43 protein-coding genes and 2 pseudogenes (1 of these 45 running past the window's edge) are annotated in these 40,480 nt (G+C 61.3%); 27 read left to right on the top strand and 18 right to left on the bottom strand.

Going from position 1 to position 40,480, the window contains the following annotated elements; genetic code table 11:
- The 7 genes from AC1DU9_RS12440 to AC1DU9_RS12470 form a co-directional block, all read right to left on the bottom strand.
- A protein-coding gene (locus AC1DU9_RS12440) for a GumC family protein (RefSeq protein ID WP_477810214.1) crosses the window boundary here: on the bottom strand, positions 1-697 show its 5' portion. Its footprint begins 896 nt before the window's first position; only the first 697 of its 1,593 coding nucleotides appear in the window; it begins with the start codon at positions 695-697; its stop codon lies beyond the left edge, outside the window.
- 15 nt (positions 698-712) lie between these two features.
- Complete coding sequence (locus tag AC1DU9_RS12445) at positions 713-1,744, bottom strand: polysaccharide biosynthesis/export family protein (protein ID WP_223463557.1); 1,032 nt, start codon at positions 1,742-1,744, stop codon at positions 713-715.
- A gap of 22 nt (positions 1,745-1,766) precedes the next feature.
- A complete protein-coding gene (locus AC1DU9_RS12450) occupies positions 1,767-2,414 on the bottom strand; it encodes a CpsD/CapB family tyrosine-protein kinase (RefSeq protein ID WP_223463558.1) in 648 nt (215 codons plus the stop codon).
- Positions 2,415-3,161 (bottom strand): sugar transferase, encoded by a 747-nt coding sequence (locus AC1DU9_RS12455; protein WP_477810215.1) that lies wholly within the window; start codon positions 3,159-3,161, stop codon positions 2,415-2,417.
- Between the two features lie 129 nt (positions 3,162-3,290).
- Positions 3,291-4,643 carry a UDP-glucose dehydrogenase family protein gene (locus tag AC1DU9_RS12460; RefSeq protein ID WP_477810216.1) on the bottom strand — a complete coding sequence of 451 codons (1,353 nt, stop codon included), beginning with the start codon at positions 4,641-4,643 and terminating at the stop codon, positions 3,291-3,293.
- A 356-nt stretch (positions 4,644-4,999) separates the two neighbouring features.
- Complete coding sequence (locus tag AC1DU9_RS12465) at positions 5,000-6,040, bottom strand: AraC family transcriptional regulator ligand-binding domain-containing protein (protein ID WP_477810217.1); 1,041 nt, start codon at positions 6,038-6,040, stop codon at positions 5,000-5,002.
- A 357-nt stretch (positions 6,041-6,397) separates the two neighbouring features.
- The gene (locus AC1DU9_RS12470; protein WP_477810218.1) at positions 6,398-7,315 is read right to left on the bottom strand and encodes a LysR family transcriptional regulator; all 918 of its coding nucleotides are present in this window, start codon (positions 7,313-7,315) and stop codon (positions 6,398-6,400) included.
- Positions 7,316-7,412: 97 nt separating this feature from the next.
- On the opposite strand from AC1DU9_RS12470, the gene AC1DU9_RS12475 reads away from it, so the two are divergent.
- Complete coding sequence (locus tag AC1DU9_RS12475; RefSeq protein ID WP_223463563.1) at positions 7,413-8,312, top strand: AraC family transcriptional regulator; 900 nt, start codon at positions 7,413-7,415, stop codon at positions 8,310-8,312.
- Here the strand turns inward: AC1DU9_RS12475 and AC1DU9_RS12480 are convergent, their stop codons facing one another.
- Together AC1DU9_RS12480 and AC1DU9_RS12485 are read right to left on the bottom strand one after the other, a co-directional pair.
- The gene (locus AC1DU9_RS12480; RefSeq protein ID WP_223463564.1) at positions 8,313-9,740 is read right to left on the bottom strand and encodes a mechanosensitive ion channel family protein; all 1,428 of its coding nucleotides are present in this window, start codon (positions 9,738-9,740) and stop codon (positions 8,313-8,315) included.
- Positions 9,741-9,940: 200 nt separating this feature from the next.
- A complete protein-coding gene (locus AC1DU9_RS12485) occupies positions 9,941-10,960 on the bottom strand; it encodes an alpha/beta hydrolase (RefSeq protein ID WP_477810219.1) in 1,020 nt (339 codons plus the stop codon).
- Positions 10,961-11,119: 159 nt separating this feature from the next.
- Here AC1DU9_RS12485 and AC1DU9_RS12490 point away from each other — a divergent pair, with 159 nt between their 5' ends.
- Positions 11,120-12,016, top strand: coding sequence for a LysR family transcriptional regulator (locus AC1DU9_RS12490; RefSeq protein ID WP_477810220.1), 897 nt, complete (start codon positions 11,120-11,122; stop codon positions 12,014-12,016).
- A gap of 292 nt (positions 12,017-12,308) precedes the next feature.
- On the opposite strand, the gene AC1DU9_RS12495 is transcribed toward AC1DU9_RS12490, so the two are convergent.
- The 3 genes from AC1DU9_RS12495 to gspG form a co-directional block, all read right to left on the bottom strand.
- The gene (locus AC1DU9_RS12495; RefSeq protein ID WP_477810221.1) at positions 12,309-12,758 is read right to left on the bottom strand and encodes a hypothetical protein; all 450 of its coding nucleotides are present in this window, start codon (positions 12,756-12,758) and stop codon (positions 12,309-12,311) included.
- Between the two features lie 156 nt (positions 12,759-12,914).
- A complete protein-coding gene (locus AC1DU9_RS12500; RefSeq protein WP_477810222.1) occupies positions 12,915-14,102 on the bottom strand; it encodes a type II secretion system F family protein in 1,188 nt (395 codons plus the stop codon).
- Positions 14,103-14,116: 14 nt separating this feature from the next.
- The gene (gene gspG / locus AC1DU9_RS12505; protein ID WP_477810223.1) at positions 14,117-14,551 is read right to left on the bottom strand and encodes a type II secretion system major pseudopilin GspG; all 435 of its coding nucleotides are present in this window, start codon (positions 14,549-14,551) and stop codon (positions 14,117-14,119) included.
- Positions 14,552-14,746: 195 nt separating this feature from the next.
- On the opposite strand from gspG, the gene AC1DU9_RS12510 reads away from it, so the two are divergent.
- From AC1DU9_RS12510 to AC1DU9_RS12585, 16 genes and pseudogenes are all read left to right on the top strand, one after another.
- Entirely contained in the window at positions 14,747-15,355 is a 609-nt protein-coding gene (locus AC1DU9_RS12510; RefSeq protein ID WP_477810224.1) for a lytic transglycosylase domain-containing protein, read from the top strand.
- A 322-nt stretch (positions 15,356-15,677) separates the two neighbouring features.
- Positions 15,678-15,971: pseudogene (locus AC1DU9_RS12515) on the top strand (hypothetical protein); the annotation flags it as partial.
- A gap of 27 nt (positions 15,972-15,998) precedes the next feature.
- Positions 15,999-16,655 carry an SCO family protein gene (locus AC1DU9_RS12520; RefSeq protein ID WP_223463926.1) on the top strand — a complete coding sequence of 219 codons (657 nt, stop codon included), beginning with the start codon at positions 15,999-16,001 and terminating at the stop codon, positions 16,653-16,655.
- Positions 16,656-16,657: 2 nt separating this feature from the next.
- Positions 16,658-16,960 (top strand): annotated as a pseudogene (locus AC1DU9_RS12525) (SCO family protein); the annotation flags it as partial.
- Between the two features lie 9 nt (positions 16,961-16,969).
- Positions 16,970-18,253, top strand: a complete 1,284-nt coding sequence (locus AC1DU9_RS12530) for an ABC transporter substrate-binding protein (protein ID WP_223463925.1) — start codon at positions 16,970-16,972, stop codon at positions 18,251-18,253.
- 13 nt (positions 18,254-18,266) lie between these two features.
- Positions 18,267-18,419 (top strand): hypothetical protein, encoded by a 153-nt coding sequence (locus AC1DU9_RS12535; protein WP_223463924.1) that lies wholly within the window; start codon positions 18,267-18,269, stop codon positions 18,417-18,419.
- Between the two features lie 222 nt (positions 18,420-18,641).
- Positions 18,642-19,175 (top strand): response regulator, encoded by a 534-nt coding sequence (locus AC1DU9_RS12540; RefSeq protein ID WP_223463923.1) that lies wholly within the window; start codon positions 18,642-18,644, stop codon positions 19,173-19,175.
- 84 nt (positions 19,176-19,259) lie between these two features.
- Positions 19,260-20,966, top strand: a complete 1,707-nt coding sequence (locus AC1DU9_RS12545) for a GspE/PulE family protein (protein ID WP_223463922.1) — start codon at positions 19,260-19,262, stop codon at positions 20,964-20,966.
- On the top strand, positions 20,947-21,750 hold the full coding sequence (locus AC1DU9_RS12550; RefSeq protein ID WP_223463921.1) for a hypothetical protein: 804 nt from the start codon (positions 20,947-20,949) through the stop codon (positions 21,748-21,750). Before AC1DU9_RS12545 ends, AC1DU9_RS12550 begins: the two co-directional genes overlap by 20 nt.
- A 1-nt stretch (position 21,751) precedes the next feature.
- The gene (locus tag AC1DU9_RS12555; RefSeq protein WP_223463920.1) at positions 21,752-22,297 is read left to right on the top strand and encodes a PilN domain-containing protein; all 546 of its coding nucleotides are present in this window, start codon (positions 21,752-21,754) and stop codon (positions 22,295-22,297) included.
- Positions 22,284-22,832, top strand: a complete 549-nt coding sequence (locus AC1DU9_RS12560) for a type IV pilus inner membrane component PilO (protein ID WP_108218005.1) — start codon at positions 22,284-22,286, stop codon at positions 22,830-22,832. Before AC1DU9_RS12555 ends, AC1DU9_RS12560 begins: the two co-directional genes overlap by 14 nt.
- Complete coding sequence (locus tag AC1DU9_RS12565; protein WP_223463919.1) at positions 22,832-23,350, top strand: hypothetical protein; 519 nt, start codon at positions 22,832-22,834, stop codon at positions 23,348-23,350. The genes AC1DU9_RS12560 and AC1DU9_RS12565 overlap by 1 nt, the downstream gene beginning before the upstream one ends.
- The gene (locus AC1DU9_RS12570; protein ID WP_477810225.1) at positions 23,347-25,176 is read left to right on the top strand and encodes a type II secretion system protein GspD; all 1,830 of its coding nucleotides are present in this window, start codon (positions 23,347-23,349) and stop codon (positions 25,174-25,176) included. The genes AC1DU9_RS12565 and AC1DU9_RS12570 overlap by 4 nt, the downstream gene beginning before the upstream one ends.
- Before the next feature lie 2 nt (positions 25,177-25,178).
- Positions 25,179-25,652, top strand: coding sequence for a type II secretion system protein (locus AC1DU9_RS12575; protein ID WP_223463917.1), 474 nt, complete (start codon positions 25,179-25,181; stop codon positions 25,650-25,652).
- A gap of 4 nt (positions 25,653-25,656) precedes the next feature.
- Entirely contained in the window at positions 25,657-26,031 is a 375-nt protein-coding gene (locus AC1DU9_RS12580; protein ID WP_457266167.1) for a type II secretion system protein, read from the top strand.
- Entirely contained in the window at positions 26,006-26,545 is a 540-nt protein-coding gene (locus AC1DU9_RS12585; protein WP_223464021.1) for a type II secretion system GspH family protein, read from the top strand. Before AC1DU9_RS12580 ends, AC1DU9_RS12585 begins: the two co-directional genes overlap by 26 nt.
- Positions 26,546-27,316: 771 nt before the next feature.
- Here AC1DU9_RS12585 and ppnN read toward each other — a convergent pair.
- Complete coding sequence (ppnN, locus tag AC1DU9_RS12590; protein ID WP_223463166.1) at positions 27,317-28,690, bottom strand: nucleotide 5'-monophosphate nucleosidase PpnN; 1,374 nt, start codon at positions 28,688-28,690, stop codon at positions 27,317-27,319.
- 233 nt (positions 28,691-28,923) lie between these two features.
- On the opposite strand from ppnN, the gene AC1DU9_RS12595 reads away from it, so the two are divergent.
- Complete coding sequence (locus tag AC1DU9_RS12595; RefSeq protein WP_223463165.1) at positions 28,924-29,451, top strand: DUF3087 family protein; 528 nt, start codon at positions 28,924-28,926, stop codon at positions 29,449-29,451.
- 84 nt (positions 29,452-29,535) lie between these two features.
- Positions 29,536-31,080, top strand: coding sequence for a sensor domain-containing diguanylate cyclase (locus AC1DU9_RS12600; protein ID WP_223463164.1), 1,545 nt, complete (start codon positions 29,536-29,538; stop codon positions 31,078-31,080).
- Positions 31,081-31,159: 79 nt separating this feature from the next.
- Here AC1DU9_RS12600 and AC1DU9_RS12605 read toward each other — a convergent pair whose 3' ends face one another.
- The 3 genes from AC1DU9_RS12605 to AC1DU9_RS12615 all read right to left on the bottom strand — a co-directional run bounded on the left by AC1DU9_RS12605 (position 31,160) and on the right by AC1DU9_RS12615 (position 33,679).
- On the bottom strand, positions 31,160-31,522 hold the full coding sequence (locus AC1DU9_RS12605; protein WP_477810226.1) for a DUF2784 domain-containing protein: 363 nt from the start codon (positions 31,520-31,522) through the stop codon (positions 31,160-31,162).
- A gap of 60 nt (positions 31,523-31,582) precedes the next feature.
- On the bottom strand, positions 31,583-32,458 hold the full coding sequence (gene dapA, locus AC1DU9_RS12610) for a 4-hydroxy-tetrahydrodipicolinate synthase (RefSeq protein ID WP_223463161.1): 876 nt from the start codon (positions 32,456-32,458) through the stop codon (positions 31,583-31,585).
- A 285-nt stretch (positions 32,459-32,743) separates the two neighbouring features.
- Entirely contained in the window at positions 32,744-33,679 is a 936-nt protein-coding gene (locus tag AC1DU9_RS12615) for a GGDEF domain-containing protein (protein ID WP_477810227.1), read from the bottom strand.
- A 168-nt stretch (positions 33,680-33,847) separates the two neighbouring features.
- Between AC1DU9_RS12615 and AC1DU9_RS12620 the strand changes: the two genes are divergently transcribed.
- The 3 genes from AC1DU9_RS12620 (at position 33,848) to AC1DU9_RS12630 (ending at position 35,068) form a co-directional block, all read left to right on the top strand.
- On the top strand, positions 33,848-34,546 hold the full coding sequence (locus AC1DU9_RS12620; RefSeq protein WP_223463159.1) for an AzlC family ABC transporter permease: 699 nt from the start codon (positions 33,848-33,850) through the stop codon (positions 34,544-34,546).
- On the top strand, positions 34,546-34,857 hold the full coding sequence (locus AC1DU9_RS12625) for an AzlD domain-containing protein (protein ID WP_223463168.1): 312 nt from the start codon (positions 34,546-34,548) through the stop codon (positions 34,855-34,857). The genes AC1DU9_RS12620 and AC1DU9_RS12625 overlap by 1 nt, the downstream gene beginning before the upstream one ends.
- A gap of 64 nt (positions 34,858-34,921) precedes the next feature.
- On the top strand, positions 34,922-35,068 hold the full coding sequence (locus tag AC1DU9_RS12630) for a hypothetical protein (protein WP_008051909.1): 147 nt from the start codon (positions 34,922-34,924) through the stop codon (positions 35,066-35,068).
- Between the two features lie 60 nt (positions 35,069-35,128).
- On the opposite strand, the gene AC1DU9_RS12635 is transcribed toward AC1DU9_RS12630, so the two are convergent.
- Positions 35,129-35,809, bottom strand: a complete 681-nt coding sequence (locus tag AC1DU9_RS12635) for an SOS response-associated peptidase family protein (protein ID WP_223463158.1) — start codon at positions 35,807-35,809, stop codon at positions 35,129-35,131.
- 197 nt (positions 35,810-36,006) lie between these two features.
- Here AC1DU9_RS12635 and AC1DU9_RS12640 point away from each other — a divergent pair, with 197 nt between their 5' ends.
- On the top strand, positions 36,007-36,906 hold the full coding sequence (locus AC1DU9_RS12640; RefSeq protein ID WP_477810228.1) for a polysaccharide deacetylase family protein: 900 nt from the start codon (positions 36,007-36,009) through the stop codon (positions 36,904-36,906).
- Between the two features lie 67 nt (positions 36,907-36,973).
- Here AC1DU9_RS12640 and AC1DU9_RS12645 read toward each other — a convergent pair whose 3' ends face one another.
- A complete protein-coding gene (locus tag AC1DU9_RS12645; protein WP_223463156.1) occupies positions 36,974-37,861 on the bottom strand; it encodes a LysR family transcriptional regulator in 888 nt (295 codons plus the stop codon).
- 127 nt (positions 37,862-37,988) lie between these two features.
- Between AC1DU9_RS12645 and AC1DU9_RS12650 the strand changes: the two genes are divergently transcribed.
- From AC1DU9_RS12650 to catA, 3 genes are read left to right on the top strand one after another with little or no spacing between them, the layout of a single operon-like run.
- Positions 37,989-39,137 (top strand): muconate cycloisomerase family protein, encoded by a 1,149-nt coding sequence (locus AC1DU9_RS12650; RefSeq protein ID WP_477810229.1) that lies wholly within the window; start codon positions 37,989-37,991, stop codon positions 39,135-39,137.
- A 10-nt stretch (positions 39,138-39,147) separates the two neighbouring features.
- Positions 39,148-39,438: a muconolactone Delta-isomerase gene (gene catC / locus AC1DU9_RS12655; RefSeq protein ID WP_008053771.1), complete on the top strand. Its 291-nt coding sequence runs from the start codon at positions 39,148-39,150 to the stop codon at positions 39,436-39,438.
- Between the two features lie 52 nt (positions 39,439-39,490).
- Positions 39,491-40,420, top strand: coding sequence for a catechol 1,2-dioxygenase (gene catA / locus AC1DU9_RS12660; protein ID WP_223463154.1), 930 nt, complete (start codon positions 39,491-39,493; stop codon positions 40,418-40,420).
- The last annotated feature ends 60 nt before the right edge of the window (positions 40,421-40,480 follow it).

The following is a 40,480-nucleotide window of genomic DNA, read 5'->3' on the forward strand; positions in this document are numbered from 1 at the left end:
TGGCTTCCAGGCCATCGAGACGCACCTGGTACTGCATTTTCTTGGTCTCGTAGAAACTCTGCGGCAGGTCGATCGATTGCATTTCCTGGCGGGTAACCAGGTAGTTTTGCAGCAGGGCAGTGACGAATCGGGTGCCCTGGGCCGGGTCAGGGAAGTGGTAGACGATCGAGATCACGTTGGAGCCCGGCAAGGTTTCAACCTTGAGGGCAGCGGACGCTTGTTGCGTGAGGGCATCGAGCAGGGTGTCGCGTACCGGATCGGTCTGCAGCCCGAGCAGGCTGCGAACCGGGTTGATCACGTGTTCGCGAACGGGATTGATCACAAACCGTTTGAGCGGCTGCACCAGCAGTTTGTTGAAGGCGCTCACGGGCTGCGTGTACTCACCCTTTTCGCGCAACTGGCCGATGGTCTGGCGGATCAAGGCCGGCGAACGCAGGATATTGCTCTCGGTCTCCATGTCGGCCAGCGACGGCGGAATGAAGGAAGCGTTTTCCTGAGTGAGGGTGCTGGTGGCATCCCCCTGGGAGATTTTCTTGGACTGCACGATCACCTGGGCGGTGATATCGAAACTCTGCTTGAGCAACAGCGGCAAGACCACGGCGATCACGGCAAAGACCAGGAAGACTCGCTTCACCAACTGCTTGTTGGCGAAGAAGATCCTGAAGAACTCATGCAGGTAGTTTTCCTTTGGATTCATGTGGGTACCTGAGAGTTAGTTGCTGCTGTCGTCTTTGTTGTCGACGCGGTAGCTGAAGCTGAGGCCCATGCCCTGGAACAACACGACGTCCGCCAGTTGCCGCGCGAGCTCACCGGCGCTGGCCAGTTTGGTCTTGGGCACGTACAGCATGTCGTCCGCTTGCAGGAAGGCGATCTGGGTGGCGTCGCCGGACAAGGCTTTTTCCACGTCGTAACGATGCGCGACCACCTGGTTGCCGTTGCGCCGCATGATCATCACCGAGTCCAGGCGTGCCTTGGCGTTGGAACCGCGGGCCATGGTCAGGGCTTCGAGCACCGACACCGGGCGGCGGATCGGATAGGCGCCCGGCTGGCCGACTTCACCCAGTACATAGATTTCGTTACCGGCGGTGGACTTGAGCAGCACGTCCACGGTCATGCGCCCCGGCAGGGTGGCATAGCGTTTATTCAGGTAGGCCTGCAGTTGGTTGATGGTCATGCCTTGCAGCGGCACGGCACCGATTTCCGGGAAGCTGGCGTAGCCGTCGGTGCCCACGGTGATTTCCCGGCTCATGCCGGTGGCGGGGTGGTTGAGCACGGACTTGAGGTTCCATTCACTGGCCAGCGGGTTCACCACCATCACTGACAGCTGATTGCGGTTGGGCTGGAACAGCTGTTTGCGATCGTAGGCGCGCTGAATCGCGTCCCGTGCTTCATCGCGGGTCAGGCCCTCGATTTTCACCGTGGTTTGGGCCCCCGGCAGCTCGATGGTGCCATCGGGCAGCACCAACTGGTTGCCGTTGAACTGGCTGGCGGCGGTGAAGTTCAGCGCGATCGTGTCCCCGGACTGCACGCGATAGGCGGCCGAGCCACTGGTGCTGATGTGGAAGATCACGTCCAGCACATCCTGTGGGCGCAGGGTCTGCTCGACCTTGGGCACGTCGGTTGCCTGGGCGTTGGCCGGTGGGGCCGTGAGGATTTGCACCGGCATGCTTTGTGATTCGTCGGAGGAAGTGCTGGAGCAACCTGCAAGGGGCAGCAACAGCAGGACAAGCATCTTGGCGTTCATGGCGTCATCCTTGTCTGACTGCTCACAGGTTTTTGTACAGCCATTCGGGCATGTAGTACTTGCGTCGGTTGAACACGCTGCCGACCAGCTTCGCTCCCGCCTGGCTCAAGCGCTTGGCCGCGGCCTGCGCCACTTCCCAGCGGGTGTCTTCCGCGGGCACGACCAGGACCACACCGTCCACCTGGGTGCCGATGACCAGGGTGTCGGAGGCCGAATACACCGCGTCGCCGTCGATCACCACGAAGCGGTAGCGGATGCCGAGTTGATCGAACAGCGGGCTCAGGCGCTCGGGTGTCAGGTGCTCGTTGCCACGGAAGTAGCGGCCCAATGGCAGAACGTGAAAGGGCAGGCTGGAGACGTCCACCACGCAGTCCTGCAACAAGGGCGGGCTCTGTGTGTTGAACATCAAGTCGCGAAACCCCCGTTCCTTGCTCAGCCCCAACTGTTGCGTGAGGTTGGTCGCCGAATGGCTGGCATCCACCAGCAGCACCAGGCCGCTGCTCATCTTCGCCAGTTGACTGGCCAGCGCCAGGGCGCTGGTGGTGGTGCCCGCGCCGGGGTTGGCGGCGGTCAGGAACAGGATCCGCAGGTTCTGGTCGAGCACGGTCGATGTCAGGTTGGACTCGCTCGGGCTGGCAATGCTGAGGCTTTTAGCCGATGAACCGTCCATTTAACTCGCTCCGTGACCGCTGAACACTTTGAAAGGGGTTTTCAGCAGAATCTTCAAATCAAGCAGCAGGCTCTGCTGGGCGATGTAGGCGAGGTCCAACTCAACGCGCTGGTCGAAGTCGATATTGCTGCGTCCGGAGATTTGCCACAGGCCGGTCATGCCGGGGTAGATGCTCAGGCGCGCGAGGTGCCTGTCCTCGTAGCGGTAGGCGTTGAACGAAGTCGGCCTGGGGCCTACCAGGCGCATGTCGCCGGTCACCACGTTGAACAGGTTCGGCAGTTCGTCGAGACTGGTGCGTCGCAGGAAACTGCCGATACCGGTGATGCGCGGGTCCTTGTCGATCTTGAAGTCGATGGCGTCGGCGCCGTGCTTGTTCAGGTGCCGCAGGGACTCCTTGAGCTCCTCGGCGTTGACGACCATGGTGCGGAATTTGTACATGCCGAACAGGCGGCCGCGGTAGCCGGTGCGTTTCTGCACGAACATCACCGGCCCTGGGCTGGTCAGTTTGATGGCCAGCGCCAGCCCCAGCAGCACCGGGGAAATCAGCACCAGGACCAGCAGTGCGCCGAAGCCGGCCAGGACGCGGTTGGTGCGCGACAGGGTCCACGGCCGGCCACCTTCGCGACCGGTTATCCAGCCACAACCCTGCATGTGGATGGCGGCATCCATGCGCTTGCGTTGCGCGGGGTCCAGGCGCTTGTCCCTATGCATTTTGTTAAGGGGCACACTTTTTTCGTGTTCAGACATAGATTCTCCGCAGAGTTAAGCCGTGTGCGGCATGGGCGACGCAGTCAGTCGTAAGTGCAGGACCAGGCAACGAAGCACCGGTCCCTCATTGGGCACCCATAAAACCGGCTGCGGCGGTGACGAGAGTCTTCATGGATGGGCGGCCTCGGGCACGATGTGGCGCAAGCCAATACCGCTGTAGTGCAGGCCGGCGGCTGCCACCTGTTCCGGGCTGTACAGGTTGCGCCCGTCCACGATCACCCGTTCACGCAGTTTGCTCGCCAGCATGTCGAAGTCGACCACGCGGAAGTTCTTCCACTCGGTGCAGATCACCAGGGCATCGGCGTCTTCGAGTGTGTCATCGCGGGTGGCGCACAGATGCAGGTCGTCGCGGTAGCCGTAAAGGCGCCGGCATTCGGACATGGCTTCCGGGTCGTAGGCCTGCACGCTCGCGCCTTCGGCCCAGAGTGCTTCCATCAGGTAGCGGCTGGGTGCTTCGCGCATGTCATCGGTGTTGGGTTTGAACGCCAGGCCCCACACGGCGATGGATTTGCCGGCCAGTCCGCCGGGAAATTGCGCCTTGAGTTTGCTGAACAGAATATGCCGCTGGTGGTCGTTGACGTCGGTCACGCTACGCAGCAATTTCAGGGGCATTCCGGCGTGTTCGGCGGTGTGCAGCAGGGCGCGCAGGTCCTTGGGGAAGCACGAACCGCCGAAACCGCAACCGGGGTAGATGAAGTGGTAACCGATGCGCGGGTCCGAGCCGATGCCTTTGCGCACGGCTTCGATATCTGCTCCCAGCAACTCGGTGAGGTTGGCCAGTTCGTTCATGAAGCTGATGCGCGTGGCCAGCATCGCGTTCGCCGCGTACTTGGTCAGTTCGGCGCTGCGGTTGTCCATGAACATCAATTTGTCGTGGTTGCGGCAGAACGGCGCGTAGAGCTCGCTCATCTGGCTGCGGGCTTGATCGTCAGTGGTGCCGACGATGATCCGGTCCGGGCGCATGCAATCGGCCAGGGCACTGCCTTCCTTGAGGAATTCCGGGTTGGACACCACCCGTACCTTCAGCGAACCTTTGCCGCGGTGCTGCAACTCTTCAACGGCAGTCGCACTGACCTGATCCGCCGTGCCGACCGGCACCGTGGACTTGATGATCAGGGTGCGGTCGGCCTCCATGAAACCAGCAATCTGCCGGGCCACGTTCAGCACATGGCTGAGGTCGGCCGAACCGTCTTCGTCGGCGGGCGTACCGACGGCGATGAAAATCAGCTCGGCGTGCTCCACCGCATCGCTTGCCTGGGTGGTGAAGAGCAGGCGACCGGCCTTGATGTTTTCTTCAAGGGTGCCGGACAGCCCCGGCTCACTGATCGGTGGCACGGCCTGTTGCAGTTGCCGGATCTTGTTCGGATCGATGTCGACACACAGGACGCGATGTCCGACATCGGCCAGAGCCGCTGCTTGAATCAGGCCAACATAGCCCGTACCAAATACGCTTACGTCCATATTAGCGTGCCTCGCAAGACGTGGAGAGTTGCAAAACAAGACTGTCAAAAGGGGTATAGACCAGCCTCGGTAAACCGTGTCAGCAAACCGGCATGTAAAAGGGGCAAGACACTCCCAAATGTGGGGGCGATTGCCATCAAGGTCGCAGCACTATTGGCTTTCCCCCCGATTTTGGCTGTTCAGCGAAAATCTCAAGAAAACGACAGGCGGTCGTAAGCCTTGAAATACAAGGGTTGTAGCTGCTAAGTGTGTCAGGTTTGAGTCACCGGCTTGATGACCATTTTTAACAGAGGCCGCCAGTTCTCACGCACGTATGGCGTAAAGCCAGTGTTAAAAAATGTCCAGCAACCTACTGGTCAAGTGCCTGATCGGGTTCGCCAGGCGCCCGGCGCGCACCCCAGCCACCGCAGGCAGGCACGGTTGAAACTTTGCACATCGCTGTAGCCCAGGCGGTCGGAAATTTCCACCAGCTCCAGGTCTGTCCTCTGCAAAAAGTCTTCGGCGCGATAGCGGCGGTATTCGTCGAGCAACTCCGAAAAACTCCAGCCCAACGCCTTCAAGCGTCGGGCGGCGGTGCGCTCGAGCAAATGCCGGGTGGTACAGAATTGCTGCCAGTTGGCCTCGGCGAGGTCGGTGATCAAATAATCGCAGACTTGCTCCAGCAAGGTCGGTTCGCTGTTGCGTCGGGTCTGCTCCAGCAGTTCGACCAGCATGAGTTCCAGTTCATGATTGCCCGGCGTCAACGGGATCACGAACAGCTGTGGATCGAGGCGGATCGAGTGCTGCGCCTGCCCCCATTGCACCGGTGCGCGAAAGGCTTGTTCATGATCCTGCGGATTGGCCGTGCAGGCACCGGCCAGCCCGACGCCCAGAACCGGATCACGCTCCAGGCCGCTGGCGAGGAATTTGCGCCGCAACATGCTGCACAGGCTGATGAGGATGTAATCGGCGGTTGACGCGCTGGTTTTCACGCAGCCATGGTCGAGCAGGTGCAATTCGACGCGGTCGTCGCCGCGCACGATCCGGGCCTGGAAGTGTCCGTTGAAAAACGGAAAAAAACGCACGAAATACTGGCAGGCGCTGTCCAGTGAATCGGCGACGTCGAACAGGTATGTCAGGCCGTTGGTGGCGGTGGAAACGAATCGCCGACCGGCCGCCAGGCCGATCAGCGGGTCGCCGGTCTGTTCCAGGGCAAACGCCCAGAAGCGCCGCGACATGAACAGCGGAATGCGCATGAATGGCGTGCGCAACTCGAACAGGCTGCGTCGCAACAGGCCTTCGATGCATTCGCGGTCCACACCGCGGGCCAGCAACTCTTCGATGGCCGGCAACAGGGTCGGCGCGTAGAACGCGTTGGGTATTGATTGGTCGTGCAGCGGCTGGTCGCTTTTTGTCATGTAGGGCCCACAGCTTGTTGCGGAACACCGGTCAAGCTGGCCGACGTTAAGCGATTTGCCGGAGCAGGACCATGCTTGATTTACGCCTGCTCGATTTGAACCTGTTGCTCGCCTTCGATGCGATTTACCCGTAGCGCAGGGTCACTAGTGCCACCGAGATGATGTGCCTGTCGCGCGCCCTCGGTAAGCGCCGGGAATTGCAGGCTCTGGCGCGGCGTGCATGATGTGGAGGCAGCAACGCCAAACCCTGTGGGAGCGAGCTTGCTCGCGATAGCGGTGTGTCATTCAATAAAGATGTCGACTGACCCGGCCCCATCGCGAGCAAGCTCGCTCCCACAGGGGGTGGTGGCTGCTCGACTAATTCGACGCCAGCAAGCGCCGGTCGACCGTCAGCACCGCATCGACCATCGCCAGCGCGGCCGGTGTCAGGGAGTGGCCGGCGCGGCTGACGATGCCGTAGTGCAATTGCAGGCCGGGATCCTCCTTGGGTACATCGGCAAATTCCAGCAGGCGGACCAGGCCCTGGTCGACCAGTTCGGCCAAGGCCTCCACGGTGGCGATGCCTACCGCGTCGGAGCGCATCACCACGCGGCGGATGGCGTCGAACTGCGCGCATTCCACGCTCGGATTGAAGTCTGCCTCGCCCTGCACGTCGGCGAGGATCTTGCGGATCATCGGCGGTATTCGCGTGCCGACCACCGCGTAGTCGAGCAGGGCGCGCAGGGACAGATTCTGCTGTTGCGCCAGGGGATGACCGACACGGCAAAAGAACCACCCGCGCCGGGGGCGCAACAGCTGTACCTGGTAATGCGGGTCGCCGGTGAAGTACCGCGCGTCGGCCACGAGGAATTCGATCTGCTGTTCACGAAGCCAGACCGCCAGTTGTTCCCAGTCGCCCTGGTGGAAACTGATGCGGACCGCCGGGTGAGCCTGGATGAACTCCGCCAACGCCTCGGGCACCAGCACCTGGGCCGGATACGGGCCGCAGCCGAAGTGCAGCTCGCCACCGGTCAGGCCGTTGTATTGCGTCAGTTCGTTGTGCAGGGCCTGGCTGCCGGCGAGCAGGCGCCGGGCATGTTGCAGCACCAGTTCGCCTTGACCGGTCAGGCGCAATTCGCGGCTGCTGCGTTCCACCAGCACGCAGTCGAGGTCGCGCTCAAGGGTCTGGATGCTGCGACTGAAGGCCGGTTGACTGAGATTGATCGCCTCGGCGGCACGCCCGAAGTTGCGGTAATCGGCCAGGGCGACGAGGTGGCGGAGTTGTCGTAGGTCCATCATGCGTCTCCTGCATTTGGCGGATACTTTTAATGCATTGGATCGATAGCACAGCGGCTGGCATAAGTACACGCCTGTCCTCTCGCCGTAACCTGCCATGACCAGCCAACCGTTTTTTTCCAGCGCCTTCACCCGCACCATTCTCAGCCATGCCCGGCAGTCCGGCCTGTGTCAGGACCAACTGCTGCAACGGGCCGGCATCTGCCTGTCGCTGCTCGAAGGTCAGGACCTGCATGTGCCCGCGCACCTGGTCGAACGCCTGTGGAATGAATGCGAACGTGCGGGCGCGGGCGCATCGTTTGGCTGCGAACTGGTCAATGGCATGGCGACCACCACGCTGCGGGGTTTGAACATTTTGCTGGATTCCGCCGCGACCCTGCGTGCGAGCCTGGCGTGCTTCACCGATTTTCTGCCGCGGGTAACCAACTGCGTGGTGGCGGAACTGGAGGAGTGTGGCGGACAGGCTCGCTTGCACTTGCGCAGTGCCGATAAACAGCTGCATTTTTTCGGCCTCGATGCAGCGACCCTGACGTTGGTGCGCAATATCGCCCGACGCCTGGGGCGTGCCCCGGCACAGGTGTTTGTCGCCGTTCGCCTGACTCCGCAACAGGCTGCCGGGCAGTGGTTGCGTAGTGTTGGTATCGAGGTGCTGGAGGGTTCACATCCGTGTTTGAGCCTGCCAGCGACTAGCCTCGATGAGCCGTTGCTGGGGGCCAATGGATTTCTGCATCAGAGCATGTTGCGGTACTGGCAGACTGCTGCCGCGCAACATACACGCAGTGACAGTCTGGAGTTGGCGCGGCACTGGTTGACGGCAGGTGATCAGCCGATTGAGCGGATTGCCGAGCGGTTGGGGTATCGGCAGCCGAGTAATTTCATTCGGGCGTTTCGTAAGCAGTTCGGGATTACGCCCAAGCAGTTTCGCCTCTGTGATGTATCTGGTCGGCCAGTAGGTCGCCTTCGTCGGAACGCCGCCCGGACCAAGCTCGCTCCTTGATCAACGATTTTGCAACCAGCTCAAAAAACCACCTTTCTTGACCGCCACCGGTTTGGCCATCAACGCCATCCGGCTGTTCTGCTGCCGCACCGCTTGCAGCTTGTTCAACGCCCGGTCGACTTCGCGGCGTTGCTCCATGCAACTGCGGGTCAGGGACTTGTCGAGGCGGTAGATGATGCTTGAGGTCATGGCGGTGAACCGTGCCTGGGACGGCGTGTCGGCAAGAATGCTCTGTTCGCCCATGACTTCACTCGGCCCCATGCGTCCGGCTTCGATCTGCGTGCTGCCGTCGGGGACAGTGGCGCTGACCACGCCGGTGGCGATGACGAACAAACTGTCCGGCACTTCCTCCAGATCCAGCACCACTTCACCAGCCGCGTATTGCTGTGCCACCATGTTCCGGGCCAGGCGATCACGTTCCTCGGCGCTCAGGGAACGGAAGATTTTCACTTCATCGAGCAAGGCCCGTGCGCGGGTCGACGGCTCGATCACGCCATCGGGCTGCCGGGAAATGCCTGCTGCTTCGAGGTGCCGATGGGCCAGGTCGAACAGTTGATTGCGCACTTCGCCCTTTTTGCCCAGTTCGGCGATGAAGCCGCTGGCCACGTATTCGGACATGGTTTCGCCGGTCTCCTTGAGCACGGCTTTGGGCGGTGGGTTGAGCAGCAGACTGCTGCTGCCCTGAAGGGTGCGGTCCAGGGCATCGAGTACCCGACGCGGACGGATATGGTTGGGCACCTGAATGCTGATCGACACGCCGTGCAGGTTGGTCGGGCGGCTGAGGTTGACGATCTTCGCCTTGGCCGCCACCGAGTTCGGCACCACAGCGGTGCTGCCGGCATTGGTCAGCAGGTGGGTGGCGCGCCAGTCGATGTCCAGCACCTTGCCTTCAACACCGTCGATGCAAACCCAGTCATCGACCTGATACGGCTTGGTGGTGTTGAGCACGATACCGGAGAACACGTCGCTCAAAGTGCTCTGCAATGCCAGACCCACCACGATGGCGACGACGCCAGAGGTCGCCAGCAAACCTTTCACTGGCAGCTCCAGCACGTAGCCGGCGGCGGCGACGACGGCAACCAGGAACACCACAGCGCCGATGACATCCTGCAACAGCCGGCCGCTGTGGCCGATGCGTCGCATCAGGACCAGACCGATCACTTCGGTCAGCACCCGCGCGGCGTACAACCACCACAGAATTCCCAGCGCCGTAGCCCCGAGCTGCGCCACGGGATCATCGGCAAACAATGGCGCGTGCAACGGGCTGACGCCGGCGTTGATGATCACCGCGCTGAACAGCACAAACAGCGCAAGACGCACACCGACCCGGCTGACGCGATGCTTGAAAGGCGCAAGGTGCCAGAGCAGGGCGTCGATGGCCAGCAGCAGGGCGCTCAGGGACAGGAGATGACTGAGAAGGAAGGACATGTGGGAGCTCCGGCAGAAATGAGGTAGCCGAGATGCAGGCCGCTTTTGTGGCGAGGGAGCTTTTCTGTGGGAGCGAGCTTGCTCGCGATTGCGGTCTAACATTCAATGAAGATGTCGACTGAAAATCCGCATCGCGAGCAGGCTCGCTCCTACAGAAAAGCCCCTCACCACACCGCAAGTGTGTGGCAAAGGGCAAGGTCTCAGTTCAAGTGAACCTTGAGCTCCAGCGCAGCCTGGCGTACCGCTGCCTTCACTTCGGGAATCTGGCTTAACGGGTTGAGCAGGCCGAAGTCGTGGATCATGCCGTTGTAGCGGACCGAGGTCACTGGCACGCCCGCCGCATCGAGGTGGCGGGCATAACCTTCGCCTTCGTCACGCAGCACGTCGAATTCGGCGGTCTGCACCAATGCGGGCGGCAAGCCTTTGAGCTGTTCGGTACTGGCGTTGAGTGGCGAGGCATGAATCTGCGCGCGTTCGCCGGCGTCGGTGGTGTAGTTGTCCCAGAACCACTTCATCATGTTTTGCGTCAGGAAGTGGCCTTCGGCAAATTGCTGGTACGACGCGGTATCGAACTGTGCGTTGGTCACCGGCCACATCAGTAGTTGAAAACGCAGGGCCGGGACTTTTTGCTCCTTGGCCATCAAGGCCACGACTGCCGCCATGTTGCCGCCGACGCTGTTGCCGGCCACTGCCAGACGTTGACCGTCGACGCCGATCTCTTTGCCATGCTCGGCCACCCAGCGCGTCGCGGCGTAGGCCTGGTTGATCGCGGTCGGGTATTGCGCTTGCGGCGACGGTGTGTAGTCGACGTACACCGCGACCGCGCCGGAGCCCACCACGAGGTCACGAATCAGGCGTTGGTGAGTCGGGAAATCCCCCAGCACCCAACCGCCACCATGGAAGAACATGAACACCGGCAATTCACCTTTGACCTTGGCCGGGCGCACCACTTTGAGGTTGATCGTCTGCCCGTCAACCTTGATCGCCTTGTCGCTGACTTCCACACCGGACAGGTCAACCTTCACCGACGCCTGGGCACCGGTCAGCACCGCACGGGCGTCTTTCGGGCTCAGTTGTTCAAGCGGTTTGCCACCAGCGGCGGCGAGGGCTTCGAGGAAGGCCTGGGTGTTGTGTTCGACACCCGGGCTGCCCGCGGCAAACGCGTTGCCGACGGCAAGGGCGAGGAGGGATGCGGTCAGGGTTTTCTGGACGAGGTTCATGGGTAAATCCTTTTTAACCGATGGCGTTGAGTGTCTTGAGATGAGGTCGCTGCCGGCTCTGTGATTCAGGCTTCAGCAACACCGTGAACACAGATTAATAGGGTGCCTGGAAGCGAAAAAGCGGCTATAAAGTGTTTAACTGTCAACCGGGAAGTGACAATGAACCCCTTCGAAGATATGCGTATTTTTTGCCAGGTGATGGACTCCGGCAGTTTCACGGCGGCCGCCGATCAACTGGGCCTGTCCAAGCAGTTTGTCAGCCGCCGCTTGATGCAACTCGAAGAGCGCTTGGGCGTGCGCTTGCTCAATCGCTCGACCCGGCGACTGGATGTCACGCCGCTGGGGCAAAGCTATTACGAGTCAGCCTTGCGCCTGCTCAGCGAAGTCGAACAAGTGGAGCAGGGCATCGCCGGCCAGACCACCGAACCACGGGGGACCATTCGTGTGAGTGCGCCGCTGTCGTTCGCACTGGCGCATCTGGGGTGCCTGTTGCCGGTGTTTTTGCAGCGCTATCGCGACGTGACGGTGGAGATGGATTTGAGTGACCGCCCTGTGGATTTGCTCGGTGAAGGTTACGACCTGGCATTGCGCATTGGCACATTGGAAGACTCGACGCTGATCGCCCGACGCATTGCCTCCATTGCACGGGTGTACTGCGCAAGCCCCGCGTACCTGGTCGAACGCGGCACACCGCTCAAGCCTGAAGATTTGCACGGACACGACTGCCTGCCGTACGGCCATGGTCGTCAGGTGCAATGGCGTTTTGCAGGGCAGGGCAAGCCATTGAGCGTCAATGTAAGCGGGCGGATGCGGGTCAACAACGGTGAACTGCTCAAGGACGCAGCGTTCGCCGGGCTGGGGATCACCTATTTGCCGACATTCATTGTCGGTTCGGCGCTGAAGGATGGAAGGCTGGTGGAAGTGCTTGAGGATTTCAGGCCGCAGCCGCTGACGTTGTCTGCGGTCTATCCGCAACACCGGCAGAGTTCGCGGCCGGTGCAGGCGCTGGTCGAGTTCTTGCGCGAGGAGCTGGATCAGTCTGAGGGTGGGCTGTAGAGCGGCTGATTGTCTGATTCACATTGACCACTGTAGGAGCCGGCTTGCCGGCGAAGGCGTTTTTGATGGCGCTGCACGTCCCAAGGCCGCCTTCGCTGGCAAGCCAGCTCCTACAAAAACGGGTACACACCGTCATTTTTTGTGTCCACACATTCCCTGTAGGAGCGAGCCTGCTCGCGATGACATTCGATCATTCAACATTTCTGTTGCCTGACACTCCGCTATCGTCGGAACGCCGCCCGGAGCAAGCTCGCTCCCACAGGGTTTTGTGTTGTATGGGAGTCAGGGGGAATCAGGTCCTTTTGTCATCGCCGGGCTCAGCATGGGCACCACGGTCATCGCCGGGTTCGCCGTTGGCATGGACACCACGGTCATCGCCGGGCTCGCCGTTGGCATGGACGCCACGGTCATCTCCGGGCTCGCCATTGGCATGGACACCACGGTCATCCCCGGGTTCATCATGGGTGCCGCTGCGTCCTGAGGACGAGGCCGTTCCGGAGTGGCTCGAACCGCTGTTGGCGCTGCCATGACCGCTGTTGCTGCCATGGTCGCCGCTATGGCCGCTGCCACCACTACCGCCGCCGCCACCGCCACTACCGCCACCGCCACTACCGCCACCGCCACTACCCCCTTCCTTGGCCTGAGCACTGGATACCCCGGACAGGCTGTCCGGAATCAATACGGTAGACGCCGACAGAACCGCGCCAATAGCTACTGCCAATAAAAGCTTATTGATGAGCATGTCGTTCTCCGTCTTCTTGTTCAGATTGGAACGTTGATGAACACTGCAATGTGCTGCTTTTTTTCCCATGGGAACTTGTTAAACACCTCGACCCACTGGTTTATTCAATGGGAGATTGAAAAAGTGCAACGGGCAGAGCGGCCCTGTTCCATAAAGTCAGTGAATGCTCGAGGCCAGTTCAAAAATCGGGATGTACATCAGGATCACGATCACCCCGATCAACAGGCCGATGAAGGTCATGAGCAGAGGTTCGAACAGCCGCACGAACCATTCGATCCAGCGGCTGATTTCTTCGTCGTAGAAGTCGGCGCTGCGCTCCATCATCTGCCCGAGGTTGCCCGATTGTTCCCCGGCACGCAGCAGGCGCAGGGACACCGGAGTCACCAGGTGATTGAGTTCCAGCGCGGTAGAAAGCGATTGCCCCTCGCGCACCCGGTCGCAGGCCTGGTCCAGGCGCGCCCGGGAGGCGACGCTGAGCAAGCCACGGACCATGCCCATGGCGGTGACCAGGGGAATGCCGCCTTGCAGCAGTATGCCTAGCGAACGGTAGAAGCGCGCCAGCTCATACATGAAGATGCGCTGGTGCACCGCGGGGAGTTTTTCGATCAGGCGGTCCAGCCCCCGACGAAAGGCCGGTTGGCGCTGGAGCAGGGCGAGGGCGACGATGATGGCCAGCAAGCCACCGAAGAATTCGCCCTGGTGGGTGTGCAGGAACATGCCGCTGCTCATCAGGATCTGCGACATCCACGGCAGGTTCGACCCCAGCCCTTCGAATACCAGGCTGAAGCGCGGTACGACGTAACCCATCAAAAACAACACCACGCCACCTCCCACCACCAGCAACAGCATGGGGTAGATCGATGCGCTGACGATCTTCTGGCGAACCTCGTCCATGCGCTGGCGATAGCCGACATACCGGCCCAGGGCATCGCCCACGGCGCCGGTCTTCTCACTGGACTGCACCAGCGCCACGTACAAAGGCGGGAAAACGGCCGACATCTGGCTCAGGGCCTGGGAAAACGATTTGCCCTCGTACAGCAAGCGCACCAGCTCGCTCAGGGTCTTGCGGGCTTGTGGCGCGTTTTCCTTTTCCGCCAGGCTTTCCAGCGCATCGATCAACGGCAGGCCGGCGTTGATCAATGTGGTCAGTTCCTGGCTGAACAATACCAGGTTGAAGGTCTCGCGCCTGTGCAGGCGCAAGGCTCGCCAATGTCGCTCGGCGTGCAGGCTGACGACTCGCAGGCCCTGGTCTTCGGCGATGCGCCTGGCTTCGCTGTGCCCCGGCGCCTCGACGGTCATCGAGACGACACCGGCCTTGCCGACGGCTTTGAGATGAAAGCGCATGGTCGCCATTCCCGTCAGTTCCAGTTGGTGACTTCGGCGTTCTCGCCTTCGCCGCCGGGCTGTCCGTCCTTGCCCAGGGACAACAGGTCGTACTCGCTGTTTTCACCGGGATAGCGATAGCTGTAGTTGTGGCCCCAGGGGTCTTGCGGGATTTTTTTCTGCAGGTACGGGCCGGTCCAGCGCGGTTCGTCGGCAGGGGCAGTGACCAGCGCTTGCAAGCCCTGTTCGGTCGACGGGTAGTGGCCGACCTCCAGGCGGTAAAGGTCCAGGGCTTTGCTCAAGCCTTCTATTTGCGCCTTGGCCACTTTCACTTCGGAACGGCCCAGTTGGGCGAAGTACTTCGGCGCCACGATGCCGGCCAACAGTCCCAGCACCACCAGTACCACCAACAGTTCGAGCAGGGTGAACCCGCTTTGGGGGCGCCGGGCATAGCACAGATGCTGATTCATGATGACCTTCCTCAGTCGACAGCAGAGTCTCTAAACAGGCGCATGCAATTGCCATGCTCATGACTGGACATCCTTTTGCACCCCCCGTGCTGCGGGCCTTTTCACTTACGGCACAGTGCTTGCGTATGGCTATTTTACTACCGGCCATTGGGGCAATACCCCCATTTTTCGGGGCCGGGCAGGGGAGGCATGATAATGAAAGCCATCACCGCAGGATTGCTCGGATTACTCGCGCTCGCCGGTGCCGCACAGGCCGATGTGTTCGTTTCCCTGGACGCCAAGGGCAACTATGTCCTGTCCAATGTCCATCGCCCCGGACGCCACTATGAACGGGTGATCCATGAGCCTGATGCGACGGTGGTCAGCCTCGACCAGCAACCGCAGATGATCGCCGCGCAACCCTACGCCGAGCTGGTGTTGGCGGCGGCCACGGCCAACGAACTACCGGCGGCGCTGCTGCATGCAGTGATCAAGACTGAGTCCGGCTACAACGCCCGTGCTACCTCACCCAAGGGCGCTCGCGGACTGATGCAGTTGATGCCCGCCCTCGCCCGCGAAATGGGGGTGACCAACGCCTACGACCCCAAGGCCAACATCCAGGGCGGCGCCCGCTATCTCAAGAGCCTGATGACGATGTTCGACAACGATATCCGCCTCGCCGTGGCGGCCTATCACGCCGGCCCGCAAGCGGTGATCAGCCGGGGCAACAGGATCCCGCCGTTCGCCACAACCCAGCGTTATGTGCCCAACGTGCTGAACCACTATCGGCTTTTACAGGGGTTGTCCGCGGATGCGCCGCTGTGATCGAGACCCAGAGGGTGGTTTTCCCCAATAGTGGGGAGTGGTGGTCCCGGCGAGGAAATGGGGGTTCGGGTGGGGAATATCCCCCGTTTATCAAATCGTGAATGTATCCAGCTGATTAATAAGGTGATTTTTTATGGCATGCGGATTGCTGCGGACAACTTGTCGAGAGGTGTTCCCTGATAACCCGCAATGAGGCCCGAGTTCATGATCGGCATATCCCACGCTCCGTCCCTGATTGATTTGCTTACCCCCCTGTGGGAGCAAGCTCGCTTCCACAAGGGTCGGGCAAGACAGGAACAGATCGGTAGAGAGGAGTGTTGTTATGGACAGGACCACCACAATCGCTGGCAGCGCGGTGATGCTCGGGATGGCCTTGATCGGGTTCGGGGTATGGCGGACTGCGCCCCCGACTGCGCTCAACGAAATCACCTTGCCCGACACCTGGAGCGCCCGGACGCTGGAACGTGACGGGATTTCGGTGGCCCTGGATGTAAAGCCCCTGGCCAAGGACGGCGTACTGCGTGAGGGCGGCATTGCCGACGTGCAATTTCGAGTGTCGGACAAAGCCTCCGGTCAACCCTTGTCTGGCGTCGCGCCGGGTGTTCGGGTCATTCCCGGCGATACCCACTGAGAGGAAGCTGACATGAACCGATACGCGCATCGCAGTCTGCTGACGTTCGGCCTGTTGGCCTTCGGTATCGGCCAGGCGCTGGCTCACTTGGCGGACGAGCACACCGGGCACGACATGGCGGCCAAAAAGGCCAACCCGGAGACCGCCCGGATCAAGTTTGCCGACGTGACCCTGCTGGACCAGGACGGCAAGGTCGTCAGCCTGGAAAAAGACCTGGTGAGCAACAAGATCGTGGTCATGGGCTTCATCTACACCAGCTGCACCACGGTCTGCCCGGTGGTGTCCTCGATCATGGGCAAGGTGCAGAAACAGTTGGGCGCGCGGGTCGGCACCGAGGTACAACTGGTGTCGATCAGCATCGACCCGCAGCGTGATGATCCCCAACGCCTGAACGACTACGCCCGCACCTTCCAGCAGGGGCCGGGCTGGAGCTGGCTGACCGGCTCGCCGCAGTCGGTCACTGCCACCCTCATGGGCCTGGGCGCTTACAGCGGTGACATCGAGAACCACTCGCCGCTGATTCTGGTGGGGGACGGCAACAACCGTTTCTGGACCCGCTACTACGGTTTCACCGACCCGACGGAGCTGGCCCGGGCCGTCGAGAAGCTCAGTGGTGAACGCAACGTCCACGCCAAGCACACCGCCATCGCCATGGAGCATCAGCCATGAGCGGCATCACCTTTATCTCCCTTACCAGTGATCCGCTGCGGGACACCCCGGCGGTACTCAAGGCTTACACCTTGAAACAGGGCGTCGATGAGCCCCACTGGTTTTTTCTTACCGGCGACAAGGCGCAAATGGACCTTGTCTTGGGTCGTATCGGCCAGATCGTGCCGGCCCCCGAGCAACACTCCACCCAGTCGATCGTCGGTGACGTGGCGAACAAGCGCTGGAGCAAAATCCGTCCCGATGCTCCGGCAGCCGCCATTGTCCAGCGCTTGCAGTGGCTGACAATGCCCGTGGCCGGTCGCTGAGCCACGGCCATGAATACTGCCCTCGTCCTTGGCCTGCTGCTCTTGGGCAGCATCGCGCTCAGTGCCCAGGCGCTGCCGCTGAGTCTCAGCGAAAGTGCCGGCAAGCGGTTGTACCGCGAAGGCGTGTCCGCCAGCAGCGAACCGATCATGGCCTGGGGCGGCGCATCGAACAGGGTGCTGCCGGCCAAGCGCCTGGCCGAAGACCGCGATCCGGGCCTGACTCCCGACAGTCTGTACCTGGGTACGTTGTTGCCGGCCTCCGGGCCATTGAGCGAGGAGGGTGCCACGGTGGCGGCGGTGCTTAACGGCTGCGTGGCGCGTATCAACGCGGCGGGCGGCATTCATGGCCGGCAGTTGCGCCTGACCATCCTCGACCCCGGCGCCGACCGCGTCAGTGCCGAAAAGGCGCTGGACCGGTTGATCGATGAAGAACAGGTATTTGCCCTGATTGCACCGCTGGCGCCGGCATTGGATGTGGACCTCGCCGTACGTCTGGAGCGGGCCGGCATCCCTCTGATCGGGCCGCTGTCCTTGCAGGGCACGCCCCACACCAGCCGGCAGATATTCGAACCGCTGCCGGGGCTTCGCGAGCAATTGATCGCCCTGGCCGACTACGCCGGTGCCAGCCTGCGGGTTCTGCAGGGGCCGACGCTGATCGCCTATCCGGACGACTCCGGCCAACGGCTGGCGGCGCAGGAACTCAGCCAGTACTTGCAGGGGCACGCCTGGCAAAAGGTGCGTCTGCAAGCCTACGACCCGACCAGGGATGATTTGCCCTTGGGCTCGCGCTCGGTGTTTTACCTGGGCAGCAGCAGCGGCTTCAGTCTACTGGCCGAGCGCTTGCAAACGGCGGGGCAGGTACCTTACCTGTTCGCCGCCTCGAACCAGGTGGCGGGCAATCTGATGCAGGTGCCCGACGGATTTTCCCGGCGGGTGTTCCTGGCCTATCCGTTCGTGCCCAGCGACTGGACCCTGGCCGGGCGCCTGGCCTTGACCCGGTTACGCGAACAGCAGGGTCTCGGCGGCCAGCACGCGGTGCTGCAAGTGGGCGCGTTCAGCTCGATGATGCTGCTCAGCGAAGGCATGAAGCAGGCCGGTCGGGATGCCAGCCGCGAGAAACTGGTCAGTGCCCTGGAAGGCCTGCATGACTTCGATACCGGGCTGACGCCACTGATCAGCTTTGGTCCTGGCCGGCGCCAGGGATTGAGCGGTGCCCATATCGTCACGGTGGATCTGCCGGGCCAGCGTTTCTATCTGGTCGCCCCCTATAAACCCGTTGCTGCAACGCCCTGACCGGAGGCCGATCATGAAACTCAACACTTTGCAGGTCCCGCTGCCGTTGTGGGTGCCCGGTGCAGACACTTCCACTGTCGAAGCCGCGCGGCTACGCTTAACCGGGACGAAGTCATTGGCGCCATTGCGCTTGCGCAATCGAATCGAGCGAATTGACGATGAATAGGGGTTTTCCCCAACGTTGGGGAAAAAACGACAATACCAATCCGGTCGCTTTCCCCGTTTTTGGGGGATGGAATGACTGTACAAGAAGGCATTGTTTTTAAATTCAAGGACATGAAGACCTGAAAATACCGGCGCCCAGCCTGGCGTGAAGTGTGCATAAGCCCTGTCAAGGCGTGCACTCAGCCAGGTTCAAACCCGGACCTGAGGTTTCAAGGAGTCCACCTTGTTAAACAAAGTACTGGTTGTTGATGACGAACAGTTGCTGGCGGAAAACCTCCAGGGTTACCTGCAGGCGCAAGCGCTGGAAGTCCGGATTGCCCACGACGGTGCGCAAGGAATCGCTGAAGCCGACGATTTCGCACCCGATGTGATGGTGTTCGATTACCGCTTGCCCGATATGGAAGGCTTTCAGGTGCTCGATGTCGTCCGCCAGAACAGGATTTGTCATTTTGTGCTGATCACAGGGCATCCCACCGCAGAAGTCTGCGAGCGGGCCCGGCAAATGGGAGTCAGCCATATCCTGTTCAAACCCTTTCCATTGGCGGAGTTGGCCCGTGCAGTGCTTGATCTTCTGGGCCGGCGGCGCGACCCCAAATCGGGTGTGAGCACTTGCGAAGGGTTCGTCGAACGACGCCAGAGCAAGACCGAAAGTTTCCCGCTGCAGTTGTACGATGGTAGTTGGGTGCTTGCAGATCGCCGAAAAAACACATCGGCCTCCATGGCACCGGACGACGAACAATTGCTCACCGGGGAGTAGTGGCGCGACAGGACGTTCCGGCCCCCGCCGAAATGGCTCGCCGCGCCGACAGGGCTCAAAGCCCCGGGCGTTGGAGAGCAAGCCATGGACCGTCTATCCCTTGCAATAGAACCGGCGCAACCGGAATGTGTACCGACTCGCTTCACCAGTGAACAACTGGCCCAGGCCCGGGCCCTGGCGACCAGTTCCGGCGAGCGGATGCTCGATGCCCTCGCAGCGTCGAGTGAGCTGGCTCCCATGCCCTTCATCCAGTGCCTGGGCGTCACCTTGCACTATCCGGTGCTCGACACCGACAGCCTGTTCAAATCCACGCCGGTGTTCGACCGGGTGACCCTGGCCCAATGCCTCAAGCGCGAATTCATCCTGCTGCGTCATAACGATGCGGTCATCGGTGCGTTCGCCGACCCCTTCGACAGTGCGCGCCTGGCCTGGATCGATGAATGCCTGCAAGGCGCGCCGCTGTACCTGGTGCATGCCGATGACCTGAAGGCCTATCTGGCGCGTCACGAAGAAAGCTTCCATGCGGTGGAGTCGCTCAACGCCCAGAGCGACGCCGGCGCCGAGATCGATAACCTGCAAAGCCTGTCCCTGACCAGCATCAGCGAAGATTCCAGCGTGGTGGTCAAACTGGTCAACTCGACCCTGTACGACGCGCTGAAAATGCACGCCAGCGACATCCACCTCGGCACCACCGGCAGCGGTCTGGTCATCAAGTACCGGATCGACGGCGTGCTCAACAACATCAGCAAGATCCAGGGCAGCGAGTTCGCCGAGCAGGTGATTTCCCGGGTCAAGATCATGGCCGAACTGGACATCGGCGAAAAACGCGTGCCTCAGGATGGTCGCTTCAAGATCGGCATCAGAGGCCGGCAGATCGACTTCCGGGTGTCGATCATGCCGAGCATTTTCGGCGAAGACGCGGTGCTGCGGGTGCTCGACAAACAGGACCTCGCCGACAAGGTCTGTGGCGTGCAATTGCAGGCCCTGGGCTTTGAAGAAGAAACCCTGCGCCAGCTGCGCCGGCTGGCCGCCGAACCCTATGGCATGGTGCTGGTGACCGGGCCTACCGGTAGCGGCAAGACCACCACCCTGTACGCGATGATCACCGAGATCAACCACGGCGTGGACAAGATCATCACCATCGAAGACCCGGTGGAGTATCAACTGCCGGGCGTGCTGCAAATCCCCGTCAACGAGAAGAAAGGCCTGACGTTCGCCCGGGGCCTGCGCTCGATCCTGCGCCATGACCCGGACAAGATCATGGTCGGTGAAATCCGTGACCCGGACACCGCACAGATCGCCGTGCAATCGGCGCTCACCGGTCACCTGGTGTTCACCACCATTCACGCCAACAACGTGTTCGACGTGATCGGCCGTTTCACCCAGATGGAAATCGACCCCTACAGCCTGGTCTCGGCACTCAATGCCGTGTTGGCCCAGCGGTTGATCCGCCTGGTCTGCACCAGTTGCAGCAGTCCTTACAGCCCGACAGAAGAAGAGCTGGAGGTCTCGGGGCTTGATCGGCACAAGGTCGCTCATTACCGGTTCGTCCACGGCAAGGGCTGCGGGCATTGCCGGGGCACCGGTTATCGCGGGCGTAGCGCGATTGCCGAGCTGCTGCACCTGGACGACGAACTGCGGCAAATGATCGTCGAGCGCCAACCTATTTCGAAAATCAAGGCCCATGCCTGCAAACGTGGCTTGCGCCTGTTGCGCGAGTCGGCGCTGGAGATGGTGGAACAAGGCCGGACCACTCTCGAGGAGATCAATCGTGTCACTTTTGTCTCGTGAGCAATTCGTCGCCGTGCTTGGCGCCAGCGGTGTTGGTCTGGGACAACGGCAAGGCAGTGCAACCCGTTGGCTGGGCAGCGTCGGTTACATCGACGAAGGCTTCCAGGCCTGGACGGTGGCTCTGGACACCCTCGACCATTTGCTGGCCGATCACACCGTTGCCAGGGCGGAACTGACCGTGGTGATCTCCGGGCACTTCAGCCGCTATTGCCTGGTGCCCTGGAGTGAGCAGATCAGCAGCCCGGCCGAATTGCTCGGCTTCGCCCAACTGTGTTTCGAAGACCTCTACGGTGCCCCGACGCAACCCTGGAGCCTGGTGCTCTCGCCTGAGCCCGCCGGTTACGACCGCATCGCCACCGCGCTGCCCCAGGACTTGCTCGAACGCCTGCGCACCCTGGTCAGCGCGCGCGGATTGCGCCTGCGTTCGGTGCAGCCGTACCTGATGGCGGCGTTCAACCATTTCGATAAAAGCTTTGATGCCGGGGACTTCCTGTTCGTGGTCGCCGAACCGGTACGCAGCGTTTTGCTGCTGGCCCGGGAAGGGCGCTGGGCCTCGGTGCGTTCGGTGGGCAGCAGCGACAGTGATGCCGCGCTGACTGCGTTGATCGGCCGTGAAAACCAGTTGCAGGCTTGCTCGAGCGAACGACCTTTGAATGTCTACCTGCATGCACCGGCGCGCATTGATTCGCCTCCCGACGTGCCCGGTGTGCATCTGCGCAACCTCGAAGAAGACCGGACAGCCGTTCGCGATTGCCTGTACGTCATGTCTCGGGCGGTGGCCTGACATGCGCCCCCTGATGCTCGACTTTCAGCCGCGCCGTCGCGCAGGTCCCTTGGGCTGGAGCCTGCTGGCGGGTGGCATGGTGCTGACACTCACGTGCATTCTGGTGCAACAGCACCTGAGCAACGAGGCCGAACAACAGCAAGGCCACCTGCAAACCACGCAGCGGGTGCTCACCGGCGATACCGGCAGCAAGCTCAGCCTGACCCCGGCGCAAATCCGCGAGCAGGCGCAGAACCTGGCCGAAATGCGCAAGGTCTCCCAGCAGTTGCGCCGTCCCTGGGAACGTTTGTTCGCCACCCTCGAAGCCATGCCGCGGGACAACATTGCCCTGCTGACCCTGACCCCGGACGCCCGCAAAGGCCAGGTGCGGATCAGCGCCGAGGCGCTGGACCTGGAGGCCATGCTCGATTTCCACCGCCGTCTCGAAGCCAGCGACGAGTTGTCCGACGTGTCGCTGCTGAGCCACGAAATTGTCGCCAACGTGCCGGAACACCCGGTGCAGTTCAACCTGTCGGCTACCTGGGAGATCGGCGATGCAAATCCATAAATTGATCGTCCACGAATACCTGCAAGGCCTGGGCGTTCCGGGGCTGGCAGGGTTGGCCATGCTGGTACTGGCGCTGAGCTATGGCCTGGTCGGGTTGCTGCCGGACTGGGAGTCGCTGCAAAGCCTCAGCCAGCAGACTCGCGAGGCTACCGAGTATCTGGCCAAGGTCGAAGACGGCACCGTGGCTGCGCCGGTGGTGCCGCAGCGCCAGCTCGACGATTTCCGCAGCAAGTTGCCGTCCCAGCCTCAGGCCACCGTGGCCATCGACAAGATCTACGCCCTGGCTGCTCAGGAGCGCATCACCTTGTCCCGGGGTGAATACTCTCTGGGCGTGGACCCCAAGACACACCTGGCCCGTTATCAGATTCTGCTGCCGGTACGTGGCAGCTATCCGCAACTGCGGCGCTTCCTGCACGCCTTGCTCGGCCAGTTGCCGGCGGTGGTACTGGAGGATGTGGAGTTTCAGCGCAAGAAAATCGCCGATACCGAACTGACCGGGCGGATCCGCATGACCCTTTACCTGTCGAGGTCATGATGAATACCAAGCGAGTGGTGGGTTGGGTCGCGTTCTTCGCTGTAGCGGCAGCGCTGGCCTGGTTCCCCGAATTCTTAAAACAGGCTGACGACAGTGACCCTGTGGTGGCCACCGTAGCCACGCCAGCCAAGGGCAATGCCCCAGGCGCATCGTCGGCTGCATCGAGCGCCGCGGCGCAAGCGCCGATCAAGGACCTGAGCCCGGCAGGCGATTTGTTCGCCGCCCGCAGCTGGAAAGCGGCGGCGGTCCCGGGCACCGTCACTGAACAACCGGTCGTCGCGGCGCCGGTGGTGCAAGTCCCCACTGCACCGCCGTTGCCCTTCCAGTTTGTCGGCAGGCTGGATGACCGTTCCGATCTGCAGGTGTTTTTGCAGAACGGCGAAAAAATATACGTCGTGCGCAAAGGGGATGTCATCGACGAAACCTGGCGGATCGAGCGGATTTCCGATGAGGAACTGAGCCTGGTCTACCTACCTCTGCATTTAGTGCAGACCTTGTCTGTGGGGAGTACGGAATGAACAAATCCCGTTTGCTGATGAGCCTGTGTCTCTGTGCAGGGCTGGCCGCGTGCAGTTCGGCGCAGATCGCCAGGGACGAAGCTTCCGCCCTGATGGAATCCGGCCAGTACGAAGCCGGTCTGGCCCGCATCGAACAGGGATTGCGTGAAAACCCTCGCGATACCGATTTGCACATGGCCCTTAACAGCGGTCGGGCCCGCGCCGTGACGGCGCTGCTGACCCAGGCAGACATGGACCGGGCCCAGCGTAATTTCGCCGGGGCCCGCATGACTTACAGCCGGGTCTTGAACATTGAACCGAACAACCGCCGTGCCCAGGATTCCCTGCGTCAGCTCGACTACCTGCGCAGCATGGACGAGAAACTCGAACTGGCCCGTAGCGACCTGCGTCGCGGTGACATCTACGGTGCCGACCGCCAGGTCAAACAGATTCTCGAACTGGACCCGAAGAACGACGGCGCCCTGGAACTGCAAGACAGCATCCGCCTGGTGCAGAGCCGCAACGTGGTGCCGTACCCGCAGTTGCGTACACGCCTGGACCGGCCGGTGACCCTGGAATTTCGCGACGCCAACCTGAAAACCATTTTCGAAGTGCTGTCCCAGGTCGCCGGCCTGAACTTCATCTTCGACAAGGACCTGCGCCCGGACATGAAAGCCACCATCTTCGTCCGTGAGGTGCGTATCGAAGACGCCGTGGAACTGTTGCTGCAACAGAACCAGTTGCATCAGAAAGTGGTGAATGAAAACACCTTGCTGATCTACCCGGACTCACCACAGAAGCTCAAGGACTATCAGGAGCTGGTGATGCGCACCTTCTACCTGACCAGCATCGATGCCAACACGGCGCTGAACATGATCAAGACCATGCTCAAGACCCGCGACGTGTTCGTTGACGAGCGCCTCAATACCCTGACCATGCGCGATACCGGTGACGCGGTGCGCATGGCGGAAAAGCTCCTGCAATCGCAGGACCAGTCCAACCCGGAAGTGGTGCTGGAAGTGGAAGTGATGGAAGTCGCCCGCCAACGCATTCTCGACCTTGGCCTGCAATGGCCCAACACCTTCGGTGTGATCAACAGCGACGGCTCGCCAGTGACCATTCTCGATCAGCTCAAGGGCATCAATTCCGGCCGGATTACCATCTCGCCATCGCCGCAGGCCCAGATCAACGCCCAGGACAAAGACGTCAACACCCTGGCCAGCCCGGTGATCCGGGTGAGTAACCGCGAACAGGCGCGTATCCACATCGGTCAGCGTGTGCCAATCATCAGCGCCACCTCGGTGCCTTCGACCCAGGGTCCGGTGATCACCGAAAGCGTGACCTACCTCGACGTCGGTCTCAAGCTCGAAGTGCAGCCCATCGTGCACCTGAACAACGAAGTGGCGATCAAGATCGCGCTGGAAGTCAGTAACGCCACGCCGCTGACGCCGACAGCTCAGGGCACCATTCCGGTCCAGGTCGATACCCGCAMCGCCCAGACCACCTTGCGTCTGCATGACGGCGAAACCCAGATCCTCGCCGGGCTGGTGCGCAACGACCACGGCGCCACCGGCAACAAGATCCCGGGCCTGGGCGACATTCCCGGCCTGGGTCGCCTGTTCGGCAGCAACAAGGACGACGTCAGCAAGTCCGAACTGGTGCTGTCGATCACCCCGCGGATCGTGCGCAACCTGCCGTACCAGAGCCCGTCCGACATGGAATTCCCGACCGGTACCGAAACCAGCATGCACATCCAGGCACCGGACCGCTCGATGAGCAGCACGACGGTTCAGACCGGCCCCATGAGCGCACCGATCGCCACCACCGTTACTGTTGGGAAGCCTTGATCATGAACGCCTCACAACGCGGTTTCAGCCTGATCGAAGTCGTGGTGACGCTCGCCCTGGTCAGCCTGCTGGCCGGCATGGCCGCACCGCTGACCGAGACGGTGGTACGCCGGGGCAAAGAGCAGGAACTGCGGACCGCGCTGTACCAGATCCGCGATGGCATCGATGCCTACAAACGCGCCTTCGACGCCGGCTACATCGAGAAGTCGCTCGACAGCAACGGCTACCCGCCGAACCTGAATGTGCTGGTCGATGGTGTGCGTGACGTGCGCAGCGCCAAGGGTGCCAAGTTCTATTTCCTGCGGCGCATCCCCCGTGACCCGCTGGCAACCGTCAAGCGTGATGACGGAGGTGGCTGGGGCCTGCGTTCCTATGACAGTTCCGCTGAGAGCCCGCGGGAGGGCCAGGACGTCTATGACGTTTACTCCAAGGCCCGGGGCAAGGGTCTCAACGGCATCGCCTACCGAGAGTGGTGAGCCTATGCGTCGGCAAAAGGGTTTTACCCTCATTGAACTGATGGTGGTCATGGCAATCATCGCGACCCTGATGACGATCGCCTTGCCACGCTACTTCAACAGCCTGGAGGCCTCCAAAGAGACCACCTTGCACCAGAGCCTGTCGTCCATGCGCGAGGCGCTGGATCACTACTATGGAGACACCGGGCGTTATCCGGACTCCATCGAACAGCTGGTCGAACTGCGCTACCTGCGAAGCCAGCCGCTGGACCCGATTTCCGAGCGCAAGGACACCTGGGTCATAGTCGCGCCACCGGATGGCGTGGCGGGCGGGGTGGCCGATATCAAGAGTGGGGCCGGCGGGAGGGCGCGAGATGGCAGCCTTTATTCCGAGTGGTAAGCCATCGGGTCAGGATGGCTTTACCTACCTGGGTGTGCTGTTTCTGATCGTCGTGATGGGCCTGGGCCTGGCCAGTGCCGGCGAATTGTGGGCCACCGCTGCGCGCCGCGATCGCGAAAACCAGTTGCTCTGGGCCGGTACGCAATATGCCCAGGCGCTGCGCAGCTATTACCGCAGTTCGCCCGGTGTGGCCCAGTACCCGAAAGAGCTGGCGGACCTGTTGCAGGACGAGCGTTTCCCGACGGCCAGGCACCATATCCGGCGGTTGTACCCGGAGCCGATGACAGGTGGCGAATGGGAGCTGATACGCGGTATCGACGGACGGATCAGCGGTGTGTACTGCCCGTCCACAGAGAAGCCGCTCAAGCAGGTGAATTTTCCCAGCGAGTGGTCGGACTTCAACGGCATGGCCAGCTACAAGGACTGGCAGTTCGTGGCCGAGAAAGTCTCCCTCGAAGATTCCGGCGGGCCGCCGAAAGACCCGTCCACCTCGCCTCAGGCATTGCAGCCTTGAATGGCCTTCGCGAGCTTGCTCGCGAAGGCGGCCTGACAGCCGACCTATGTTTTGCTGACTGAGTACATATCCATTCCTGCGGTAACGGCCGCTTAGGGTTTCGCTCTGACGGCGGGTCCCTTTTGTCAAACGCACCGAACGACACAAAAGGAACCAAAAAGTCTCGCCCCTTACGTCCGGCCCCTCGCTGAGGCTCGGGGTTCCTTCGCTCCGGCATTCATCCGGGGGCATTGCCCTCCGGTCGGCATCGCTTCGACCTACATGCAATGAGTTCGACTGCGTCGAACGGCGCTGCGCGCCAATCCCCGGATGAACACCTCCACTCAGCCTCCCGAGGGGGCGGGTGGATCAAGATCAAAAGCTGCAGGCGAGCTAACGCTCGGCCTGTTGAGTGGTGAAGAGCGTGGATGTACGCCGATCTGCTTTTGCTCTTCTGTGGGAGCGACGGTGCGGCGATCCGACTTGCTCGCGATGGCGGCCTGCCAGCCGACCAATCTCTCGCAGGCATACCCGGATCAACTGTAGGAGCGAGCCTGCTCGCGATGGCGGCTTGATAGCCGACCAGAGTTTTACGGATGTCCCCGGTCCCTGTGGGAGCGAGCTTGCTCGCGATGACGGTCCGACAGCCGACGAATAGTCCTCTGGCTCACACCACCAATGTGGCGAGGGAGCTTGCTTCCTCGCCACAGGAATTTGTGTTTGTCAGGATGTGGTGATCCATTGTGGTGAGAGGGCAAGCTCCCCCTCACCACAGCGTGTGGACCAGATTGGCTACGCCACCACTCGATAACACGGCACATACGCCGCCCCACCCGGCAGTTTCATGCGGTGCTGGGCGACGAAGGCTTTGAGCAGCAGGTCCAGCGGCTGCATGATCGCCGCGTCGCCACGGATCTGGTACGGCCCGTGCTCTTCGATCAGGCGGATGCCCTTGTCCTTGACGTTGCCGGCGACGATGCCGGAGAACGCGCGGCGCAGGTTGGCCGCCAGTTCGTGGGACGGCAGGTCGAGGCTCAGCTTCAGGTTGGCCATGTTTTCGTGGGTCGGGTCGAACGGGCGCTGGAAGCCTTCGTCGATTTTCAGCAGCCAGTTGAAGTGAAACGCATCGTTGCGCTCGCGACGGAATTGCTTGACCGCTTTGAGGCCCTGGGTCATCTGGCGCGCCACTTCGGCCGGGTCATCGATGATGATCTGATAGAGCCGCTTGGCGGCATCGCCCAGGGTGGCGCCGACGAACGCGTCCAGTTGTTCCAGGTACGGCGCGGCATGTTTCGGCCCGGTGAGGACGACCGGGAAGGGCAGCCCTTTATTGTCCGGGTGCATCAGGATGCCGAGCAGGTACAGGAACTCTTCGGCCGTCCCGGCACCGCCCGGGAAGATGATGATGCCGTGGCCGACGCGGACGAAGGCTTCCAGGCGTTTTTCGATGTCCGGCAGGATCACCAGTTCGTTGACGATCGGGTTCGGCGCTTCGGCGGCGATGATCCCCGGCTCGGTCAGGCCCAGGTAGCGGCCGCCGTGGATGCGTTGCTTGGCGTGGGCGATGGTTGCGCCTTTCATTGGGCCTTTCATCACGCCGGGGCCGCAACCGGTGCAGATGTCCAGGCTGCGCAGGCCCAGTTCATGGCCGACTTTCTTGGTGTATTTGTATTCTTCGGTGTTGATCGAATGCCCGCCCCAGCACACCACGATCTTCGGTTCGACACCGGGACGCAGGGTGCGGGCGTTGCGCAGCAGGTGGAAGACGTAGTCGCTGATGCCCTGGGAGTTGCTCAGGTCGATGCGTTGGCTGTCGAGTTCGTTTTCGGTGTAGACGATGTCACGCAGGGCGCTGAACAGCATTTCCCGGGTGCTGGCGATCATTTCGCCGTCAACGAAGGCGTCGGCCGGGGCGTTCAGCAGTTCCAGGCGTACGCCGCGGTCCTGCTGGTGAATGCGGATTTCAAAATCTTTATAGGCTTCAAGAATGGTCTTGGCGTTGTCGACATGGGCGCCAGTGTTGAGGATGGCCAGGGCGCACTGGCGGAAGAGGGTGTAGGTGCTGCCGGAACCGGCTTCGCTCAATTGCTGGACTTCCCGCTGCGAGAGCGTTTCCAGGCTGCCTTTGGGGCTGACGGAGGCGTCGATAACTTGGCGTTGGGTCATTCAATGATCCTTAAAACGATGTCATTCACACAGCAACCACGAATGACATCCGAATAATGTGTATTCATGAAAGAAGATGGCACGAACTGCATGGTCTCGCCATGTCCCCCGCTGACGATGAACAGATGAAAAGAAGCCCCAGCATAGCTAAATCCCTCGCAGAGGCGATAATGGCCTGCTGTCTTTTTGTCCCGGACCCCTTTTTACCATTGAAGCTCAGGAAACCCGACGCAATGTTCGAAATCCAGCCGATGAACGCCGACACCTACCGGCAACAGACGCGGCGCAGCACGGTCATCATTGCCCTGATCTTTCTGGCGCTGGCGATGATTCTGTCCACGGCGGCGGTGGCTCTGTTCGGCACGCCGGGGGGCGAAAATCTGCGCTTCAACGTCGGTGGCGTGTTTGTGGCCGTGCTGGCGATGGCGGCGCTGATGCGCAAAGTATTCTGGCGCCAGGCATGGATGGCGCCGGCGGTCTACAGTTGGCAGCTCAAGCGTAGCCTGATGAGCATCACCAATGTCATGCATCATGTAACGGCGGCCGTGGAACAGGGTGATCCGGTTGCCATGAAGCTGTTGCGTTTCTACCATCTGGGGTTGAACCAGATGCATCAGCTCGATGGTAACTCAAGCGACCATGGCCAGTTGATCCACGAAATGGACCAACATAAGGCGCGGATGCAAGCGCTGGGCATCGATCCCGGGCAGACGTGGCTTGATCCGGCGTGGCTGGAGGCGGTAAAGCAGGCGACGCGCTAACATCATTGCAGGCCTGTAGCAGGCATAGTGAGCTAAAGCGGCGATCAGGAAGACTCGCCCTGTCACAGACAATCAGGGAGCACCATGCGACATCCGTCGATCAACGATCCTATTGAAATGCTCCGGCCAGCCGTGCCCCGACTCAAACTCCGTTCGGCGGTGATCCTGCTGGCGGCGGTGTGCCTGTCGATGATGGCTATCGTGATCTGGGAGGTCTGGAGTTCACGCCAGTACCTGCTGCATGACAAGGAAGTGGAGATGTCCAACCTTGCGCAGAGCCTGGCCTCGCAAGCGCAGGCAACGATCAAGCAGGCCGACACGCTGCTGTTCACCCTGGTCGATCGTCTGGAGCACGAAGGAGTGGATCAATCCCGGCTGCCAAAATTGCTCAACGTCCAGCGCCGTGAGTTGAGCCAGCTCCACGGCCTGTTCGTTTACGACGAAAAAGGGCAGTGGATCGCCAACTCCAATGGCGCCGGCCAGACCGGCGTCAACAATTCCGACCGCGAATACTTCATCTTCCATCGCGACAACCCCAGCCGCGGGCCGCACATCGGGCCTTCGATCAAGAGCCGTTCAACCGGTGAATGGATCATGACGGTTTCGCGCCGGGTCAATCATCCCGATGGCAGCTTTGCCGGCGTGGCGCTGGCGACGATTTACCTCAGCCATTTCCTGCAACTCTACGACAGCATCGACATGGGCAGTAATGGCGTGATCAACCTGATCGCCGACAATTCCAGCATTGTCATCCGCAGACCCTTCAAGGAGACGGATATCGGCTCCAGCCTCGCCAAGAGCCCATTGTTCACTCAGTTGTTGCCCAAGGGCGACACGGGTACGGCGACGATCAGGTCGATTGTCGATGGTGTCGAGCGGGTGATAGGGTACCGCCGGGTCGAGGATTATCCGCTGATCGTTTTTACCGCGCTGAACAAGGATGAAGTGCTTGCCGGTTGGCGCCGGGAAACCCTGCTCAGCGTCTGCATCGTCACGCTGTTGCTGAGTTTTCTCGGGGTACTGGGGTTGCGGCTTATCAAGCTGATGAAGCAGCAGAATCTGGTGCAGGTCGAGTTGCTGGACACCCAGGACAAGCTTCTGGAGGTCAATCGCAACCTCGAGGGCCTGGCCCTCAAGGACGGGCTGACGGGGTTGGCCAACCGGCGTCAGCTCGACGCTTTCATCGATGCCGAAATGGGGCGCGCCCGACGCAGCCAGGCCGGGTTGGCGCTGCTGATGATCGATGTCGATCATTTCAAACCGTTCAACGACCGCTACGGCCACCTGGCCGGTGATGAGTGTTTGCGCAAGGTCAGTGCGATCATCACGGACAACATCAAGCGCCCCGGTGACCTGGCCGCCCGTTATGGTGGCGAAGAGTTCGCCGTGGTGCTGCCTGGCTCCGATTACGTGGGGGCATTTCTGGTGGCGGAGAAAATCCGCCGCGCGGTGCTACAGGCCGAAATTGCTCATAGTGACAGCCCGCAAGGTACCGTGACTGTCAGCGTCGGCGTGTGTGCCAGCAATGCCGATTCCCAGGTCCGCCCCGAAGACTTGTTTGGTGCGGCAGACAAGGCGCTGTACGTGGCCAAGGCCAGTGGGCGGAACATGAGCGTGATTGCCAACTGAGGGGCGGGCGTCAGGCAAACCGGTCCGTTCCCTGAACCAGCCATCAGCCCAGGGCGCGACCGTCTGGCTGGTTGAAGATTCAGGCAGCCCATTGCCGGATCAATCGAAGATAGACCAGCACGTTGATTACCAACACCACGGCGCCCAATCCCAACTGAATGCCGGGCGTCAGCCCGGCCGGATAAATCACCGGCCAAATGTAATGCTCGATGAATCCACCGCCATAGCCGGATTGCCCGGCCCCATGACGCATGTGGTTTTCCCAGTCGGTCAGCGGGCAGGGCAGGTGGAAGAATTCCACCGCCATACCCCACAGCGCAGCGGGCGGATGCCACCAGATCAGGTGGCGCCATTTGAGTACCAGCAACCCGCCGAATAACACAAACACAATGAACAGCAAGTGAAACAGCATCAGCCCGTCGGCGGCGATTCGGTACAGCATGTCGGTGCCCCTGAAGGCTGAACGAATCGCTCCATGGTACTCGGGCCGGTGACGGGCGCTCTATCGATTGTCGCGGCCCAATGCGCTGAGCACGCCTTTCAAACGCTCGGTCATCGATTCACTGCTGCGCTGCATCGGTGCGCGCAGTTCGTCACCGATCAAGCCTTGCAGGGCCAGTGCGGTTTTTACCGGGGCCGGGTTGGGCTCCAGGAACAGGCTGTTGATCAGCGCCAGCAAACGGAAAAACGTGGCGCGGCCTTCAGCCAATTGGTTGTCGCGGATCTGCCGGTGCAATTGCACGAACAGTTCGGGATGGACATGCGCCGACGCGGCAATCGCGCCTTTGGCACCCAGGCACAGGGCGTTGAAGATCTGGTTGTCTTCGCCGCACAGCACGTCGACATGGCCGCTGTTGAGCAAGGCGAGGGTGTTCGAAAAATTACCGCCGCAATCCTTGATGGCGACGATGCGCTCGTGGGCGACGATGTTGAGCAGGGTCGCCTGTTCGAAGGCCACGCCGGTACGGTAAGGGATGTCGTAGAGAATCAGCGGAACACTGGAGGCATCGGCGACCGTGCGGAAAAACGCTTCGAGGCCGGCCTGGGACGGTCGGATGTAATACGGCGCCGGCACCAGCAGGCCAGCCACCGGGCGCTCGAGGATCTCGCTCTGGAATTGCAACAACTCGGTCAGGTTGTTTCCGGCCAGGCCCATGACCACCCGTTGCGCCGGCGCCAGTTCCAGCACGGCATCCAGCACCGCCAGTTGCTCATGTTTGCCCATCGCCGCCGGCTCGCCGGTGGTGCCGCAAACGATGAGGCCGTCGACACCTTTTTCCAGCAAATGGCTGACCAGCCGCCGCAAGCCGGCGAAATCGATGGCGCCGTTATGGAACGGTGTGACCAGTGGAACCCAGATACCTTGAAACGCAGACATGCACTTTCTCCTGATGGTTGACCGATTTCGTCACCGTCAGGGGCATGGAAGGAGAGTAAGCAAGGGGAGGGTGGTCCGTCGCGCTCAATGTCCTGTCAGCTCATCTGACGGGACAGCGCGCCCCGGTCACATGAGCGACTGTTTCTTCGATTTGAGGGCGTGCGCAACGCAACCTTGCGCCTTGGCAATCAAGCCAATGACGGAAGTGTTGAGGTTGAAGGTTGCGGACATACTTGCTTACACCCTGAGTGAGGCGCCCAGTTTTAAGAGCCGGCGCGCCGTTTGTCAACCACGAAAATCAGCGAACTCGGCGCGCATCCGGCCATTGTGCTTGGCCTTGTAGAGCAGCTGATCGACCTGTTCGACGAATTCCAGCGCCGTGGCATGCACTGAAACGCCGGTGGTGCCGGCACCGAGGCTGACGCTCAGCAAGTTCGACACCCTGGAAAACTCATGGGGAATCTGCTGCTGGCGAATCAGGTGCAGGCATTTGTGCGCCACCATCCGCGCGGACTCGGCATCGGTTTCCGGCAGCAGCCAGACAAACTCTTCACCGCCGATCCGCGCAATGAAATCCCGTGGCCGGTTCGCCGCCAGGGACAAGGTCTGGGCCACGCGGCGCAGGCATTCGTCGCCCTTGATGTGGCCGTAATGGTCGTTGTATTGCTTGAAGTAATCGATATCCAGCACCAGCACCGACAATGGCAGGCCGGTGCGCTGGGCGTGGTTCCACTCGCGTTCCAGCACGGTGTCGAACATGCGCCGGTTGGCGATGCCGGTCAGGCCGTCCTGGAAGGAATACTCTTCAAGCTGCTTTTGCAGGCGGATCAGGTGTTCTTCGGTTTTCTTGCGCTCGCTGATATCGAACATGAAGCCCACCAGCGCCTCGACTTCACCGCCCTTGCGCACGACGTGCACCACATCGCGGATCCACACGTACTCGCCGCTTTCGGTGAGTGCGCGATAGTCGGCTTCGTGATCGATACCGGCGCGCGATTGCGAGACGCAGAAGTCCATCACGTAGTCGCGATCATCCGGGTGCATGCGCTCGACCCAGTCGTTGACCGACGCCCAACTGTCCTGCTTCCAGCCCAGCAATTCTTCGATCTGTGGTCCGATGTAGCTGAACGTCATGGTTTTCCAGTCGATGCGCCAGGGAATCGCCCGGGTCGACTCAAGCAGGGTTTTATAAACGTCGCTGTCGGTATCCACTGAACTCATGAAGGGCCTGCCTCGATGAAAATGCAGCGCCATCATGTTGTTACCACTTTGCTGAATCAAGCGGGCAGCCGATGAATGGCACACAGTCGTATCATTGAGCAAGATTGTTCAAGCCTTGGGCCGCGACTGCTGGCACAGTCCGGGGTCTTTCCCTGTCTGTAGAACGTTATGTCCAACTCACTCATGCCCCGCAGTGCCTTTTTACGCGGCGCTGCGGCGATCATGCCGTTGTCCCTGGCCACCGCGCCCTGGGGCTTGCTGGCCGGATCCATGGCCATCGAAGCCAACCTCACGCCCCTGCAAGGTCAGGGTTTGTCGGGCATTGTGTTTGCCGGCGCCGCGCAACTGGTGGCCATTGGCATGCTCAAGGGCGGTGCCGGGATTTTTTCGATCTTGCTGACCACGTTGCTGCTGACCTCCCAGCATCTGCTTTACGGCATGAGCATGCGCTCGGTGATTGCTCCTTTACCGGGGCGCTGGCGCGCGGGCCTGGGTTTTTTGCTCACCGACGAGTTGTTCGCCTTGACCAGCCAGCACGACAAACAGCAGTTCAACCGCTGGTACGCCCTGGGCGTGGGCCTGACGTTCTACATCGCCTGGAACCTGTTCACCCTGGCGGGGATTGTGCTTGGCAGCAGCATTCCCGGCCTTGAGCACCTGGGCCTGGATTTCTCCATCGCGGCCACCTTCATTGCCCTGATCACCCCGGTGGTGCGCAACGTGCCGACCGTGGTGTGCGTGGCGGTGTCGCTGTTCTGTTCGGTGCTGTTCAGCTACTGGCAATGGGGCTCGGCGCTGGTGCTCTCGGGGCTGGCGGGGATGACCGCGGGGTTTGTCTGCAATAAATTCTACGGTGGACGCACATGATGGTCTGGGCAGTGATTGTCGGAATGGGCGTGTTGGTGTTCCTCAACCGCTATGTTTTTCTGGAACCGCGATTGCCGGTGCGCTTGAGCAGCAATGCCCGGCAGTTTCTCGGGTTTGCCGTGCCGGGCATGTTGACCGCGATCTGTGGGCCGATTGTGTTCATGCCGGAAAAACAGCTGAACCTGCACTGGGACAATCCCTATCTGATCAGCTCGCTGGTGGCGGTCGGGCTGGTGGTTTACACGCGCAATACGTTGCTCAGCATGCTGTTGAGCATGGGCTTCTTCTTTTTGTTGCGCTGGTGGCTTTGAGCGGGGCAGGGGAACTGATCTAAGCTTAAGTTGATGACCGATCCCTTCAGGAAGCGAGGTGAACATGGCCAATGAACCCAAGCAACCGGACCTGGAAGAAGACGAGGACGAACCCACGGAAGAAGAGATTGAGCAGCAGAAACGTTCGGTACCGGACTGGAAGCATCCTGACGACGGTAAGGAACTGTCAGAGCCTGACCGCAAGTTCTGACCGGCACGCGAATACGACAAAGCCCCGCCATTGAGCGGGGCTTTGTCGTTATTGACAGGTTCATGGAATTTCTTTAATCAGCGCGGCGCCCTGGTTCCTGACATTGCCAACGGCCTTGTCGACCTTGTACCACTCAAATACATCACTGACCTCGCCCTGGGATAACGCCATTTCCTCGGCTCGTTCCTTGGGCGTGGCCGGGTCCAGCCATTCCCGCGCCAGCTCGGGTGAGAACACCACCGGTCGTCGGTCATGCACGTCAAGCATGCCGCCTGCGCTGTCGGCCGTCAGGATCACGAAACCGTCGTGCTCTCTGTGAGGGGCTCCGCCGATGGGGTACTGGCCGATCGCCGCACAGAAAACCGGAGCCCGGTTCCGTCGCCGGATCAACCACGGCTGTTTGTTACCGTCACCGGCGTCGACCCATTCGAACCAGTTATCAATCGGGCAGATCGCGCGATGGGGCCAGATCGCCCGGAAGTACGGACCGTGGGCGACTTTTTCGACCCGGGCATTGACCGGCTCCGTGCGATCCGTCGCCCAGTGCGGTCGCCAACCCCAGCGCACCAAGTCGGCATGAAGCCGCTCGTTCTCCAGATGCAGCAGGGCGAGTGGCGTGGTGGGCGCGGCGTTGTAGTGCGCCAAGGGTTCGTTACCGACGCGGTTGATCAGCGCGTCGGGGATGCTCAGCACCGCCACGAAGTCGTGGATTCCACGGTATTGCGACAGTCGTCCGCACATGGCCTGACACCCTGGTTGAGCATTTTTTTCAGTTTAGTTGGTGGCGACGAAACGGGCTTGGCAAGCACTGGAACCAAACTCTGTGTACCTTATCCAACCTCGGCCCGCCGTCTCGATGCGGGCCAGCGACGGATGAACGGGCGAAGGATTCCTGCCAGTTGAAGCAGCGACCGTGATGGTCTGACCCAAGGCAAAAGATGAAACAGTTGTTCAAGTGTTTAACGGTGTGCGCCTTGGCAGTAGGTCTGCTGGGGTGCATTGCGGCGCCCATCGAAATGACCCCGCAGACCGAACAGCGTCTGAGTGCACAACCCCCCATCCGCTTTCTGTTGACCTTCGATGACGGTCCCAGTGCATCGAGCTGGTGGAATCCGACCGTCACGGTGCTCGAGAGCCTGGCGCAAAACCCGCTGCAACCGGGCATCAAAGCCGTGTTCTTCGTGCAAACCCGTGCGCCGCGAGCCGGCGGTAGCGAGTTGGGTCGGGACATCATGCGCCGCGAACACGCCGAAGGTCATATCCTGGGCTTCCACACCGCCACGCCCTGGCACACCAATCATCGCTCGCTGGAGCCCCAGGAGCTGGAACAGTCCCTGACCGATGGCAGCGCCGACATCGCCGCGATTACCGGTGCCCCGCCAGTTCTGCTGCGCCCGCCATTCTGGAACTACGACAAACGCACCTTCGCCGCCTATCAGCGGCATGGCCTGCACGTGCTGCTCACCGACTTGAGCGCCAATGACGGCAAGATCTGGGGCTTCAACGCCAGCCCCCRGCGCCGCTCGCACATGCTGCGCTCGATGTCTGAAGTTCGCGAACGCATTGCCCGCGGCGAATTGCCGGTGGTCGATGGGGTCATTCCGGTGGTGGTGACCTTCCACGACCTCAACCGCTATACCGCCCGGCATACCCGCGAATACCTGCAGATCCTGCTCGACAGCGCCCGGGAGACCGGGGTGAAAACCGCCGACAAGCCGTTTTACGAGGATCAGTCCGCGTTGCAGCGCGCGGCCATGGCGCGAACCGTGCGCGACGATTCGCAGCCGGTCGAGTTGCCGGGGTTCTGGAACTGGATCTGGGGCGCAAACGCCCATTAGAAAACGTGCAGATGGGCAACTGCGCGCCCCTGCGGAGCAAGCTCCCTCGCCACAGGTATTTATTGCCTTAAATCGCCGGTGGCAACAGCTCATCAATCATCCGCAAACAATGGTTCAACCCTGGCGACACATCGCCCACCCGTCGGCTGAGAATGATCGGCGAGGTGGCGTTGTCTTCCAGCAATGGCGTGAAACCGATGTCGTCGCGGTGCAGCAATTGCACCGAGGCCGGCACCAGTGTGACCCCGATGCCTGCCCCCACCAGACCGATCGCCGTTTGCAGCTCGTTGGTCCATTGCGCGACGTGGATGCGCACGCCATAGGACTCGAACAGGGCAATCACATGGTCGGCGTAACTCGGCCGTGGGTTGCCGGGGTACAGCACAAAGGGTTCCTTGGCCAGTTCCCGCAGGCTGATGGGACCGGCGAGCAGCGGGTGCCCGGCGGGCAGGGCGGCAACCAGGCGGTCTTCGGTGAGCACGGTCTGGACGATGGCCGGGTCGTCGATGCGGATCCGGCCGAAACCGATGTCGATGCGCCCGGCCTTGAGCGCCTGCACCTGTTGCAACGTGGTCATTTCCGACAGCCCCAGCTCGAGCTCCAGTGGCTCACCGCTGCGCAAGCGGCGGATCAGTTCCGGCAGCACGCCGTACAGCGTCGACGGCGCAAAACCGATACCCAGCCAGGTCTTTTCACCCAACCCGATACGCCGCGTGTTGTCGCAGACCTTGTTCAGTTGTTCGAGCAGGGCGGTGGAGTGCTCATGGAAAAACCGCCCGGCGTCGGTCAACTTCAGCGGTCGGCCGCGCTCCAACAGCATCACCCCCAGTTCGTCCTCCAGTTGCTGGATCTGCCGGCTCAGGGGCGGTTGGGCGATGTGCAACAGCTCTGCGGCGCGGGTGAAGTTGAGGGATTGAGCCAATACCTGGAAATAACGCAGGTGACGCAGTTCCATGGAGCCTCCAGATGCTGATCAGTTGCATACCTTTAAGGTATCAAGTCAGACCAATTCTATATTGGCATCGCGAAAAAAGCCGTACGAGAATCGATTCCAGAACTCCAAGAACCTGACGGGTATCGAAATGCTTGCAACAGCCATTGAGTCGATCGAGACGATCATCGTCGATCTGCCGACCATCCGCCCGCACAAGCTGGCGATGCACACCATGCAGAACCAGACCCTGGTGATCATCCGCGTGCGTTGCGCCGACGGCATCGAAGGCATCGGCGAATCCACCACCATCGGTGGCCTGGCCTACGGCAATGAAAGCCCGGACAGCATCAAGACCAACATCGACACGCACTTCGCACCATTGTTGATGGGCCAGGACAGCGGCAACGTCAATGCCGCCATGTTGCGCCTGGAGCGCAGCATCCGTGGCAACACCTTCGCCAAATCCGGTATCGAAACCGCGCTGCTCGACGCCCAGGGCAAACGCCTCGGCCTGCCGGTCAGCGAATTGCTTGGCGGCCGGGTTCGCGACGCGCTGCCCGTGGCCTGGACCCTGGCCAGCGGCGACACCGCAAAAGACATCGCCGAAGCGGAAAAAATGCTCGACCTGCGCCGCCACCGCATCTTCAAACTGAAGATCGGTGCCGGTGAGGTCAATCGCGATCTGGCCCACGTTATCGCCATCAAAAAAGCCCTGGGTGACCGCGCCAGTGTGCGGGTCGACGTCAACCAGGCATGGGACGAAGCCGTCGCGATTCGTGCCTGCCGGATCCTCGGAACCAACGGCATCGACCTGATCGAACAGCCGATCTCGCGCAACAACCGCGCCGGCATGGCCCGCCTGAATGCCATGAGCCCGGCGCCGATCATGGCCGACGAATCCATCGAATGCGTGGAAGATGCGTTCAACCTGGCCCGCGAAGGTGCCGCTTCGGTATTTGCCCTGAAGATCGCCAAGAACGGTGGCCCACGTGCCGTACTGCGCACCGCCTCCATCGCCGAAGCGGCCGGCATCGCCCTGTACGGCGGCACCATGCTTGAAGGTGGCCTGGGTACCATGGCCTCGGCTCATGCCTTCGTCACCCTGAACAAACTGGCGTGGGACACCGAGCTGTTCGGCCCGCTGCTGCTGACCGAAGACGTTCTCAGCGAACCGCTGGTCTATCGCGATTTTGAACTGCATGTGCCGAACACCCCGGGTCTGGGCCTGAGCCTGGATGAAGAGCGCCTGGCGTTCTTCCGCCGCGACAAGACATCCACCGCCATTCATCAAGCCTGAGGAGAGCATTATGCTGTTCCACGTAAAAATGACCGTGAACCTGCCGGTCGACATGAATCCCGAAGCGGCGGCCAAATTGAAGGCTGACGAGAAAGCCCTGGCCCAGCGCCTGCAGGAGCAGGGCAAGTGGCGCCACCTGTGGCGCATCGCCGGGCACTACGCCAACTACAGCGTGTTCGATGTCGACAGCGTTCAGGAACTGCATGACCTGCTGATGCAATTGCCACTGTTTCCGTACATGGCCATCGAGATCGACGCGATGTGCCGGCATCCTTCTTCCATCCGTGACGATGACCGCTGAGCCCAGCCTGTTCAGCGCGCTACGCTAATAATTACAAGATGAGGAACCCAGAATGAACGTCAAGATTTCCCACACTGCCGAAGTCCAGAAATTTCTCGAAGAAGCCAGCGGCCTGCTCAACGACGCCGGTAACCCACGGACCAAGGCGCTGGTGTACCGCATCCTGCGTGATTCGGTGAACATCATCGAAGACCTGGCCGTGACCCCGGAAGAGTTCTGGAAAGCCGTCAACTACCTCAACGTGCTGGGTGCGCGCCAGGAAGCGGGGCTGCTGGTGGCCGGTGTCGGGCTGGAGCATTACCTCGACCTGTTGATGGACGCCGAAGACGAACAGGCCGGCAAGTCCGGCGGCACGCCGCGCACCATCGAAGGCCCGCTGTACGTGGCCGGTGCGCCGCTGTCCGAGGGCGAAGCGCGCCTCGACGATGGCGTCGATCCGGGCGTGACCCTGTTCATGCAGGGCCGCGTGTTCAACACCGCTGGCGAACCCCTGGCTGGCGCCGTGGTAGACGTCTGGCACGCCAACACCGGTGGCACCTACTCGTACTTCGATACCACGCAGTCGGAATTCAACCTGCGTCGCCGCATCGTGACCGACGCCGAAGGTCGCTACCGTTTCCGTAGCATCGTGCCCTCGGGCTATGGCTGCCCACCGGACGGTCCGACCCAGCAACTGCTCGATCAACTGGGTCGTCATGGTCAGCGCCCGGCGCACGTGCACTTCTTCATTTCCGCGCCGGATCATCGCCACCTGACCACCCAGATCAACCTCGACGGCGATCAGTACCTGCATGACGATTTCGCCTACGCCACCCGCGACGAATTGATCGCCAAAATCACCTTCAGTGACGATCAGCAGCGCGCGGCGGCCCATGGTGTGAGCGGTCGCTTTGCCGAAATCGAGTTCGACTTCACCTTGCAGTCGTCTGCCCAGCCTGAAGAGCAGCAACGCCACGAGCGGGTCCGCGCACTCGAGGACTGATCGCACGACCCTGTGGGATCACCACCCTGTGGGAGCGAGCTTGCTCGCGATGACGGAGTG

Source organism: Pseudomonas sp. P4_C1 (genome assembly GCF_056402155.1).

Excerpts from the sequence above, each read along its gene's own strand:
- AC1DU9_RS12485 (WP_477810219.1), bottom strand. The coding sequence starts at position 10,960 with ATGAACCTCGTCCAGAAAACCCTGACCGCATCCCTCCTCGCCCTTGCC.
- AC1DU9_RS12605 (WP_477810226.1), bottom strand. The coding sequence starts at position 31,522 with ATGCTGTACCGAATCGCCGCCGACGGGCTGATGCTGTTTCACTTGCTG.
- AC1DU9_RS12475 (WP_223463563.1), top strand. The coding sequence starts at position 7,413 with ATGACCAGCCAACCGTTTTTTTCCAGCGCCTTCACCCGCACCATTCTC.
- AC1DU9_RS12635 (WP_223463158.1), bottom strand. The coding sequence starts at position 35,809 with ATGTGCGGACGACTGTCGCAATACCGTGGAATCCACGACTTCGTGGCG.
- AC1DU9_RS12585 (WP_223464021.1), top strand. The coding sequence starts at position 26,006 with ATGGCAGCCTTTATTCCGAGTGGTAAGCCATCGGGTCAGGATGGCTTT.
- AC1DU9_RS12520 (WP_223463926.1), top strand. The coding sequence starts at position 15,999 with ATGAACCGATACGCGCATCGCAGTCTGCTGACGTTCGGCCTGTTGGCC.
- AC1DU9_RS12495 (WP_477810221.1), bottom strand. The coding sequence starts at position 12,758 with ATGCTCATCAATAAGCTTTTATTGGCAGTAGCTATTGGCGCGGTTCTG.
- catA (WP_223463154.1), top strand. The coding sequence starts at position 39,491 with ATGAACGTCAAGATTTCCCACACTGCCGAAGTCCAGAAATTTCTCGAA.
- AC1DU9_RS12560 (WP_108218005.1), top strand. The coding sequence starts at position 22,284 with ATGCAAATCCATAAATTGATCGTCCACGAATACCTGCAAGGCCTGGGC.
- dapA (WP_223463161.1), bottom strand. The coding sequence starts at position 32,458 with ATGTCTGCGTTTCAAGGTATCTGGGTTCCACTGGTCACACCGTTCCAT.
- AC1DU9_RS12490 (WP_477810220.1), top strand. The coding sequence starts at position 11,120 with ATGAACCCCTTCGAAGATATGCGTATTTTTTGCCAGGTGATGGACTCC.
- AC1DU9_RS12545 (WP_223463922.1), top strand. The coding sequence starts at position 19,260 with ATGGACCGTCTATCCCTTGCAATAGAACCGGCGCAACCGGAATGTGTA.
- AC1DU9_RS12625 (WP_223463168.1), top strand. The coding sequence starts at position 34,546 with ATGGTCTGGGCAGTGATTGTCGGAATGGGCGTGTTGGTGTTCCTCAAC.
- AC1DU9_RS12455 (WP_477810215.1), bottom strand. The coding sequence starts at position 3,161 with ATGTCTGAACACGAAAAAAGTGTGCCCCTTAACAAAATGCATAGGGAC.
- AC1DU9_RS12630 (WP_008051909.1), top strand. The coding sequence starts at position 34,922 with ATGGCCAATGAACCCAAGCAACCGGACCTGGAAGAAGACGAGGACGAA.
- gspG (WP_477810223.1), bottom strand. The coding sequence starts at position 14,551 with ATGAATCAGCATCTGTGCTATGCCCGGCGCCCCCAAAGCGGGTTCACC.
- AC1DU9_RS12500 (WP_477810222.1), bottom strand. The coding sequence starts at position 14,102 with ATGCGCTTTCATCTCAAAGCCGTCGGCAAGGCCGGTGTCGTCTCGATG.
- catC (WP_008053771.1), top strand. The coding sequence starts at position 39,148 with ATGCTGTTCCACGTAAAAATGACCGTGAACCTGCCGGTCGACATGAAT.
- AC1DU9_RS12480 (WP_223463564.1), bottom strand. The coding sequence starts at position 9,740 with ATGTCCTTCCTTCTCAGTCATCTCCTGTCCCTGAGCGCCCTGCTGCTG.
- AC1DU9_RS12565 (WP_223463919.1), top strand. The coding sequence starts at position 22,832 with ATGAATACCAAGCGAGTGGTGGGTTGGGTCGCGTTCTTCGCTGTAGCG.
- AC1DU9_RS12555 (WP_223463920.1), top strand. The coding sequence starts at position 21,752 with ATGCGCCCCCTGATGCTCGACTTTCAGCCGCGCCGTCGCGCAGGTCCC.
- AC1DU9_RS12510 (WP_477810224.1), top strand. The coding sequence starts at position 14,747 with ATGAAAGCCATCACCGCAGGATTGCTCGGATTACTCGCGCTCGCCGGT.
- AC1DU9_RS12645 (WP_223463156.1), bottom strand. The coding sequence starts at position 37,861 with ATGGAACTGCGTCACCTGCGTTATTTCCAGGTATTGGCTCAATCCCTC.
- AC1DU9_RS12650 (WP_477810229.1), top strand. The coding sequence starts at position 37,989 with ATGCTTGCAACAGCCATTGAGTCGATCGAGACGATCATCGTCGATCTG.
- AC1DU9_RS12575 (WP_223463917.1), top strand. The coding sequence starts at position 25,179 with ATGAACGCCTCACAACGCGGTTTCAGCCTGATCGAAGTCGTGGTGACG.
- AC1DU9_RS12465 (WP_477810217.1), bottom strand. The coding sequence starts at position 6,040 with ATGACAAAAAGCGACCAGCCGCTGCACGACCAATCAATACCCAACGCG.
- AC1DU9_RS12580 (WP_457266167.1), top strand. The coding sequence starts at position 25,657 with ATGCGTCGGCAAAAGGGTTTTACCCTCATTGAACTGATGGTGGTCATG.
- AC1DU9_RS12600 (WP_223463164.1), top strand. The coding sequence starts at position 29,536 with ATGCGACATCCGTCGATCAACGATCCTATTGAAATGCTCCGGCCAGCC.
- AC1DU9_RS12445 (WP_223463557.1), bottom strand. The coding sequence starts at position 1,744 with ATGAACGCCAAGATGCTTGTCCTGCTGTTGCTGCCCCTTGCAGGTTGC.
- AC1DU9_RS12620 (WP_223463159.1), top strand. The coding sequence starts at position 33,848 with ATGTCCAACTCACTCATGCCCCGCAGTGCCTTTTTACGCGGCGCTGCG.
- AC1DU9_RS12450 (WP_223463558.1), bottom strand. The coding sequence starts at position 2,414 with ATGGACGGTTCATCGGCTAAAAGCCTCAGCATTGCCAGCCCGAGCGAG.
- ppnN (WP_223463166.1), bottom strand. The coding sequence starts at position 28,690 with ATGACCCAACGCCAAGTTATCGACGCCTCCGTCAGCCCCAAAGGCAGC.
- AC1DU9_RS12460 (WP_477810216.1), bottom strand. The coding sequence starts at position 4,643 with ATGGACGTAAGCGTATTTGGTACGGGCTATGTTGGCCTGATTCAAGCA.
- AC1DU9_RS12530 (WP_223463925.1), top strand. The coding sequence starts at position 16,970 with ATGAATACTGCCCTCGTCCTTGGCCTGCTGCTCTTGGGCAGCATCGCG.
- AC1DU9_RS12615 (WP_477810227.1), bottom strand. The coding sequence starts at position 33,679 with ATGAGTTCAGTGGATACCGACAGCGACGTTTATAAAACCCTGCTTGAG.
- AC1DU9_RS12535 (WP_223463924.1), top strand. The coding sequence starts at position 18,267 with ATGAAACTCAACACTTTGCAGGTCCCGCTGCCGTTGTGGGTGCCCGGT.
- AC1DU9_RS12595 (WP_223463165.1), top strand. The coding sequence starts at position 28,924 with ATGTTCGAAATCCAGCCGATGAACGCCGACACCTACCGGCAACAGACG.
- AC1DU9_RS12470 (WP_477810218.1), bottom strand. The coding sequence starts at position 7,315 with ATGGACCTACGACAACTCCGCCACCTCGTCGCCCTGGCCGATTACCGC.